Here is a 56,741-nt window from a genome sequence, read left to right on the forward strand (position 1 = left end):
CTGCCGAGCTCAACGGGCGCCCACGCAAAACGCTCAACTGGGACAACCCAGCCGAGCGCCTGCGTGATCTACTTCAAACCACGTGATCAATCAGGTGTTACGAGGACCACGAGAATCCGCCCTCGTGGGAGGGGGCTTTCGTCCCAGAAGGGCAGCCTTACGCGAGGCCGAGATCCTCCATCGAGAACGCGCTGACGTAGGTGAGGCCCTCGGCCTCGATCTTCTCCTTGGAGCCCGTGGCGCGGTCGGCGATCGTCGCGACACCGACCACCTCGGCGCCCTCCTCACGGCACGCCGCGACGGCTTCGAGCGGCGACGCGCCGGTCGTCGTCGTGTCCTCGACGACGAGCACGCGGCGGCCCTTGATCGAGGGGCCCTCGATGCGCTGCTGCAGACCGTGCGCCTTGCCCGCCTTGCGGACGACGAACGCGTCGACACGCTCACCTGCGGCGGCCGCGGCGTGGAGCATCGACGTGGCGACCGGGTCGGCGCCGAGCGTCAGGCCACCGACGGCGACGTAGTCGAAGTCGGACGTCAGGTCGCGCATGACGCGACCGACGAGAGGCGCGGCCTCACCGGAGAGTGAGATACGGCGCAGGTCGACGTAGTAGTCGGCCTCCTTGCCGGAGCTCAGCGTCACCTTTCCGTGGACGATGGCCTGGTCCTTGATGAGCTGCAGCAGCGCGGCGCGATCGGCGTCGATGTTCGTCATGGCAGCGATTCTAGGAAACGTCAGTCGCGCGGGCGGTGGCGGTTGCTCAGACGCGGACTGCGCACGAGCGGGCGCGGCACGACGCGCAGCAGGCCGGTAATGGCCTTGTACTGGCGGCCGGGTACGGAAACGACCTTGCCTGCGTCGACGTCGGCGAGGCCGTCGCGCACGAGCCGATCGACGTCGAGCCACAGCCGCTTGGCCAGCGGGCTGGTCTTGTCGACGGGGATCTCGCCGCGCTCGTGGAACTCCGTGTGTGTGAAGCCGGGGCACAGCGCGGTGACGGTGACACCCGTGCCGTGCAGCTGCGCCGCGATGGACTCGCTGAACACGGTGACGTACGACTTGGCGGCCGAGTACGTGCCGCTCGCCATGAAGCTCGCGACCGACGACACGTTGATGACGGTGCCGCGCCGGCGCTCGACCATCGCGCCCGCCGCGGCATGGGTGAGCACGACGACGGCCTTGACCATGACGTCGACCGACTCGATCTCCTTCTCGACAGGAGTGTCGAGGAACGAGGTCTTCACGCCGAAGCCGGCGTTGTTGACGAGGACGTCGACGGGTTCGTCACGTCGACCCACGCGCTCGGCGACGCGGCGCAGGTCGTCCGCGACGGCGAGGTCGGCTGCGAGCACCTCGACCTTCACGCCGTGGCGGGCCTCGATCTCGGCCTTGATCTCCTCGAGCCGCTCGGCCCGTCGGGCCACGACGACGAGGTCGTGCCCACGTGCGGCGAGTTGTTCGCAGAATTCCCGGCCGATCCCGGCGCTGGCTCCCGTGACGAGTGCTGTTGTCATGGCTTCACTCTGACATGCGAGAGGCGAGCGCAACGGGTCAATTCGGGTCATCCGGAACCCTAGACTTCGCCCATGACGCAGATCACATGAAAGGTCATTGAGCGGCATGCCCGCCGCTACCCACCTTGGATCGATGCCCTTGGGCGGCGGGGAGGAAGCCGAGGGAACCACCCGGAGGGAAGATGCCAACCAAATGACGGACCTTGACGACCTCGGGGACTACCAGCCGCACAAGTCTCCGACGGGAGCACTGCTCACCATTGGCGTCACGGACATCTCCCTGTCCACCTTCGTCGTCGAGGCGGCAAGGGTGACGGACTGCCTTGCGGCCATCCGCCGATCTCCCCATCAGGTGCGTTGCGCAGGAGTCGGTGACATGTATCTGACCCCGAACGCAGCTCGCTCGTGGCAACTCACCGTTTGGGCCGACATTCCCTTGTGCCCCTTCACCCCACAGGACGCCTGGGCAACACTGATTGCTTGGCGACACCCCGATCGAGGTGGGGAGCACGTGTACGGCCCGTGGATCCACAACCGCCCAGTGCGCATCCGGGATCCCCGAAAGGGAGCGTTCGCCGCGCATCCCCTCACCTATTTCCAGGAGAGCCTCCCCGTCACGGTCGATGGGGCGGATGGGACGGAGTACATGTAGGACACCTGCTTTTCGGGGGTGTCGGCGGCGCGTTCTAGGGTTGGGGCATGCGAATCGCCACGTGGAACGTCAACTCCATCCGCACCCGCGTCGACCGCGTCGTCGCCTTCCTCGAGCGTCACGACGTCGACGTGCTCGCCATGCAGGAGACGAAGTGCAAGGACGAGCAGTTCCCCATGGCGCGCTTCGAAGAGGCCGGCTACGAGGTGGCCCACCACGGCCTCAACCAGTGGAACGGCGTCGCCATCGCCTCCCGCGTCGGGCTCGAGGACATCTCGATCGGCTTCGAGGACATGCCGGGTTTCGGTGACCCGATCGCGGCCGAGGCCCGCGCCATCGGCGCGACCTGCGGCGGCGTGCGCGCCTGGTCGCTCTACGTGCCCAACGGCCGCGAGATCGACCACCCGCACTACTCCTACAAACTCGAGTGGCTCGAACGGCTCCGTCTCGACGGTGCGAAGTGGCTCGCCGAGGATCCGTTGGCCCAGATCGCGCTCATGGGCGACTGGAACATCGCCCCCACCGACGAGGACGTGTGGGACATGGGCTTCTTCGAAGGCAAGACCCACGTCACACCGCCCGAGCGGGACGCGTTCCAGGCCATGATCGACGCAGGTTTCAGCGACGTCGTGCGCCCCTTCACCCCCGGCCCGGGCACCTACACGTACTGGGACTACACGCAGCTCCGCTTCCCGAAGAAGCAGGGCATGCGCATCGACTTCGCCCTGTGCTCCCCCGCGCTCGCCGAACGCGTCGAGGGCGCGCAGATCGACCGTGACGAGCGCAAGGGCAAGGGCGCGAGCGACCACGCGCCTGTCATCGTCGATCTCGACTGACGCCGCACACATCGGGCGGCCACCGGGCAGTGTCGGTACCGTCCCCGGCGCGCACAGACCGTTAGGTTGGAATGCGTGAGTGCAGTGGCCGAAGTGGACGTCGTCGTCGTCGGAAGCGGGTTCTCCGGCATCGGCATGGCCGTTGCCCTGAAGGCCGCTGGACGCAGCTTCGTCATCCTCGAGAAGGGTGACGAGATCGGCGGCACGTGGCGCGAGAACCGCTACCCCGGCGTCGCTTGCGACGTGCCCAGCCATCTGTACTCGTTCAGCTTCGACCTCAACCCGTACTGGTCACACACGTACTCGAGCGGCGACGTCATCCAGGACTACCTGCTTTCGGTCGTCGAGAAGCACGGCCTGCGTGAGCACGTGCGGTTCGACTCGTGGATGCAGGCCGCGGCCTACGACGACGCCTCCGGCACGTGGCAGGTCACCTCGATGGGAAGCGACGGCTCCGTCTCCGTCGTCACGGCCCGAGCCCTCGTGCTCGGCGTCGGAGCACTGCACATGCCGCACATCCCGCTCATCGACGGTCTGCACACCTTCGGCGGCGAACTCATCCACACCGCGTCATGGCCGCAGGAGACGTCGATGTTCGGCCGCCGCGTCGGCATCATCGGCACCGGCGCGTCTGCCGTGCAGTGCATCCCGCCGCTCGCCGAGGACGCCGAGCACCTCACCGTCTTCCAGCGCAGCGCGCCGTGGATCATGCCGCAGAACAACGACGAGTACTCCGACGCGACGATCGACCGTTTCCGCCGCCACCCCGCCCTCATGCGCGTTCACCGTGAGGCGTTACGCCGAAAGAACGATCTGCGTGCCGTCGCGTTCGACAGCCAACCCAAGCTGCTCGAGATCGCCTCGCGCGAAGCGTCACGACACCTCAAGAACCAGGTGAAGGACCCGGACCTGCGCCGCAAACTCACCCCCGATTACACAATGGGGTGCAAGCGCGTGGTCCTCTCCGACACCTACTACCCCGCTCTCGTGCGCGAGGACGTCAGCGTCGTCACCGAGCCGATCGTCGCCGTCATGCCCGACGGCGTCGTCACCGAGGAGGGCACCGTCCACGAGCTCGACGCGCTCGTGCTCGCCACCGGCTTCGACCCCAAGGGTTCCTACGCGCACCTGCAGATCGCCGGACGTGACGGTCGTTCGTTCGCCGAGGAGTGGCAGAGCGGCGTCGAGTCCTACCTCGGCGTGACGATGGCGGGCTTCCCCAACCTCTTCATGCTGCTCGGACCGAACACCGGCCTCGGTCACACGAGCGTTCTGCTCATGGTCGAAGCGCAGATCGCCCACGTCATGCGGTTGCTCGACGAGCGCGACCGCCGCGGAGCGTCATCGGTCGAGGTGCGCCCCGAACTCGTGCCCGCCTTCACGCGCGAGATGCGCGATCGCAGCGAACGATCCGTGTGGCGCCAAGGCGGCTGCACGTCCTGGTACCTCGATGACGACGGAGAGAACCGCACCCTGTGGCCCGGGGGCGTCGGCGAGTACGAACAGCGCCTCACACGGCCCGACGCGATCGACTTCCTCTTCACCTGACCTGGCTTCCGTCGCTGGGCGGCTGCCACGGGTCGTTCGGTGCCGGTGGAACGGAGCCAGGGCGCGGGAGGTACCCCGGCGGCGGCTGCATCGGTGTCGGCGGCACGAAACCGCGGATCGGCGGCATGTCCGGAAACGGCTCACGCGCTGCCTCGAACTGCTCGGGCATCAGTTGCGAGCGACGAGACACCCAGGCGACGAAGTAGACGAGCGGGCCCAGCACCGGCAGTGCCCAGACGAGCGTGCGCCAGCGGCGCCACCCGTCGAACGTGTCGACGAGAAGCCTCGGCCGTTTGCGCAGGCTCGTCATCGCAGCATGTGACGTGATGAGCCAGAGCGTCAGGCCGCCGAACAGCACGACGGGGGCGAGGAAGAGCACACCGAACACAATGAAGTCGGCGCCGCCCTCCTGGATCTGGGTGTCGTCGAGGAACGTCATGGTCCGACGCTAGAGCGACGCGGCTCGTCGCTGCCGAGAGCAGCCTTCGGGCCTGTGGACAACGCTGCGCAGGCGTCGTTGTCCACAGGTGAGCGGCAATGTCAGCGCCTCAGGCGACGGTGCTTCCCGGGTCGATCTGGCTCCCTGCCACGACATCGGATCGCACCACACTGTCGTGCCCCACTACGGCGATCGCGTCGTCGTGGGCTCGCTTACCGGCGCTCGACGTTCCCACGCGAACGCCCGCGCGGACGGCGACGTTCGCGTCGAGGATGGACGTGCTCACCACGGCATCACGCTCGATGACGCACGCGTCGAAGATGACGCTGTCCTCGACCACGGCGCCTTCGCGCACGACGACGCCGGGGCCGAGCGTCGAGCCCCGCACCGTCCCGGCGATGTCGCATCCGGGCGAGATGACGCTCTCCGCGACCACGGCCCCCGCACGGACCCGCGCGGCGCCCCTGTTCGTCGCGAGCGTCCGCATCGGCCAGTCGACGTCGTCGAAGACACGCACGACGCCGCGCACGAGGTCACGGTGTGCCGCGAGGTACAGCTCCGGACGCCCCATGTCCTTCCAGTACCCCTCGAGCGGGTAGGTGCGCACCGGGCCGTCCGCGATGATCTGCGGCAGCAGGTGCTCCGCGAAGTCACCGAGGCCGGTCTCGTCGACGACGTCCTCACCCTTCCCGTCGTCAGGGCGGGTGGCCTTCTCGGCCTTGTCGAGGCCCGAGAGGAGTGCGTCCTTCTCGTACACGAAGATCTCCGCCGAGATGGTCGTGCTCTCCGGGTTCTCGGGCTTCTCCGCGACGCGCGTCACCTTGCCGGTGGCGTCCGTGATGACGACGGCCTTGTCGGAGGCCTGCGAGCGCGACACCTGCGTGGTGACGATGGTGCAGGCGGCCCCGGTCTCGAGGTGAGCCGCGATGACGTCGCGCAGGTCGAGGGCGAAGATCTGGTCGGCGCTCAGGACAACGACGACGTCGGCGTCCTCGCGCTCGATCTCCCGGCGGATGCGGTAGAGGTCGTCCGCGTTACCCGCTGCGAAGCCACCGGTGCGCACGGCGTCGACCTCGTCGGGCACGACGCGCCGGAAGCCGCCGACGTTGCGGTCGAGATCCCACGGCCGCCCGTGCTGGAGGTGCTCGTCGAGTGAACCGGCCTGGTACTGCACTGAAACCCACACCGAGCCGATGCCCGAGTTGGCGACGTTCGACAGGGTGATGTCGATGAGTTGGTGAGTACCTCCGAAAGGCAGAGCCGGCTTCGCGCGGTCGGCAGTGAGCGCTCCCATGCGGGAGCCCTTTCCGCCGGCTTGGACGATGGCGAGCACCTTGGGTGCGCGGGGCAGGGGCATCGAGTCGGCCATTCGCCAATCCTGCCAGGCGCCACCGGCGTTCACAACCACTCGCAGGGGTGGGCGACGCGAGTCGTGACAGCCTCAGTCGAGGGGCTGCGCCGCAATCGCCTCGATGCTCGTGGCCGCCCCGCCCGCTCCCTCGAAGCCGAGGTGACGCCACGCCTCGTAGGCGACGACGGCGACGGCATTTGCGAGGTTGAGGCTTCGGTTACCCGGCGCCATCGGCAGGTGCACACGCTCGCCCGTAGCGAAGGTAGCGAGCACTTCGTCAGGCAAACCGGTTGCCTCACAGCCGAAGACGAGAACGTCGTCGCTGCGGTAGTCGACCTCGTCATACCGACGAGCGCCACGGGAGGTCAGCGCCAACCACCGGCCCGGGCACGCCTCGCGGGCTGAATCGAGGTCGGCATGAACGTGCACCTCCGTCAGCTCGTGGTAGTCGAGCCCGCCGCGGCGCAGGAGACGGTGGTCCATCGAGAAGCCCAGCGGCTCGACGAGATGCAGGCTCGCCCCGACGTTCGCCGCAAGCCGGATGACGTTGCCCGTGTTGGGCGCGATCTGCGGGTGAACGAGGACGATCTGCACGCGGCGAACCTAGCGGATGCCGGCGCGCGAGCGAACCCAAAGGCTGCTCGCGCGCTGGCGACCGGCGTCACTTCATGTACTCCGAGGCCTGCTCGCGCAGCTCGATCTTGCGGATCTTGCCCGTCACCGTCATGGGGAACTCGTCCATGACACGCACGTAGCGCGGCACCTTGTAGTGGGCGAGCTTGCCGCTGCTGTACTCGCGTAGCGACTCCGCTGTGAGCTCCTCGGCGCCGTCCCGCAGGCGCACGCACGCCATGAGTTCCTCGCCGAAGCGCTCGTCGGGCACGCCGATGACCTGCGCGTCGACGATGTCCGGGTGGTTGTAGAGGAACTCCTCGATCTCACGCGGGTAGATGTTCTCGCCACCGCGGATCACCATGTCCTTGATGCGCCCGGTGATGGCGACGTAGCCGTCCTCGTCCATGACGCCGAGGTCGCCGGTGTGCATCCAGCCGTCGACGATCGCCTCGGCCGTCTTGTCGTCCTGCTCCCAGTAGCCGAGCATCACCGAGTAGCCCTTGGTGCACAGCTCGCCGGGCTCGCCGCGGCCGACGACCTCGTTGGTCACGGGGTCGACGATGCTCACCTCGAGGTGCGGACCGACGCGGCCGACCGTCTGCGTGCGCTGCGCGACGGTGTCGTTCTTACGCGTCTGCAGCGACACCGGCGAGGTCTCCGTCATGCCGTAACAGATGGAGACCTCCTCCATGTGCATCTTCTCCATCACCTGGCGCATCGTGTGCTCCGGGCACGGCGAGCCGGCCATGATGCCGGTGCGCAGGCTCGTGAGGTCGAACTCGTCGAAGTTGTCGAGGGCCAGTTCGGCGATGAACATCGTCGGGACGCCGTAGAGGCTCGTGCAGCGCTCGGCCTCGACGGTTCGCAGGGAGATGACCGGGTCGAAACCGGGCGCGGGGATGATCATGGCGGCGCCGTGCGTCGTGCACGCGAGGTTGCCCATGACCATGCCGAAGCAGTGGTAGAAGGGCACCGGGATGCAGACGCGGTCGTCGGCTGTGTAGCTGCACAGCTCGCCGACGAAGAAGCCGTTGTTGAGGATGTTGCGGTGGCTCAGCGTCGCGCCCTTGGGGAAGCCCGTCGTGCCGCTCGTGTACTGGATGTTGATGGCCTCGCCGTTGTCGAGACCGGCCTGTATCTCGCGGACGGCGGCGACGCCGCGCTCCCCCGCGTCGCGCCCGGCGGCGAAGAGGTCGTCCCAGGTCTGCTTACCGATGAAAACGATGCGCGCCAACTGCTCGGACTCGTCCTTGACCTGCTCGATCATGCGCGCGTAGTTGCTCGTCTTGAACTTCGGCATCGAGATGAGGGTGGAGATGCCCGCCTGCTCGAGCACGTACTTGAGTTCGTGGCTGCGGTAGGCCGGGTTGATGTTGACGAGGACGGCGCCGATCTTCGCGGTGGCGTACTGCGTCAAGGTCCATTCGGGACAGTTGGGCGCCCAGATACCGACGCGATCGCCCTTCTCGACGCCGGCTTCGAGCAGGCCCGCAGCGAGCGTCTCGACGTCGGCGAGGAACTCGCCGTAGGTCCAGCGACGGCCACTCTCGATGTCGACGAGCGCCTCGTGATCGGCGTAGGTCTCGACGGTGGCGTCGAGGTTGTCGCCGATCGTCTGCTCGATCAACGGGGTGTCCGTCTCACCGCGCGTGTGGCTGAGTGCGGCGTCCAGCGTTTCGGTCATCGTCAGCTCCCTTTCGGCGCGGCGTCCGGGCACGCGCACGGTGACGGGGGTCACAGGTCGGTCCGGCCAGTGAACCACATCACAAGGGTTCAGTTAATGGTTGTTAACCGAAATTCTTCGGCCGTCTCAGCGCGACGGCGTGAGCGCGGCGAGCGCCATCTGACGCAGGACGGCGCGGGTGCGCTCCCCCTGAGACTCGGCGAGGGGGGCCGTGCGGCCACTGGAATGCGGTGTCGAGTTGAGGGCGCCGAACCCGGCATGCGCCTTGATGCGTGCGCTCTCGACGGAGAGTTCGGGGTCGAGAGCGCACAGAACGCGCACCCAGATCTCGACATAGCGGCGCTGCAACTGACGCACCGTGTGGCGGGCGTCGGCGTCGAGGCTCGCGAGATCGCGCCCCTGCACCCGGATGAGTGCCGGCTTCGTCAAGGAGAAGTCGATGTGGAAGTCGACGAGCGATTCGAGCGCGGCCTGCGGCGTTGGTGCCGCCTCGACGACCGCAGAGCCGTGGGTGAGGAGGTACTCACTGATGCCGACAAGGAGCTCCTCGAGAACGGCTTCCTTGTTGGCGAAGTGTCGGTAGACCGCCGGGCCACTGATGCCGACGGCCTTGCCGAGGTCTTCGAGCCGGACGCCGGCGAGACCACGGTCGGCGATGAGTTCGGCCGCGGCGTCGAGGATCTGCTGACGACGCTCGGCCTTGCTGCGTTCGCGGGCGGTGCGCGTGTCCGCCGCCGCGTCGGTCGCCGTCATAGCCGTCTCGCTCTCGGTCGCTGGAGATTTCAGTTAAGCACAGTTAACCGAAACGACATGTGAACCGTGGACACGCCAGCGCGCGCCCAGGGGACCGAACGCCGTTGCGGGGGCGCGAAGAGGTTGTCTCACGAAGCACGCGAGCGCACGGAAGGCGGCGGACCATGGCCCTGACACATCGATCGTCCTCGGCGACGAGCAAGAGAACAGCGGAGGCCCGCACGGTCGAACTCGTGGCAACGACCCTGGCCCTGACGAGTTGCACCGCAGCGAGCAGCGACGGGCAGCCGCGAGCCCTCAAGGTTGACACTCCCACCGACGGATCGACGAGGCTGTCAGCACACGCATCGTCCGGCCCGGGCGCCGCAGGTCCGCTTTTGGACCTGAGCAAGGTGCGCAAGGGGGATGTGTTCACCGTGGACCAACTCGATCGGCTCGACGCGGCGGCCGCCCAGCGGGCCGGGACCGTCACGACGACGAAGATGTATCGCGACGACGCTCTCTCGCAGGACACCACGCTCGTGACATACGTCGACTGCTCACACACGAAGGCGTTCATCCAACGTGACGGCGAACTCCTCGTCGTAGAACGAGAGGGCAAGCCCTTGCGCGACCCCGATCACGTGGTCGCCTTCGCCACAGTCTCCGACGCCTGCTCACCCCCGCCGGGCAAGCGGTCAACGGAGGAGTTCGTCGTCACGGCCACCGACGACGGCAGCGTCACCCTGACGAGGCGGCAAGCGACCGACCACCCTGAGCGCATACGACTGGTTCGCCGTTACGCGCGCACAGAGGCTCGCCTCACCGAGATGCACGAGGAGAAGACTGTCGGCGACGAGAGACGGACACTGGGTCGATGGACGTTCGCGTACGGCGAGAAATTGCCAGTCCCCAGGCGCCCTCCGGGTGGGTGACCGCGTCGCAATCACGATGATCGAGGAATATTGACCGAAGCTGGTCTGCCCGTCACGGGCACCCTCGGCCCAACCCGCCCTCCGCGGTCCTCACCCGAGACGAGCGAAAGGCTCCGCGTAGGTGTACGTGCCGCTCGGAACGTCGGGTTCGACGCCGAGCGCGCACGCCTGGAAGTACGCACCCCACGCCGGGTCGGCGACGATGCCGAAACGCGACGCGGGAGCGAAACCGAAGCGGCTGTAATACGCGGGATCACCGAGCAGGACGACGACCCGCTCGCAGCGCTCGGCCGCCCGCCTCAAGAGCTCACGCATGAGCGACGAGCCTACGCCGCGCCCCTGGAAGGTCGGCGCGACGGCGATCGGGCCAACGCCGAGGACGGGCGCGCCGTCGAGGTCTCCCCACGTCGCGACGGCTTAGCCCACCGTCGCGCCTTCGTCGCTCGCAACGAGTGCGAACTCGGACTCGTACGCGTCGGTGTCTCGCAGCCAACCGACGAGCGTGGCCTCCCCCGGCACGCCGTCCGCCCCAACAGGCGGGGCGCTGTGCTCGGCGGCCGCGAACGCCTCGGCGGCGAGTTGCCGCACGGCGGGAGCGTCTGCCGCAGTCTCTTCGCGAATGTCGATGTCCACGCGGGCATCACACCATGTTCTACCGATGCTGCTGGACGGGGTCGGAGCGACAGCTCCACGAGCGGCGACCTTCCTCGCACCGCGTCGCCGCGCGGCTCCGAGCCGCGACAACGCGCACGTGGCGACACAAAACCGTGACCACTCGTACCGTTCCGCCCCGATCGCGACGGCGTTACGCTCCCCTCAAGAGCCGGTCGTGGTACCGGACACGAGGAAAGGCACACACCATGGTGTTCTGGTCGATCGTCATCGCCGCCATCGTGATCACACTCGCGCTCGCATGGAACAAGGACCGCAAGCGCCGCACGATTCGCTCCAGCCCAGACGGCTTCGGCAACGACGCCGAACAGCGCTTCCTCGAAGAGGATCACCCCGTCACCGTCCACTTCGGACCAGGTGGCGGCACGGGGCCGGCGAGCACCCGCCAAGGCGAGGGAAGCAGCATCAGTTACTACGGCACGCATAGTTCTGGCGGCAGCAGCGGCGGCTTCGGCATCACACCCTGAAGCCCACCCCCGGACGGCCCCTAACCCTCACGGTTCGGGGCCGTTTCGCATGCCCGTCGAGTCGACACTCGCGCGGAGTCCCACATTTCAGTTAATTGTGATTAACTGAGTTCGCGAGTGACCCACGTCACGACGTGCTCAACGGCGCGCACGGATGCGACGTGACGTCACTCGCCCCGACCGCCTTCCGACCCACCGACACCGGGGAGCGAACGCATGGCCCTCGATCAAGCCGCGAACCGAGCAGAGCACCAGCGCCTGCTCGAGGAGCTCGACGGCAAACTCCGCACCGCAGCACGCGGTGGCAGCGACCAGGCCCGCGAGCGTCACGTCAGCCGCGGCAAGCTGCTGCCGCGCGACCGCGTCGAAACGCTCCTCGACCCGGGCAGCCCCTTCCTCGAGATCGGCGCGCTCGCCGCCGACGGCATGTACGACGACGAGTGCCCCGGCGCTGGCGTCATCGGTGGCATCGGGCGCGTCGAGGGACGCGAGTGCGTCATCGTCGCCAACGACGCCACCGTCAAGGGCGGCACCTACTACCCGATGACGGTGAAGAAGCACCTGCGCGCACAGGAGATCGCCCGCGACAACCACCTGCCGTGCATCTACCTCGTCGACTCCGGCGGCGCGTTCCTGCCCAAGCAGGACGAGGTGTTCCCCGACCGCGAGCACTTCGGCCGCATCTTCTACAACCAGGCGACCCTGTCGGCAAAGGGCATTCCGCAGATCGCCTCGGTCATGGGCTCGTGCACCGCAGGCGGTGCCTACGTTCCGGCGATGAGCGACGAGACCGTCATCGTGCGCAATCAGGGCACGATCTTCCTCGGCGGTCCACCGCTGGTGAAGGCTGCCACGGGTGAAGTGGTCACGGCCGAGGATCTCGGCGGTGGCGACCTGCACTCCAAGACCTCCGGCGTCACCGACCACCTCGCCGACGACGACCACGACGCGCTGCGTCGCGTGCGCAGCATCGTGCGCACCCTGGGCCCGAAGGCCGAGGTTCCGTGGCGCATGGTGGAGCCGCGCCCCGCGAAGCACGACCAGGAGCGCCTCTACGACGTCGTGCCGGTCGACCTGCGCACGCCCTACGACGTGCACGACGTCATCGACACCATCGTCGACGACGGCGAGTTCCACGAGTTCAAGGCCGAGTACGGCAAGACGCTCGTCACGGGCTTCGCTCACATCCACGGCCACCCCGTCGCGATCATCGCGAACAACGGTGTTCTCTTCGGCGAGAGCGCCCAGAAGGGCGCGCACTTCATCGAACTCGCCGACAAGCGGAAGACGCCGCTGCTGTTCCTGCAGAACATCACCGGCTTCATGGTCGGGCGCGAGTACGAGGCCGGCGGCATCGCGAAACACGGCGCGAAGATGGTCACCGCCGTCGCGTGCGCCCGCGTGCCCAAGCTCACCGTCGTCATCGGCGGCTCGTACGGCGCGGGCAACTACTCGATGTGCGGTCGCGCGTACTCGCCGCGTTTCCTCTTCATGTGGCCGAACGCCCGCATCTCCGTCATGGGCGGCGAGCAGGCGGCGTCGGTGCTCGCGACGGTTCGCGGCGACCAGCTCGAAGCGGCCGGCACGCCGTGGAGCGACGAGGACGCCGACGCCTTCAAGGAGCCCATCCGTCAGCAGTACGAAGACCAGGGCAACCCCTACTACTCCACCGCGCGCCTGTGGGACGACGGCGTCATCGACCCGGCCGACACGCGCGACATCGTCGGCCTGGCCCTCGGCGCGTGCGCCCAGGCCCCGCTCGACGATGTTTCCTACGGCGTTTTCCGGATGTGATCTGAGATGAACGAGAGCACGACGACCACGGCCCAGGCGCCCGAGCAGCGCGCCATCACGAGCGTCCTCATCGCCAACCGCGGCGAGATCGCGGTGCGCGTCATCCGCACGCTGCGACACATGGGCATCCGCTCGATCGCGGTTTACTCCGACGCCGACGCAGGTGCACTGCACGTGCGTGAGGCCGACGACGCCGTCCGCCTCGCCTCCCCCGAACTGCTCGAGGGAGCCTCCGACGAGCGCTACCCCGACGGCCGGCCCAAGAACCCGTACCTCGACATCGACCGCGTCATCGCCGCGTGCCGCCTCACGGGCGCCGACGGCGTCCACCCCGGTTACGGCTTCCTCTCCGAGAACACGGCCTTTGCGGCCGCGTGCGAGGAGAACGGCATCGCCTTCCTCGGCCCGAGCGCGCACGCGATCGAGACGATGGGCGACAAGATCACCGCGAAGAACGCCGTCATGGCGTTCGACGTGCCGGTCGTGCCGGGCATCGCGCGCCCCGGTCTCACCGACGACGAACTCGTCGCCGCAGCGTCCGACGTCGGCTTCCCTGTGCTCATCAAGCCGAGCGCCGGCGGTGGCGGTAAGGGCATGCACGTCGTCGAGCGCGCCGAGAACATGGCCGACGCCGTGGCCCGCGCCCGACGCGAGGCCGCCACGAGCTTCGGCGACGACACGCTCTTCCTCGAACGCTTCGTCCTGCGCCCGCGACACATCGAGGTGCAGGTCATCGCGGACAAGCACGGCAACGTCATCCACCTCGGTGAGCGCGAGTGCTCGCTCCAGCGCCGGCACCAGAAGGTCATCGAGGAGGCGCCCTCGGCCCTGCTCGACGCCGAAACGCGTGCTCGGATCGGCGAAGCAGCCTGCAACACAGCGCGATCCGTCGCCTACGTCGGTGCGGGAACGGTGGAGTTCATCGTCTCGGCCGACGCACCGGACGAGTTCTTCTTCATGGAGATGAACACCCGCCTTCAGGTCGAACACCCCGTCACGGAGCTCGTCACGGGCCTCGACCTCGTCGAGCTCATGGTGCGTGTGGCCGCCGGCGAGGAACTGCCGTTCACCCAGGACGAGGTCACGCTCACCGGCCACGCGGTCGAGGCTCGCGTGTACGCCGAGGACCCGGCTCGCGGCTTCCTGCCCACCGGTGGCACGGTCGTCGGGCTCGAGGAACCGCAGGCCGCGAACCTGCGCATCGACTCCGGCATCGCCCGTGGCACCGTCGTCGGCTCCGACTACGACCCCATGCTGAGCAAGGTCATCGGCTTCGGCGAGGACCGCGCCGCTGCCCTGGCCGCGCTCGACGAGGGCCTGGCGAAGACCCACGTGCTCGGCGTGACGACGAACATCGACTTCGTCCGCTTCCTCCTCGCCGACGACGACGTTCAAGCCGGACGCCTCGACACCGGCCTGCTCGACGCCCGCGTCGGCGACTACGTGGCAGCCCCGGCCCCCGACGACGTGCTCGTCGCCGCTGCGGCGACGCTGCTCGCGCCTTCTTCCGACGCCGAAACCACCCCGACGGGCGCTCAGGCCGTGTGGCAGGGCATCGACGGCTGGCGCGTCCGCGGACGCCGCAGCGCACGGACGGTGCGCTTCGAGGTGGCCGACGCCGAGACCGAATCGGGCACGAGCGTCACCGAAGTCGCCCTCGCCTCGACGAAGGACGGCGGCGAGGACGTCACGCTGCGCCGTGGCCTTCCGCCCCAGCAGGCGAGCCAGCCGCAGGCCGACGCCGCGAGCAGTGACGCCACGCGCGCCACGATCACGCGCCGTGACGGCTCGGGCCGTCTCGTCGTGACGACGGTGGGGCTGCACCGCACGTTCACCACCGAGGTCGTCACCGACAAGCAGGGTGTGCGCACCGTGTGGGTCGGCTCGCCCGCGGGCACGTTCGCGGTCAAGGAGGCCAAGCACGTCAGCCTCCACGGTGACGCGGCGGCCGCGGCCGGCGGCGACATCAAGAGCCCGATGCCGGGCGCCGTCATCGCGGTGCAGGTGGAGAACGGCGACGAGGTGAGCGCGGGCCAGACGATCGTCATCGTCGAGGCCATGAAGATGGAGCACTCGCTCACCGCGCCCATCGACGGCACCGTCGAGATCCTCGCCCCCGCCGGCACCCAGGTGGCCGTCGACGAGGTGCTCGCCCGCATCACCCCACCCGTCGCCACCTGACCGATCACCCGCGGCGCGTCACGCGCGCCGATACCAGCACACCGACTTCCTCCCGAACGAAGGAGAAACCCATGAACACGTCGTTCCTCGCGGCCGACAATCTGACCGACGAGTACGCCGACCTGCAGAAGATGGTGCGCGACTTCAGCCAGAAGGTCGTCGCACCCGTCTCCGCCGAGCACGACAAGAACCACACGTTCCCGTACGAGGTCGTCAAGGGCATGGCCGAGATGGGCCTGTTCGGGCTGCCGTTCCCCGAGGAGTACGGCGGCATGGACGGCGACTACTTCGCCCTGTGCCTCGCCCTCGAGGAGCTCGCGAAGGTCGACCAGAGCGTCGCCATCACGCTCGAGGCCGGCGTCGGCCTGGGCGCCATGCCGATCTTCCGTTTCGGCAACGAGGAGCAGAAGACCGAGTGGCTGCCGCAGCTCGCCTCGGGTGAGGCCCTCGGTGGCTTCGGTCTGACGGAGGCCGGTGCCGGTTCCGATGCGTCGGGCACGAAGACGACGGCCCGCGAGGACGGCGACGAGTGGGTCATCAACGGCTCGAAGCAGTTCATCACCAACTCCGGCACGGACATCACGAAGCTCGTCACGGTCACCGCCGTCACGGGTGAGTCGCAGACGAGCGACGGCCGCACGAAGAAGGAGATCTCGACGATCATCGTCCCGACCTCCACGCCGGGCTTCACCGCAGAACCGGCCTACGACAAGGTGGGCTGGAACGCCTCCGACACGCACCCTCTCAGCTTCGACGACGTGCGCGTGCCCAAGGCCAACCTTCTCGGTGAGCGCGGCCGTGGCTACGCCAACTTCCTGCGCATCCTCGACGAGGGCCGCATCGCCATCGCGGCGCTTGCCGTCGGTGCTGCGCAGGGCTGCGTCGACGAGTCGGTGAAGTACGCGAAGGAGCGTCAGGCGTTCGGGCAGAACATCGGCGCCCATCAGGCCATCCAGTTCAAGATCGCCCGCATGGAGGCCCGCGCCCACGCCGCGCGTTCGGCCTACTACAACGCGGCAGCGCTCATGCTGGCCGGCAAGCCGTTCAAGAAGGCCGCGTCCGTCGCGAAGATGGTGGCCTCCGAGGCCGCCATGGACAACGCCCGCGACGCCACGCAGGTGCACGGCGGCTACGGCTTCATGAACGAGTACACGGTCTCGCGCCACTACCGCGACTCGAAGATCCTCGAGATCGGCGAGGGCACCACCGAGGTGCAGCTCATGCTCATCGCCCGGGAACTGGGACTCTGAATCACTCGTGAGGATCGGAGCGCAGCGCAGCGAGCACCGGACCGGAACGAGTGACCGAAGAGTCCCAAGAAAAACGATGACTCTGAATCACTCGTGAGGATCGGAGCGCAGCGCAGCGAGCACCGGACCGGAACGAGTGACCAAAGAGTCCCCATGAAAATGTTCCTGAACACGCCACACGCACGAGTGAGGACACTCCCATGACCCCCATCCCCGAGACGCTGGACGACGTCACGCGGGGCAAGACCGTCGAGCAGCGCGGCCTGTGGTTCGAGGAGTACGAGGTGGGTACGACGTACCTGCACCGCCCCGGACGCACGGCGACCGAAGCCGACAACACTCTGTTCACGACGCTGACGATGAACACGCAGGCACTGCACCTCGACGCCGCCTACGGCGCCGAGACGGAGTTCGGCGAGCGCCTCGTCAACTCGATGTGGACACTCTCGACCCTCGTCGGCCTCAGCGTCGCGCAGCTGACGATGGGCACCATCGTCGCGAATCTCGGCTTCAGCGAGATCTCGTTCCCGGCGCCGATGAAGGCCGGTGACACGCTCTACGCGGAGACGACCGTCGAGGACAAGCGCGAGTCGAAATCGCGCCCAGGCCAGGGCATCGTCACGCTGCGTCACACCGGGCGCAACCAGCACGGCGACGTCGTCGCAGTGGCGGTGCGTCAGACGCTCGTGAAGTGCGCACCGGCTTCCTGAACCAGCCGACCTCATGATCTGCACCTGGTGACGGATGGGGTACGTGGTGACGTCTGACCGTCACCACGTACCCCAACCGTCACCGTCTTCGACCCGGAGGAACCGATGGACACTGCAACCTCGTGGACGATGCCCGGCCCCGGCTGGCTCTTCTGCCCCGCCGACCGCCCTGAGCGTTACGCGAAGGCCGCGGCAGCCGCGGACGTCGTCATCCTCGACCTCGAGGACGCGGTGAGCCCGGACGCCAAGGCGGGCGCGCGTCAGTCGATCGTCGACGACCCGCAGGACGTCGAGCGCACGGTCGTGCGCGTCAACGCGGCCACCACGGACGAGTTCGCCGACGACCTCGCCGCGCTCGAGAAGACGCCTTACCGGCGCGTCATGCTCGCGAAGACGGAGACGCGCGCCGACGTCGACAAGCTCGACGGGCACGAGGTCATCGCCCTCGTCGAGTCGCCGCTCGGCGCGGTGAACGCCTCCCAGATCGCAGCGGCCGAGAACGTCGTCGGCTTCATGTGGGGTTCGGAAGACCTCACCGCAGGGCTCGGCGGGCGCCGTAGCCGCCTCGCCGAGGGCAGCTATCACCCGATCGTGACGCAGGTGCGCGGCAGCGTCCTGCTCGCCGCCAAGGCCCACGGCTGCTTCGCCCTCGACTCGGTCTTCATGGACATCGGCGATCTCGACGCCCTCGCCGCGGAGACCGACGACGCGGTGAACATCGGCTTCGACGCGAAGGTCGCGATCCATCCCAAGCAGGTCGCCGTCATCCGCGACGCCTACGCGCCCACCGACGAGCAGGTCGCCTGGGCCGAGGGCCTCCTCGCAGCCGCCGAGGGCGAGCGCGGCGTCTTCACGTACGAGGGTCAGATGGTCGACGGGCCGGTGTTCAAGCAGGCCCAGCAGATCCTGCGGCGCGCGGAGAACTGACGCCGCCCAATCACTCACATCGGAAGCCCCGACGTCGCCCCACCGGTGACGCCGGGGCTTCGTCGCATCCTGCGTCCACATCGACGAACAAGATGTTGGGAATAGAGAACCCATGGTTATGGTTGCGCCGGAACCCCGATCTCGACCAGGAGGCAATCCATGACCACGGTCAACGCCAAGCTCGGCGCTCCCGTTCTACATCGTCTCGCGGCTCATGCAGCGCGAGCGCTGAGTTCCGAGCGAACGTGAAGGAGGCAGGCACCTGGCTGGGGTGCCTGCCTCCTTCACGTTGTCGGACCTGAGCCGACATCGATCAGCTCTCCAGCGGATCCGCCACGTCGCGAGCGGCGATGACCGAGCGGCCGAGGAAGAACAGTGCGATCGCGGCAGCCACGAGTGCCGCGACGCCGGCGCCGATGAAGACGGTGTGCACCTGGACGACGCCGGCGTCGCGCACCGTCTGGGCGTTGGGCCGGTCGACCTTCTGCATCTCCGTCGAGAAGCGGTGGAGACCGACGGCCGTGAGCAGCGCGAGTCCGACGACCATGCCCATCATGCGGCCGACGACGACGAGCGCGGACGTCACGCCGTGTGCGCTCTCCGGGGCGTCGGCGAGCGCCGCGTCGTTGACGGGGGCGACGGCGAGACCGATGCCGAAGCCCGCGACGAGGAGCACGAGCGTCGAGATGACGAGATCGGAGAGGGCTCCGCTGCGCCACCCCGACATGACGAGGATGGCCCCGCCCGCGAGCACGAGCCCGGGAGCCGCGACGAACGCCGGGCCGATGCGGCGCAGCAGGAGACCGCCGACGAGCGCACCGATCGGCACGGCGACGAGGAAGCGCAGCAGGACGAAGGCTGCCGTCGTCTGCGAGTTCGTCATCGTGAGGCGCGCGAGTACCGGGATCTCGACGACGACCGCCACGAGGGCCGTCCCGACGAGGAACGACACGAGCAGCGCCGCAGGCACACGTCCGGCGAGCACGCCGCGCTCGATGAGCGGCTGCTTCGCCGTCAGGTGCCGCACGACGTAGCCGACGAGCAACACCCCGGCGACCGGCAGCAGCCAGACACCCGAGTCGCTCATGACCTGCTTCGAGGAGTCGGCGGTGGCGAACGTCCACACGACACACGCCAGCGCGCCGGTGAGCAGGGCCGCACCGAACACGTCGACCGCCCGAAGGCGCGGCCACCACACCGGAGCCGTGAGCACGACGAAGCCGGCGAGCAGGCCGAGACCCCAGAACCCGATCGGCGTGATGAGGCGGGACGTGTAGCCCTCGTACGGCACGAACGGCGGGCCGTACGTGACGTTGGACGTCAGCCTCTCCGGTGCCCACAGCGCCAACACGACGACGGCCGTGCCGAGAGCCCCGGCGACCCAACCGACGCGTGCGACCCACCTCGAGCGAGCGCCGAGATGCAGCGGTTCACCGGTCGGCGCGCCGCGGCCGAGCACGGCGATGACGACGGCCAGGACGACCGCCGCGCCGGCGTTGAGCCAGAAGATGGCCCGCCAGGACCAGAACGCGAGGACGGCTGCTCCGAGCAGCGGGCCGATGACGGCACCGATCTCCTGCACGGCCGAGACCATACCGAGGGCGACGCCGCGGCGTCCGCGCGGCAGGAGATCGGCCACCAGGGCGAGCGTGGCGGGCACGAGGCCGCCACCGCCAATGCCCTGAATGACACGGCCTCCGACGATGACTGGGAGGTCCACGGCGAGCGCCGTCACGACGCTGCCGAGGCCGAAGAGCACGAGGCACCACAGGAGCACGCGCTGGCGTGACACGAGGTCGGACAGCCGCCCGATGAGGGGAAGCACCGCGATGTAGCCGAGCAGGAAGCCCGAGACGATCGGCGCGGCACGCTGCAGCTGGTCGATACCGAGCCCGACGCCCGACATCATCTCCTCGAGCGCGAGGACGACGACGTAGGTGTCGGCAGCCGTCAACAGGACGGCGAGCGCTGCCGTGGCGAGCAGCGCCTTCGATCGAGGCGTCGGCTCGCTCACGGCGGGCGTCACGGTGGCATCCGTGCTCATGCGGGCTTGGAGATCGTCGCCTTCTGCCCGAACTTCGACATCTCGAGGTTGTACGTGGCGTCGGACGAGTCGAAGAACGAACCGTTGATCGACATCGAACGCATCTCGTTCTTGTCGTTGAGACCGACCTCGACCGTGTAGTCCTTACGCGTGCGCCCGAAACCCATGGCCTTCGTGGCGGTGGGTCCGTCGACCGTGCCCTTGAACAGGGTCACCTTCTCGCCGCCGACGAGCTTCTCGCCCGTCTTCTTCATGTCCTTGCTCAGCACCGGCAGTGCCGGGAGGCCCTTCGAGGCGTTGAACAGCGACGACGGCAGCGGCACACCCATGTCGTCGAGGTTGACGGCGATGTACGTCGACGAGAAGCCGGGCTTGACCCAGCTCTCCTTCTCGATGCTGATGACCTCGGCCTTGACGTCGCTGCCGCCGGTGTTCGCGGTGACCGTGCCCTTGAACGACTGCGGCGAGTTGACGACGTCACCCTCACCGGACTTCAGGGACGACTCCTGGTCCGGCGTCCCCCAGGAGGTGAGCTTGACGTGGTAACCCGCCGTCTTCGCCATGACGTCCTGCGCGGCCTTGAGGCGCGTGCTGGCGTCGCTGTCGTCCGACGTGTCGGACTTCTTCGTCGACGAGCACCCGGCGAGGGCCAGCGTGGCGAAAGCTCCGGCGAGCGCGATGCGGCGGGAGGGCAACTGTGCGGTCATGCGGTCAACCTATCCATCGGGGGCGCGCGAGCGCCCCATTTGTGCGCATTGGCGTTTCCCGATTGAGACGCTCGCCGGAGCCTTCCCGGTTCCGACCACCTGACGGCGGAAGCGTGTGTTTGGGTGTGTTCATGGCCCGCATCGACTGGAACACCCGCGAAGTGACTGCGCCCGACGGCGCCCGACTTGCCGTCTTCGTCCACGAACCGGCCGGTCTCGCCCCGGACGCGACGACGATCGTCATGTCGCACGGGTGGACGCTGGATCACCGCTCCTGGGAGCCCGTCGCCGAGCGGCTCGCCGCCGAGGGCAGACGTCGCATCGTGGCGTGGGATCAGCGTGGACACGGCGGCTCCAGCGTGGCCGGTGGCGCACGACGCGGCGGCGAGGCGAGTGTGCACGTGCTCGGGGACGACCTCGCCCTCGTCATCGAGAAGGCCGTTCCGGAGGGCTCACCGATCATCCTGGCGGGCCACTCGATGGGCGGCATGACGATCATGGCGTTCGCGGGCATGCACCCCGACGTCGTGCGTGAGCGGGTCACGTCCGTCGTCCTCGTGGCGACCTCGGCCGGGCAGCTGCGCGGTCTGCGCATCCCCGGCGAAGCCCTCGCCATGCGGGCCCTGAGCCACATCCCGTGGCGCCCGGGTGTTTTCGCGACGACGCGTTCGCAGCGCATCGCGTTCGGCCAGGACGCCCGCAAGGAGGACGTCATCGCCGCGCGCGCCCAGATGCGCGGCACCCGCCTGTCGACGACGGGCAGTTACTACAAGGCCCTCATGGCCCACGACGAACTCGCGGCCCTTGAGTCACTCAAGGACACCCCGGTGACGATTCTCGTCGGCACGCGCGACATGCTCACCCCGCCGCGTCACGCCAAGGCGCTCGCCGAGGCACTGCCGGACGCCGACGCTCAGTTCCTCGAGGGCAAGGGGCACATGCTCACCTACGAGGCGCCCGACGAGGTGGCCGCCGCCATCCTCCGATCCTGAGCGGCCGCCGGGGCACTGGTCCCGCGTTTCCCAGGCAACTTCCCGGGGCGCTTGCCGTCAGGCGAGCCCCGCCTGACGCTCCAACCCCGCGAGGATGAGGTCGAGGCCGGCAACGAACTGCTCGAAGTCGTCGTGGTCGCGGAAGATCGGCGCCATCGAGCGCGCGAAGGGGAACACCTCGGGGTCGCGCTGCATCCACGTGTCGGCCCACTCGCCGAGATAGCGCTCGCGCATCTCGTCGGGGTTCTCGCCCGGTTCGGGTTCGGGCGCCTGCTCGATCGCCATCTGCGCGCCCATGCCGACGACGTAGTTGACGACGGCCGAGACGGCCTGGAAGCGCTGGCGATCCGTGAGGTCGAGGCGTAGCAGGTGTTGGCCGATGCCCTCCCAGAACACGAGTGAGTTCTCCTGCAGCTCCATGTCGTGCATGAAATGCGCCGCCGTCCACGGGTGCGCCTGGCGGAACGCTCGGCGACATGTTCGGTCGCCGCCGCAGCCTCCTGCTCGGACTCAGCGCCTTCGGCGCCGTCAGCCTCGGCGTCCTCTTCATCGACGCGGCGTGGCAGCTCGTCGCCATCCGCGCCCTGCTCGGCATGGCGGCGGCCTTCATGGCCCCCGCCACGATGTCACTCACCTTCCGCCTCTTCGACGACGTCAAGCTGCGCGGCAAGGCGATCGGACTCATCGTCACCGTCGCGATGATCGGCTTCGCCATCGGCCCGGTGCTCTCGGGCCTCGCCGTCGAGCACATGAGCTGGCACGTCCTGCTCCTGCTCAACGCGCCCGTCGCCCTCATCGCCGTGCTCGGTGTTGCCTGGGGCATCCCGGCCGACGAGAAGAGCGAACTTCGCGCCGGCAGCCTCGACACCGTCGGCGCCTTCTTCTCCATCACGACGCTCGCCGTCGGCCTCTACTCCTTCACCAGCGGCGTCCAGAACGGCTGGGCCTCGACGACGACGCTCACCTGCTTCGCCGTCGCCATAGCGGCCGGCATCGGCTTCTACCGTCGTGAGCGCAGCGCCGCCAACCCGATGGTCGACCTCAACCTGCTCGCTCGCCCCACCGTCCGCGGCAGCGCCCTCATCCAGACCGTCGTCATGCTCGCCATGGTCGGCACGATGTACGGCACCTCGCAGCAGTTCCAGTTCGCCTGGGGCTGGAGCCCGGTCGAGGCCGGTTTCGCCAACCTGCCGTTCGTCTTCGCGATGCTCGCCGCGTCGCCCCTGGCCGACAAGCTCATCGCGACGATCGGTCAGCGCAAGACGTCGGTCTTCGGCGGCTCGATGGCGGTGCTCGGCCTCGTCCTCATGACGTTCGCCGTCGCGCAGAACTTCATCGCCATCGCGGCAGCCACGATGATCCTCGTCGTCGGCGTCCGCTGCACCATGAGCAGCGCCGCCCTCGCCCTCATGGGCGACCTGCCCGAGGACCAGACGTCCTTCGGTGCCGCGCTCAACGACACCGTGCAGGAGCTCGGTAACTCGGTCGGCGTCGCCATCATCGGCACCGTCATGGCCATCATCGTCGTCATCAACCTTCCCGGTGGCCAGTGGCCGCAGGCGCTCGTCGACAACTTCATCCACGCCGAGCAGGTCAGCTTCGCCATCATGGCCGTCGTCGTCGCCGGCTTCGTGGCCCTGGGCGCCCGCTCCCTCACGGACTCGAAGGCCACCGACGAGCACTGAGCCACGACCCCCTCACGATGTTGAGCGATGAGCGCGACACCGATGCCGCGCTCACCGCTCAACATCGTCATGGGGTGGGGCGGTTTCGGCACGGGGCGCCGGGCCTCGGTCGTAGCGTGAGCCCATGTCGAACCACGACCCTGCCCAGGCGATGACGGACGACGACGCGGTCGCCGCTTTCCGTGCCGCGTTGCGCCACCCGACCGTCGCCGGGAGCGCCTACGACGCCGCGGTGTTCAGCGCGTTTCACGAGACGCTGCGCTCGTCGTTCTCCTTGCTGTTCGCTGCAGCGGAGTCGGTCGAGGTGCCGGGCGACGCTCTGCTCCTGCGCGTCGGCGGAACCACCGACGCCGATCCGCTCGTCCTCATGGCTCACCAGGACGTCGTCCCGATCGAACCGAGCGACACGTGGACCCACCCGCCCTTCGACGCCCATGACGACGGGGAGTTCCTCTGGGGCCGAGGAACACTCGACGACAAGGGTTCCCTCGTCGCCATCTGCGTGGCGATCGAGCGGTTGCTCGGCCGCGGGGTCACGCCCCGTCGCGACGTATGGCTCTCCTTCGGCGCCGACGAGGAAGTCATGGGTCATCACGCCGCGGCCGCCGTCGAGGCGTTGCAGGCGCGCGGCGTCACGCCGTTCGTCGTGCTCGACGAGGGCGGCGCCGTGGCTTCCGAGGTCTTCCCCGGCGTGACGAAGCCCGTCGCGATGATCGGCGTCGCCGAGAAGGGCACGGCCGATCTCCGGCTCGTCGCACACGGCGACGGCGGGCACGCCTCGACCCCGAAGAGGGGCGGCGCCACGGCGAAACTGGCCCGCGCCATCTCGGCACTCGACGCCAACCCCGCCCCCGCGCGGCTGACGCCGACCGCCGTCGCGATGTTCGATGCGGTCGCCGAGGTGGCGGCCCGCCCGCTCTCCCTCGTCCTGGGCCGGATCGGGTCGGCGAGCGGCCTCTTCGCCCGGGTTCTCACGCGCCTCGGCCCCGAAACCGCCGCCATCGTCCGCACGACGCGTGCCGTCACGATGCTCGAAGGCTCCAAGGCCCAGAACGTCATCGCGACCACCGCGACAGCCGGCGTCAACATGCGCATCGGCGTCGGCGAGAGCCTCGACGAAGCGGTGCGCGCCGTCGAGCGGGCCGTCGCGCCCCACGCGCAGGTGGAGCTCATCGGCGGCAGCGGCCCGACGCAGGTGGCACCCGTCGATCACCCGGCGTTCGAGACGCTGCGCCGCGTGACACGCGAGGTGCTGGCCGACGCACACGTCGCTCCCTACGTCATGAACCAGGCCACGGACGCCCGTCACTTCCACGCCGTGTGGCCGCACGTCTATCGCTTCACCCCGTTCCATATGTCGAAAGCGCAGCGCGAGAGTCTGCACAACGTCGACGAGCGCATCACGCGGGCCTCGTGGCTCGAGGGCGTGCGCTGGTACGAGCGTCTCGTCGAGGAGGCCTGATTTCCGTGGAGCAGAGCACGCGATCGGGCGGCGACGTCGTTCCGAAGATCGCCGCCGTCGTCGGCTTCCTCGTCGTGGTGGAACTGACGTCCGGCGTCATCCAGGGCTACTTCACGCCGCTCTACACCGATATCGCGCGGCATCTGGGCATCCACGACGCCGACGTCAACTGGTTCGAGGCGGCGCAGTTGCTCGTCTCCGCGGTCACGGTGCCGGTGTTGGCGCGCCTCGGCGACATGGTCGGGCACAAACGCGTGCTTATGCTCTCCAGTGCGATCACGGCGTGCGCCGCATGGGGCGTCGCCTTCGCGCCGAACTTCTGGCTCTTCCTCATCGCCTGGGCGCTCATGGGGCCGTACGTCGTGTGGCTGCCGCTCGAGATCGCGCTCGTTCACCGGCGCACGAAGGGCGATAGCTCGCGCACCCGGACGGCTGCTGCCGTGCTCGTCCTCGCGCTCGAGGTCGGCGTCATCGCGGGAGCGCTGACGTCAGGCGCCCTCCAACCGGTGTTCGGCATGACGGGTCTGCTCGCCATCCCGGCATTCGCGATCACGGCGTGCTTCGTCGTCATCTGGTTCGGGGTGCCCGAGACGCCCCCGACGGGCTCGCACCGCCTCGACCTGCCGGGTGCCGCGCTGCTGTGCGGGTTGTTGCTCGCCGTCATGGCCGGGCTGATGCTCGTGCGCTTCGTCGGGCCGGGAAGCCCGTGGCCGTGGTTGGCCCTCGTCGTCGGAGCCGGCCTTGTCGTGCCGTTCGGGCGCCACGAGATGCGCCACCCCGACCCCGTCATCGACGTACGCCTCCTGCGTGAGCGCCGTCAGTTGTCGGTGCAGCTGGCCACCGGCCTGTTCGGATTCAGCGTGCTCGGCGCCCAGATCCCGCTGTCGACGTTCGCCCGCACCGACCCGGACGTCACGGGCTCCGGCCTCGGCGCCAGCGCGGGTGGGGTCTCGATGCTCATCGGCGGCTACGTGCTGTCCATGGGGCTCGGTGCCGTGACGGCGCCCGCGCTCGCGAAGCGGCTCGGCGAGTTCGGCGCGTTGGCGGTGGCCGCGTGCTTCGTGGCGCTCGGGTACGGGCTCAACGTCGTCAGTCACGGTTCGGTCTTCGGCCTGCTCGTCAACATGATGATCGCCGGAATCGGAAGCGGCGCCCTCGTGGCGGCGCTCCCGGTGGCCGCCGCCGGTGCGGCACCGGCGTCGCACACGGGCCAGATGACGGGGCTGACGAACATGGCGAAGACGGTGGGCGGCGCGATCGCGTCCAGCATCTTCGCCCTGTGCCTGGCCTCGGCCGGGCAGACGGAGGACGTGGGCGACCACGCGCCACTGGGCGGCTACCTCGCCGTCTGGGCGATCTGCTCGGCCACGGCCGTCGGCGCGGCCCTCCTGCTGTGGCGCGCCCGCCGAATGAGCGGTGGCCTCAAACCTGACTGATGCAGAAAGTGGAGGTTGTGCACGAAGTATCGTGCACAACCTCCATTTTTCGCGGTCAACCAGGCGTCAGCCTCAGCGGGCGTCGCTGCGGGGAACGATGATCATCGGCACCGGCAGAGCGGCGAGCATGCGCGTGGCCGACGTGCCGAGGAACGTCGTGCGCCCGCGCGCCAGGCGCGAGGAGCCGACCATGAGGGCGGTGCGCTCGTCCCAGTCCATCTTCTTGACGGCGTGCTTGAGCGAGACGAGCGAGATGAGAACGAGCGGCAGGCCGACGCGGGCAACACCCTCGGCTGCCTCGAGCACGATCTCCTGCGCGCCCGGGCGCGGGCCGATGGCCGCCGACAGCGACGAGAGGGTGTCGAACTTCTTCTTGCGGTAGTTGCGCGGCGCCATCGCGACCGGGACGGGGCTCGCGTGGAGCAGACCGCCGACGATCGGGTTGGCGGCGACGGGCTGGCCGGGGCCCGAACCTGCACCGATGACGATCATGGCCGAGCCAAGTTGTTCGGCCGTGCGCAGGATGCCCTGCGTGACCGAGGTGTCGTGCGCGACGTGCGTCTCGACGTTCAGATCCTTGTCCACCGACTTCGCGGCCTTCTTCAGCCAGCCGCGAGCCTCCTTCTCCACCCCCTTCTCGAAGCTCGTATCGCCGATGGCCAGCGTCGCCGTGTGCGTGGGGTGGTGCACGACGTAGACGATGTCGAGCGTGGCGTCGAAGGTGCGCGCCAGCACGGAGCCCAGCTTGAGGGCGTCCTGGGAGCGCTTGTCGCCACCCCAGGCGACAAGGTAGCGGGAGCCGCCCGCGGGCACTGCAGAGTCGTTGGTTGCCATGAGTCGAACTTACCGCCCATCGGGTGAGATTGGTCCCCTCCCAAGGGTGCTCCCCTGAACGAGAAACCGTGGCCGACACGAAGAGAGGCGGCGGCTCCCAGGGGAACCGCCGCCTCTCGCGAGGGAACGTGTCAGCTCACGGCACCGGGCACGACCTTGAGGCCCGTGACCGGAGCCTCCATACCCTCCGGCGCCTCGACACCCTCGGGCATCTTCAGCGCCTCGCCGCGCTCGACGTCGATGACGACGTTCTGCCCGTCGAGCACCTCGCCGGCGAGGAGTGCACGAGCCAGACGGTCGCCGATCTCCTTCTGCACGAGGCGACGCAGCGGGCGCGCACCGTACGCCGGGTCGTACCCCGTCTCGGCGAGCCACTCGCGCGCGGCCGGCGTCACCTCGAGGGTGATGCGGCGATCGGCGAGCCGCTTGCTCAGCGACGCGACCTGCAGCTCGACGATGTGCGACAGCTCGTCCCGCGTCAGCGGGTCGAAGATGACGATCTCGTCGAGACGGTTGAGGAACTCGGGCTTGAACTGCGCGCGCACCGCACCCATGACGGCGCCATGCTTGGCCTCCGGCGCCATCGTCGGGTCGACGAGGAACTGGCTGCCCAGGTTCGACGTCATGACGAGGATGACGTTGCGGAAGTCGACCGTGCGGCCCTGACCGTCCGTGAGGCGTCCGTCGTCGAGCACCTGCAGGAGGATGTCGAACGTCTCCGGGTGCGCCTTCTCGACCTCGTCGAGCAGCACGACCGAGTACGGGCGACGGCGCACGGCCTCGGTCAGCTGACCGCCCTCTTCGTACCCGACGTAGCCGGGGGGCGAACCGATGAGGCGCGCGACGGCGTGACGCTCGGAGTACTCCGACATGTCGATGCGCACCATGGCGCGCTCATCGTCGAAGAGGAAGTCGGCGAGCGACTTCGCGAGCTCCGTCTTGCCCACACCCGTCGGGCCGAGGAACAGGAACGAACCGGTCGGACGATCAGGGTCGGCGATGCCGGAGCGCGAACGGCGCACGGCGTCGCTGACAGCCTGGACCGCGGCCTTCTGACCGATGAGGCGCTCGCCGAGGAAGTCCTCCATGCGCAGCAGCTTCTCGGTCTCGCCCTCGAGCAGACGCCCGGCGGGGATGCCGGTCCAGCTGGCGATGACCTCGGCGATGTCGTCGGCGGTCACCTCGTCGGAGACCATCGGCGCCTCGCCGCCGGCCTTCGAGGACGTCGCCTCGGCTGCCTGCGCCTCGTCGAGCTGCTTCTCAAGAGCCGGGATGTCGCCGTAGAGCAACTTCGAGGCGTTGCCGTAGTCACCTTCGCGCTGCAGCTTCTCGGCCTGCGTGCGCAGGTCGTCGATCTGGGCCTTGAGATCACCGACCTTGTTGAGGCTGGCCTTCTCGGCCTCCCAACGCGCCGTCAGCGCGGCGAGCTGCTCCTCGGTGTCGGCGCGGTCGGCCCGCAGCTTCGCGAGTCGGTCGCGCGAGGCCGGGTCGGTCTCGCTCTCGAGGTGCAGTTCTTCCATGTTCATGCGGTCGACGCTGCGGCGCAGCTGGTCGATCTCGACAGGGCTCGAGTCGATCTCCATGCGCAGACGCGACGCGGCCTCGTCGATGAGATCGATCGCCTTGTCGGGCAGCTGTCGGCTCGTGATGTAGCGGTCACTCAACGTCGCAGCGGCGACGAGCGCCTGGTCGGCGATGGCGACCTTGTGGTGCGCCTCGTAGCGCTCCTTGAGGCCGCGCAGGATCGCGATCGTGTCCTCGACGCTCGGCTCACCGACGAACACCTGCTGGAAACGACGCTCCAGCGCCGGGTCCTTCTCGATGTTCTCGCGGTACTCGTCGAGCGTCGTCGCACCGACGAGACGCAGCTCGCCGCGCGCGAGCATCGGCTTGAGCATGTTGCCGGCGTCCATCGACGAGTCGCCACCGGCGCCCGCGCCGACGACGGTGTGGATCTCGTCGATGAACGTGACGATCTCGCCGTCGGAGTTCTTGATCTCCTCGAGGACGGCCTTGAGGCGCTCCTCGAACTCGCCGCGGTACTTGGCACCGGCGACCATCGCGCCGAGGTCGAGGGAGATGAGGCGCTTGTCGCGCAGGCTCTCCGGCACGTCCCCGGCGACGATGCGCTGCGCGAGACCCTCGACGACGGCCGTCTTGCCGACGCCGGGCTCACCGATGAGCACCGGGTTGTTCTTCGTTCGGCGGCTGAGCACCTGCACGACGCGACGGATCTCGCTGTCTCGGCCGATGACCGGGTCGAGCTTGCCCTCGCGGGCGACGGCGGTGAGGTCAGTACCGAACTTCTCGAGCGCCTCGAAGGTGCCCTCCGGGTCGGCGTTCGTCACCTTGCGCCCGCCACGTGTGCCCGGGATCGCGGCCTCGATGCCCTCGGCGTCGAGCGATGAGAAACGGCCGGTGCGCGCGAGCGCGAGAAGGATGTGGTCGGTGGAGGTGAACGAGTCACCCATCGACGACATGATCGTGCGCGCCTGCTCGAGGATGTTCAGCAGTTCGCGGCTCATGCCCGGCTGGCCGACGCTGGCGCCGCTCGAGCTGGGGTACGTGGCGAGCACGCGGCCGGCCTCCGCCGTGACGGCGGCCGGGCTGGACGCCGAGGCTTCGAGCAGAGGACGCGTCGTCGTGTCGGTCTGCTCGACGAGCGCCTTGAGCATGTGGGCAGGCTCGATCGACGGATTGCCCGCCGTCTGCGCTGCGGTGACGGCGTCGGAGAGGGCCTCCTGAGCCTTCGTGGTCAGTTGAAGATCCACTGGCTGACTCCTTGCTCTTGAAACGTGTGCGATGCGTGCTGCTTTCATCGTGTCACTGGGAACAGCCCTACTGGGTGCAACACTGCTTGTCATCGTCAACGACAGGAAAGTTGAGTCTATTCCGCTCAAGTCGGGCACCTCCGACGAACCGGTCGGCAACCGTTCGCGCAGGGCCCAGATTCCGCGCGTGACACAGGAAAAGCGCGAGGCGCCGACGCAACCCGCGACTCGGACGGGCGTCTTACCTAGCGATGGTCGCCAAGAGTGGTTGAAAATGGGACGACCAAGTTATGCTACTGGCCAGAAACATCGTGGATGCGATATCTGCTGCCCACGACCGACTTCAAGGAGACCCACGTGACGTCGACCCCTTCCGGTCGTCGAGCACCGCTCTAGGCCGTCGTCGGAACGGCGATCAGCCATCAGGTCGCGTTCTGCGGCCCCCTCGGCGTCGGCAAGACGACCGCAGTCCTCGCGGCCTCGACGGGCGAGGTGGCGAGCACCGAGGCTCAGTGGAGCGTCACGAGCACGATGGTCGGACGGGGCATGCCGAAGCGCACCACGACGGTCGGCATCGACTACGGCGAGTGGAAGGCCGACGACGGCTCCACCTACGCGATCTACGGCACGCCTGGCCAGGAGCGGTTCGCCGAGGCCCGCAGCGGCGCCATCAGCCCCGGCGCCAAGATCGTTCTGTGGCTGTTCGGCAACAGCCCCAGCGCCCTCGACGAGGCCGCCGAGTGGCTCGACCTCCTCGACGCCGCCGACAACCACGGTCGCATGACGGTCGCCGTGACGCGCACCGAGGAAGAGGGTTCGCGACCCGTCGCCGAGTTCGAATCGTTCATCCACGAGCGTCACCCCGACATCGCGGTGGTCGTCGCCGACCCCCGCTCCAGCGAAGACGTGCGTCGCGTCGTGCGCGTGGCCACGGGAGGTTCACGATGACCCAGCAGCAGTCAGGCGTCGTCGGTTCGGCAATGACCGACGTCCACGCCGAGCCCGGACTCAACGACGAGATCGCCGCGGACTGGGCCACCTGGTCGCGCAGCCTCGGCATGATCGCGCTGCCACACCTGCGCCGCCTGGCCGAGGAGGTGCCCGAGCTCACGGCCGGGATGGTCTGCTCCGGCGACGGCCTCAACCTCGCCGCCATCGGCGTCGACGGCGCCTTGACCGGCCGCCTCGCAGCGCTGTCGTCGTCCCTGTTCGGCGTGGCGGGCGCGCACCGTCAGGTCACGAGTGGTAACGAGGACGACGGTTCGACGATGGTCAACATCGCAGGCGACCACCAGCAGGCCGTTCTGCTCCGCATGGAGGTGAAGAACGTGGGCCAGCTCGTCGTCGTGGCCGCGGCGGAGGACGTGACGCTCGGCGTCCTCGTCGTCGCCGTGCGCAACACGGCTGACGCCCTGCGACAGTTCCTGGAGGGCAGTTGACGCCTCCTGACGGTGGCGAACGGCTCTCGCTGACCGACCGCGCTCTGGCGTGGATGGGTCTGCTCCCCCAGCAGCCGACCGGACCTCATCGGTCCACTCCGGCCGCACGTCCGCCGCTGAGGCCGGACACTTCGAAACTTCCGCCCCCAGCGGCGGACGACCTGTCGTCACCGGCCCCGGTGACGTCGACCCCTACCGCACCGCCGAACCAGGCGGTGGCAACACAAGGAGAACCCGTGGCTGACTACAACGCACTCGTGGGCGACATCGCCTCCGAGGTGAACGGCTTCATCGGCGCGTCCGTCGTCGACCTCAACTCGGGCATGACGCTCGCAACCCGCTCCGCTCGCCCCGACTTCGACCTCGAGGTCGCGAGCGCCTACAACTCCGAGATGGTGAAGGGCAAGTTCCGCACCGTCGAGGCCCTCGGCCTCTCCAGCGAGCTCGAGGACATGCTGCTCACGCTGAGCGACCAGCTCCACCTCATCAAGCTCATCAACAAGGAGACGTTCATCTACGTCGCTGCCGAGAAGAGCAAGACGAACCTCGCGCTCCTGCGCACCGCCGTCGTCCTGCAGTTCAAGAAGCACGGCGTCTGAGACCTTTCAGGTGAGCCGCGCTCACTCGTGACGGCCCCGGCCCCGCCCCACCTGGGCGGTCCGGGGCCGTTCGCGTGCACCGCGCCCGCTCGTCCAGCGGGACTGGTGCATATTCCCGTCCTGGGGGTGGTGAACGTCCCACCTCCAGGATTTCCGCGTTGTCGGACCCCGGTGAGACTCTGACGTGTGCGAAGTCTCGGCAAGATCTTGTCCTCCACGCGAGCGTTGTGGCCTTACTACGGTGCGATCCTCGTCAGTTCGATCCTCGTCACCATCACCTCGCTCCTCATGCCGTTCATCATCTCGGGCGCGACCGATCAGGTCGTCGAGGTGGTCAAGAACGGTGGGCACAGCGACAGTCACGTCCGCACGATCATGTGGTTCGCCGTCGCGCTGCTGGCGGCCGACGTCGCGAACACGATCATCAGCAACATCGGCGGGTACTTCGGTGACGTCGCCGCCGTGCGGATGCGACGCATCCTGTCGACGCGGTACTACGAGAAGCTGCTGACGCTGCCGCAGAGCTACTTCGACCGTGAACTGACCGGCACGATCATCAACCGGTTGTCGCGCAACATCTCCGAGACGACGCAGTTCCTCAACATGTTCGCGAACAACTTCCTGCCGATGTTGCTCACGACGTTCGCGGTGCTCATCATCTCGGCGGTCTACTCGTGGCCACTCGCGCTCTTGCTGCTCATCGTCTTCCCGGTCTACATGCACCTGACGACGCTCACGAGCAAGAAGTGGCAGGTCCTCGAGCAACAGAAGAACGAGCAGTTCGACATCGCCGGCGGCCGCTTCGCGGAGGTCGTCGGGCAGATCCGTGTCGTCAAGAGCTTCGGGCAGGAGAAGCGCGAGCTCACGTCCTTCGACGACCGGTACGCCAGCACCGTCGCGACCACGCGCGTGCAGTCGCGCTACTGGCACCTCATGGACGCCGCCCGCCGCGGCTCGCTCAACGTCATCTTCTTCGGCGTGTACGCCATCGTGTTCGTGCAGACGGTGCGCGGCGTCTTCACCATCGGCGACATGGTGCTGCTCATCCAGCTCGTCAACATGGCCCGCCAGCCCGTCATGATGATGAGTTACCTCGTCGACTCGGGCCAGCGCGCCGTCGCGGGCAGCCGCGACTACTTCAAGGTGCTCGACGAGATGCCCGAGCGTGACATCGCCGCCCTCGCTGCCGACGATGCGCCGGCGTCGCGAGCGAGCAGCGCGACGGCTCGTGGGAGCGACGACGGCCGCGACGACACCGTGATCGAGTTCGACGACGCGACCTTCGGCTACGACGACGATCGCGCGGTGCTCGAGCACATCGACCTCTCCATCCGACACGGTGAGCGCATCGCGTTCGTCGGTGAGTCGGGCGGCGGCAAGACGACGCTCATCAGCCTGCTGCTCGGCTTCTACCGCCTGCGCGAGGGCCGCCTCAGCGTCTTCGGTCGCGACGTCGACGAGACGCCGCTCGCGCAGCTGCGCTCGGACTTCGGCGTGGTCTTCCAGGACAGCTCGCTGTTCAGCGGGACGATCCGGGAGAACATCGCCTACGGGCGGCCCGACGCGAGCGAGGAAGAGATCGTCGACGCCGCGAAGCGCGCCAACGCCGACATCTTCATCCGCCGTTTCGACGACGGCTACGACACGACGATCGGCGAACGCGGCCTCAAGCTCTCGGGTGGGCAGAAGCAGCGCATCGCCGTGGCGCGAGCGATGCTCAAGGACGCCCCGATCCTCATTCTCGACGAGGCGACGAGCGCGCTCGACACGAAGTCGGAGCGCCTCGTGCAGGCCGGCCTCGACGAGCTGATGGAGGGGCGCACGTCGCTCATCATCGCCCACCGCCTCTCGACGATCAGCACGGTCGACCGCATCGTCACGCTACGTGACGGGCGCATCGACGAGGTCGGGCCCCCTGAGGAACTCGCCGTCTCCGGCGGCATCTATGCGGAGCTTTTGGCCCTCCAGGCCTCGGGGCGCAAGACCGACAAGAAGCGCCTCAAGGAATACGACATCGCGGGCTGACAAGAACGGAGCCGGCGTGGGCACCGCAGCGAAGCGCAGCGAGGATGTCCGCGCCTGCTGAGGGCGCAGGAGGCGCGGACTCGCCTCTTCAGCGGGTGATGTCGGGGTAGGTGTCACCGTCGAGGTCGAAGTCGACGACCTCGCGGCGCACGCTGTCGGTGTAGGTCATCGTCTGCGTCTCGCGCTCGACATCGAGACGGAGTCGTTCGACGGCGTACACCTCGGTGCTGATGACGGGGCGCTCCTCGTGGAGCACGATGTCGTATCCGTTCGTCGCAGCCGCGTCGTCGGCCCCGGCGCGTTCCTGCTCATCACGCAGACCGTCGTACACCTCGTCACGACGCCCCGAGCGAGCTTCCTCGCTCTCGCGCCGCTCGTCGTGCCCGTCACGCTCGACGGCGTCGTACGGGCCCTCGTTGGGGGTGTTCTTCTCCCCGTACGGCATGCCGCCGGTACGGTCCTCGATGCGCGGCTCCCAGTACGACGGAGGCAGATCGAGCACCTCCTCGCTGCCGTCGTCGTAGACCCGCACGAGGTCAGCCACCTCACGGCGCACGGGCAGCGTCACCGTCAGTTCCTCGACGATGATGCGCTTGCGCACCTCGACCCGCCCCACCTCGTAGCGTTCGACGCCGGGCGTCAGGCGCTCCTCGTGCACCACCATGCCGTCCGCCTCGTCGCGGCGCCCGTCTAAGGGGCGCTCGACGCCTCGCTGGTCGCTCATCTGTGACTCCTTCGTCCGTGGCGCGGTGCGCGCCACCCGGTTTCACGTTCACGCTACCGGAGCGGTCGAAGGCACGCTCCCCTGCGGCCACCCCTTGCGGAGCGCTGCCGAGTGAGAAAGGGTGAAGGCATGACTGACAACCAGAAGATCACCGTCACCCGCACGATCGAGGCTCCGGCCCAGAGCGTGTTCAATGTGCTCACCAACCCGGCCGAGCACGTCAAGCTCGACGGCTCGGGCTTCATCCGCAGCGTCGACCACGGCGACCGCATCCAGAAGGTCGGCCAGGTGTTCACCATGAACATGGAGGGCGAGCACATGGGCGGCGAGTACCAGACCGACAACCACGTCACGGGTTACGTCGACGACAAGCTCGTCGCGTGGCAGACGGCTCCGGCGGGCACCGAGCCCAAGGGCTGGGAGTGGGTGTACGAGCTCGACGCCAAGGGTCCGAACGAGACCGAGGTGACGCTCACGTACGACTGGAGCAAGGTCACCGACAAGGAACTGCTCAAGAAGGTGCACTTCCCGCTCGTCCAGGAGCATGCGCTCGAGGAGAGCCTGCAGAAGCTCTCCGAGCTGGCCGCAAGCTGACGTCTGAAGCGCACAACGCGAAGCGCCGCACGCCCGAAAGGGGGTGCGGCGCTTCGTCGCGTCGGTCAGCGGGTGGCCTGCTGCGCGGGGTTGTCGTCGAGCCAGCCGCCGTTCTCCTCGGCCAGTTTCTCGAAGCGCTCGGCGAGCGCCTGCGCGACGGCGGAGGCGGGGTCGTCGATCGTCGCCTGACGCACGTAGACGCCCCAGTCGTGGTCTTCGTCGTCCTCTTCACCGGCGAGCGCCTCGCGAACGACGCGCACCTCGGTGAAGTCGTCCTCCTCGAGCAGGTCTTCAGCGATCTCGTCGGCGATCTCGCGTTCGGGGAAGATCATGAGGTACTCGGTCATGCCACCACTGTGCCAAGCGTGCTCGCCGATTGCCACAGGACGCGCCGCCGGTAGATTGGGCGGCGTTCCCCCACTCAAGGAGTCCCCCGAATGACTTGGGCGTTCGTCATCGCGCTGATCCTTCTCGTGCTCGTCGCGCTGAGCAACTTCGCGCTGCAGAAGCGCGTGCGCCAGCTGGAGCAGGAGGTGACCGATCTGCGCAGCGGCCAGGACATCTCCCAGCGCGTCAGCTACCTCGTGAACAACGGCCGCGAGGTCGAGGCGATCGCTGTGTACCGCAAGGCCACCGGGCTCGGTCTCGTCGAGAGCAAGAGCGCCGTCGAGGTCATCGCGAGGAACAACCCGCAGATCTGACGACGGCTCGGTTCACCCGGTTTTCACGACGTCGTCGCACGCCGGTCGTCGGGGCGCCACGACGACGTCGGCCGTCGGCCCTAGGTTCGCGGCGATGAACGGACGTTATGTGGCGGTGGGTGACTCGTTCACCGAGGGCGTCGGCGACGCCAATCTCATGTACCCGAACGGCGTGCGCGGGTGGGCCGATCGTATGGCCCGCCAGATGGGGCGCGCGGACGCGACGTGGGAGTACGCGAACTTCGCCATCCGCAGCAAGCGTCTCGACGAGATCGTCGACGAGCAGTTCGACGCCGCCCTCGCGCTCGAACCGACGCTCATCTCGTTCTACGCCGGCGGCAACGACATCCTCGCCGTCCGCTCCGACATGCCCGCCATCATGGAGCGTTACGAGGCCGCGCTGCAGCGCCTCGTCGGATCGGGCGCGCAGGTGCTGCTGTTCACGACGTTCGACGTGAAGATCTCGACGGCGCTCGAGCCGCTGCGGCGGCGCATCGTCTTCTACAACGACGCCGTGCGCGAACTGGCCCGCCAGTACGGCTGCCTGCTCGTCGATCACACCCAGTTTCGCGAGTTCGACGACCCGCGCATGTGGGCGTTCGACCGCATCCACATGAGCCGGCTCGGGCACAAGCACCTCGCCGCCTACGTGCTCGCCGAACTCGGCATCCCCCACACCCTCAAACTGCCGGAGCTGCCTCCGTTCGAGGCGCCGCACTGGCGCGAGAGCATCCGCACCGAGAGCCGATGGCTCGCCACCGAGGTGATCCCTCTCCTCCGGCGCCGCGTCAACGGCGTCCGTGAGGGCGACACGCTCCCCCCGAAGTGGCCCGAACCGATCCGGCCCGCGGACGGCATGAAGCGACTGGCCCGTGCGCGCGCGGGCGACGCCGTCGAGGTCAGGGCACGCGCAGGTGAACGCCACGCCGGCTGAGCGCCCGCGTCACGGGCGATCAGACGCCCGCGCCGCGCACCGCGACGTCGACGAGATCCCCGAGGCGGCGCGCCACGGATTCGACCTCGGCGCGCCCGGTACGCGTGCGGTTCAGCTCGAGCACCCCACCGGAGACGATGAGGCCCGCGGCGACGACGCTGCGCTCCGCGTCACCCCCCGCTGCGACGAGCAGCGCCGCGATGGCGTCCTCGAGACCAGCGACCAGCGCGACGACCTTCTCGCGATACGGTCCGGGCGCACCGAACAGCACCTCCCGTCCGACGACCATCGCGTTCTCGGGGTAGTCACGGGCCTGCTGCGCGAACGGTTCGAGCAGACGCAGGACGTGCTCGCGCACCCCACCGTCACCGGCGTCGTCGGGCAGGTGATCGACGACGAGATCACGCCACTCGTGTTCGACGACCATCATGAGCAGTTCCGCCTTCGTCGGGGCGTACTGGAACACGGTGCCGGCGGCGACGTTGGCGCGCTTGGCCACCTCGGCCGTCGTCATGCGCTCGTACCCCACCTCACCGAGCAGGCTCTCGGCAGCCGCGAGGATGCGGGCCTGTTTGTCGGCCTTGTTGCGTGCGCGACGACCCTGCTGGTCCGCGCCGCTCACGACGGGACGTCGGCAGGTCACGACCGTGGCGTCAGGCGTACCCGGCGTGGGGGCCGGCCTCGTCGGGGCCGTCGAGGCCGTCGAATCGGTCGACGGTGTCGCGGAGGCGGCCGTGGCGCTGAGGGGAAGCGTCATGGATCGAAACCTTACCCGGGCCGAAAGGCCCTGGTGGCGCCGCAAAAAATGAGTACAGTCAAAAATAGCCGGAAACGAAGGAGACACCATGGACACCATGAAGGCCGCACGCCTCGACGTCACGCACCACACCCTGAACGTCGAGGAGGTACCCGTCCCGACGCCAGGGCCGGGCCAAGCCGTCATCGAGGTGAAGGCGGCGGGCGTCTGCCTGTCGGACGTGCACCTGCTCGAAGGGCTCATCGCGCCGCAGTTCCTCGACAGCGAGAAGGTGACGCTCGGTCACGAGGTCGCGGGCGTCGTCACCGCCCTCGGTGACGGCGTGCCGACACTGCCCGGCATCGAGGTGGGCAGCCGCGTCCTGCTGCAGGCCGGCCACCGCCTCCCGAACGGCCGCATCCTGACGCGCGGCGTCGACTACGACGGCGGGTACGCCGAATACGCCCTCGCGCAGGCCGAGACGCTCGTCCCGATCCCCGACGACCTCCCGTTCGAGCAGGCCGCCATCATCCCCGACGCCGTCTCGACGCCGTGGGCAGCCATCCAGACGAGCGGGCGCGTGCGCGCCGGCGAGGCCGTCGGCGTCTGGGGCCTCGGCGGGCTGGGCATTCACGCCGTGCAGTTGCTGCGTCTCATCGGCGCCTCCCCCATCGTCGCGATCGACCCGCTCGAGGCCGCCCGCGAACGGGCGCTCGCCGTCGGCGCCGACGTGGCGTGCGCCCCTGAAGACGCGGAGGACGCCATCCGTCAGCTCTCGCCCCGCGGTCTCGACGTCGCGTTCGACTTCGCGGGCGTGGCCCCCGTGCGAGCCCAGGCGATGGCCTCCCTCGCGCCCCAGGGACGTCTCGTCATCGTCGGCCTCGCCGGGCGGCCCATCGAGATTCCGTCCGACACCGCATTCGCCTACAAGCAGCTGACGCTGCGCGGCCACTACGGCAGCGAGGGAACGGACGTCCACCAGCTCGTCGCGTTGACCCGCACGAAGCGGCTCGACCTGTCGACGTCGATCAGCGGGGTCTTCCCGCTCGAGGAAGCGCCCGAGGTGCTCGAGCGGCTCGCGCGCAAGGACGGCAACCCGATCCGCTTCATCCTGCAGCCCTGACGGCGCACGCAACCGTCCGCTCACCCATCGTCCCGCGCGATGATCTCGCGCACCCGACCTCGAGGAGGTCCCATGTACTACAGCAGTGGAAACTACGAAGCCTTCGCCCGTCCTCGCCCGCCGAAGGACGCCGCGAGCAAGCACGCCTGGATCGTCGGCAGCGGCCTCGCGGGCCTCGCGGCGGCCGTCTTCATGATCCGTGACGCCGCCGTCCCCGGCGAGAACATCACGATCCTCGAGAAGGGCTCCCTCGCCGGTGGCGCCCTCGACGGGATCGAGGAGCCCGAGAAGGGGTTCGTCATCCGCGGTGGACGCGAGATGGAGAACCACTTCGAGTGCCTGTGGGATTGCTTCCGCACGATCCCCAGCCTCGAGGTCGAGGGCGCGTCCGTGCTCGACGAGTTCTACTGGCTCAACAAGGACGACCCGAACTACTCGCTGCAGCGCGCCACCGTCGAACGCGGCCAGGACGCGCACACCGACGGGTTGTTCACGCTGAACAAGAAGGCGCAGAAGGATCTCGTCAAGGTGTTCCTCGCGACGCGCGAGGAGATGGAGAACAAGCGCATCGACGAGGTGTTCGGCCGCGACTTCCTCGACAGCAACTTCTGGCTCTACTGGCGCACGATGTTCGCGTTCGAGGAATGGCACAGCGCACTCGAGATGAAGCTGTACCTGCACCGCTTCATCCACCACATCGGCGGACTTCCGGACTTCTCGGCGCTCAAGTTCACCAAGTACAACCAGTACGAGTCGCTCGTGCTGCCGATGACGAAGTGGCTGAGCGAGCAGGGCGTGCGTTTCCAGTACGACACGGAGGTGACGGACGTCGAGTTCGACCTGACGGCGTCGGCCGAGCGCGCGACCCGCATCGAGTGGACCCGCTCCGGCGAGCACGCCGGTGACACGGGCGTCGACCTCGGGGACGACGATTACGTCCTGATGACGATCGGCTCGCTCGTCGACAACTCCGACGAGGGCGATCACCGCACCGCCGCGACGCTGAACCGCGGCCCTGCGTCGGCGTGGGACTTGTGGAAGAAGATCGCGCGCAAGGATCCGTCGTTCGGGCGCCCCGAGGTGTTCTGCAGCTCCATCGACGAGACGAAGTGGGAGTCGGCGACCGTCACGACGCTCGATGAGCGCATCCCCGAGTACATCCGGCGCATCGCCAAGCGCGACCCCTTCAGCGGACGGGTCGTGACGGGCGGCATCGTCACCGTCAAGGATTCGAGCTGGCTCATGAGCTGGACGGTGAACCGCCAGCCGCACTTCAAGAAGCAGCCGAAGGACCAGATCGTCGTGTGGGTCTACAGCCTGTTCGTCGACACGCCCGGCGACTACGTCAAGAAGCCGATGAGCGAGTGCACCGGCGAGGAGATCACCGCCGAGTGGCTCTACCACCTCGGCGTGCCCGAGGCTGACATCCCCGAACTCGCGGCGACGGGCGCGAAGTGCGTACCGGTCATGATGCCGTACGTGACGTCGTTCTTCATGCCCCGCAAGGCCGGTGACCGCCCTGACGTCGTGCCGGAGGGCGCGGAGAACTTCGCCTTCATCGGCCAGTTCGCCGAGACGAGCCGCGACTGCATCTTCACGACCGAGTACTCGGTGCGCACCGGCATGGAAGCCACCTACCAGTTGTTCGGCGTCGAGCGCGGTGTGCCCGAGGTGTTCAACTCGACCTACGACGTGCGGACGCTGCTCGACGCCTCGGCGCGCCTCAAGGACGGCGAGAAGACCGAGCTGCCCGGCCCCGCCGTACTGCGCCGCAAGATCGCGAAGGGGCTCGACTCCACCGAGATCGGCGTGCTGCTGCGCGAGCACGGCATCATGTGACGGCGACCTGACGCCCGCATCGCGCGCCGAGGCCCTCATCCCCGAGTCGGGGATGAGGGCCTCGTCCATGCAGGTGTTGTGCGACAACGGTGTGGCGCTGCGTCGCGCCGCCGCTGGAGGGTGCGACGTGCGTCGTGACGAGCTCGGGCTCAGCGGGTGCCGTACGGCACGAGCGAACGCCCGGTCGAGCGCGGCTGCGGTCGTTCGCCGGGCCGCAGCGCGATGATGCCGTCGCGCCCGGCCGCGAAGACGCGCTTGTGAGAGCGCGATCCGAGCGCGTCGCGGTACTGCGCGTTCTGCTCGCTCAGCTCCTCGATCCGCGCCCGTAGCGCCGTGACCTGGTGCTCGAGCTCCATGATGCGTTGGATGCCGGCGAGCGAGACTCCCTCCGACGACAGCTCCTGCACCCGACGCAGCTGCGCGATGTTGCGCATCGAGTAGCGGCGACCGCCGCCACCCGTGCGTTCGGGGGTGACGAGCCCCAGACGGTCGTACTGGCGCAGCGTCTGGGCGTGCATCCCGGCCAGTTCGGCGGCGACGGAGATGACGTACACCGGCTTCGCCGGATCGTCGAGGCCGCGCAGCCGCTCGTCAGCGACGCGTCCGTTGTGGTCGTCGACGATCTCGCCGAGCCGCCGTTCGACCCGTGACGGCGTCACGACGCGGCCTGACGCGCCTTCGCGAGCAGCTCTTCGCGCGGGTCGGCTTCGCCCGCGGCGAGGGTCTCGACGGCCTGACGCTGCTCGTCGGTGAGCTCCTTCGGCACGACGACGTGAACCTTCGCGATGAGGTCGCCGGTCGCCTTCTTCGTCTTCACGCCACGGCCCTTGACGCGCAGGCTGCGGCCCGAGGGCGTGCCGGGCGCGACGCGGACCTTGACGCTCTTGCCGTCGAAGGTGGGCACCTGCACCGTGGCGCCGAGGGTGGCCTCGGCGAACGTCACGGGCAGCTCGACGGTGAGGTTGTCACCGTCGCGGCCGAAGACCGGGTCGGTGCCGACGCTGACGTGCAGGATCATGTCGCCGTTCGGGCCACCGCCGAAGCCGGGACGGCCCTTGCCGCGCAACCGGATCTTCTGCCCGTCCTTCACCCCGGCCGGAATGCGCGCGGTGAAGCTCTGACCATCGGCGTCGCTGATGCGCACCTCGCTGCCCTCGACGGCCTGGCGGAACGTGATCGACGCGCGCGCCTCGACGTCCTCGCCTCTCTGGGCGGCACGCTGACGGGGGCCGCCGAAGCCGGAGCTGAACCCGCCGCCCCCGAAGCCTCCGCCGGCGCCACCGAACTGGGCGAGCAGATCTTCGAGGTTGATGCCCTGCTGGCCACCCGCCCCGCTCGAATAGGTGCGGTAACCGCTACCGCCGCCCCCGCCGAACATCGACGAGAAAACGTCCTCGGCGCCGCCGGCACCGCCGCTGAAGCGGGCGCCGCCTCGCGCCATCTGACGCACGGCGTCGTACTCCTGACGCTGCTGCGGATCGGAGAGCACCTGGTTGGCCTCGCCGATCTCCTTGAACTTCTGCTCGGCGGAGGTGTCACCGGGGTTCTTGTCCGGGTGATACTTGCGGGCCAGCTTGCGGTAGGCCTTCTTGATGTCCTCCTCGCTCGCGTCCTGCGCGACACCGAGGGTGGCGTAAAAGTCTTTTTCGAACCAGTCCTGACTGGCCATGCGCACCTCCTTCGTGGTTTCACGCCCGCCGGTTGCGGACCGGGCGTGCATCGCGTGCGCGTGCGAATGGGGTTTTCAGTTGTGTGTCGGCGGCGCCCGGTGGGGGCGCCGCCGCGACGTCAGCGAAGCAGGTTGCCCCGCGGCACGAAGCGACTCGGCTCGGCCGCGGCGCGCTCGATCAGCCTGCGACCGAGACGCGGGCGGGACGCACGACGCGCTCGCCCACCTTGTAACCCGGCTGCAGCACCTGCACGACGAAGGTTCCGTCGACGCCCTCGGGCGCCTCGGCCTCGACGTGCATGAGCGCCTCGTGGACGCTGGGGTCGAACGCCTCGTCGACCGCGCCGAAGCGTGCCACACCGAACCGGTTGAGCGTCGATTCGATCTTGTCGGCGATCTTGCTCATCGGGCCCTCGGTGAGGTCGCCGTGCTGGCGCGCGAGCTCGATGTCGTCGAGCACCGGGATGAGGGATTCGACGACCGAGCCGATCGTCGCATCCTTCTCACGAGCCCGGTCGCGCTCGACGCGGTTGCGATAGTTGACGTACTCGGCCTGGATGCGCTGCAGGTCGGACAGGCGCTCCGCAGCGAGCTTCGTGTCCGGGTGCTCGGCGACCGCGGTGTCAGCGCTCGTCGCGTCGGAGCCGGCCTGCGTGGCGGCCTCGTCGGAACGCGTCTGCAGGTTCTCGGGCTGCTCATCGCCGGGCAGGTCGGAACCCACACCGCCGGCGAACGAGTTGTCGGTCTCGCCCTGCGTGACGCCGTCAGCGTTGTCGGGCGTCGCGCCGCTCGTGTTCTGGTCCGACATGACGGACTCCTTCCTGCCACCTCCTGGTGGCGAAGCGGCCGGTGGGCTCCCCGTGGGCAGCCCACCGGCCGTACTCGTGTCAGGGGCCGACCGGGGTGCGCGTGGCACCCCGGTCAAACACTCACTTGGAGGTGTCGTCGTCGTCCTCGACGACCTCGGCGTCGACGACGTCGTCGCCACCCTGCTTCTGCTCGCCTGCAGCGCCCTCGGCACCGGCCGCACCCGCGGCGTCGCCGTTCTCGGCCTGCGCGGCGTACATCGCGGCGCCCATCTTCTGGCTGGCCTCGGACAGCGCCGTGGCCTTCGCGTTGATGTCCTCCGGCGACGCGGACGACTCCGGCTTCAGGGCCTCCTTGAGCTCGGCGAGGGCGCTCTCGGTGGCCGACTTTTCGTCAGCGGGCACCTTGTCGCCGTTCTCCTCGAGGAACTTCTCAGTCGAGTAGACGAGAGCCTCGCCCGTGTTGCGGGCCTCGGCCTCCTCGCGACGCTTCGCGTCCTCGGCGGCGTGCTCCTCGGCTTCGCGGACCATGCGCTCGATGTCCTCCTTCGGCAGCGCGGAGCCACCGGAGATCGTCATCGACTGCTCCTTGTTCGTGCCACGGTCCTTCGCGGAGACGTGCACGATGCCGTTGGCGTCGATGTCGAACGTGACTTCGATCTGCGGCACGCCACGCGGCGCGGGAGCGATGCCCGTGAGCTCGAAGTTGCCGAGAGCCTTGTTGGCCTTGGCGATCTCGCGCTCACCCTGGAACACCTGGATGTCGACGGACGGCTGGTTGTCCTCAGCCGTCGAGAACACCTCGGTGCGCTTCGTCGGGATGGCCGTGTTGCGCTCGATGAGCTTGGTGAACAGCCCACCCTTCGTCTCGATGCCGAGGCTCAGCGGCGTGACGTCGATGAGCAGCACGTCCTTGCGCTCACCCTTGAGCACACCGGCCTGCAGCGCGGCGCCGACGGCGACGACCTCGTCCGGGTTGACGCCCTTGTTCGGCTCCTTGCCACCGCACATCTGCTTGACGAGCTCGACGACGGCCGGCATGCGGGTCGAGCCACCGACGAGGACGACGTGGTCGATGTCGGAGATCTTGACGCCCGCGTCCTTGATGACGTTCTCGAACGGGTTCTTCAAGCGCTCGAGCAGGTCCTTCGTCATCTGCTCGAACTGAGCACGCGTGATCGTCTCGTCGACGTGGATCGGGCCGTTCTCGCCCATCGACAGGTACTGGAGGGAGACGTTCGTCGAGGTCGAGCTCGACAGCTCCTTCTTCGCCTGCTCCGCGGCGTCACGCAGACGCTGCATGGCGATCTTGTCCTTGCCCAGGTCGACGCCCGACTCGCTCTTCACCTTGTTGATGAGGTGGTCGACGATGCGGTTGTCCCAGTCGTCACCACCGAGCTTGTTGTCACCGGAGGTGGCGCGCACCTGGATGGTGGAGAAGCCATCCTCCGCGTCCTTGCCCACCTCGAGCAGGGAGACGTCGAACGTACCGCCGCCGAGGTCGAAGACGAGGATGAGCTCGTCCTCCTTGCCCTTGTCGAGGCCGTAGGCGAGGGCCGCGGCGGTGGGCTCGTTGACGATGCGCAGGACGTTGAGGCCCGCGATCTCGCCGGCCTCCTTCGTGGCCTGACGCTCGGCGTCGTCGAAGTAGGCGGGAACCGTGATGACGGCGTCCGTGACCTCTTCGCCGAGGTAGGCCTCGGAGTCACGCTTGAGCTTCATGAGAATACGGGCCGAGATCTCCTGCGGCGTGTACTTCTTGCCGTCGATCTCCGTCGTCCAGTCCGTGCCCATGTGGCGCTTGACGGAACGGATGGTGCGATCGACGTTCGTGACCGCCTGACGCTTCGCGATCTCGCCGACGAGGATCTCGCCGTTCTTCGTGAACGCGACGACGGATGGGGTGGTGCGACCGCCCTCGGCGTTCGCGATGATCTTGGGCTCGTTGCCTTCGAGAACGGCAACGGCCGAGTTGGTGGTACCGAGGTCAATACCTACTGCGCGACCCATGAGGGATGCTCCTTCGTGTTGCTCACGACGACGCCGGGCCGCATGACCCGAGCCGTCAGGTTGACTGATGCTGACTCAACTCCGGTTGGTCTGCAGTGTCAATCCCAGACTCACCAAAGTTGCTCTTATCTGACTCAACTTTCGCGAGCGGTGGATCATTCCCGGGTGCCGAAGGATCTTTTTCAAGAAAATTTTGTGGGTTCCGGCGTAACTTGTCATTCTCCTATCTTCTTGTCACGGCGTGTCACGTTCCTGCCAAGTTGTCACCAGAGGATGCTGTGGGCGTGGTCACAGCACGTGACGTTGACGTGATCGTCGAGTTCGCGCCCGCCGACGGGGCGCCGATCGGAACTGCCTTGGCAGATGCCTCGGCAACGGCCATCGTCCAAGGCATGCCAGTGCGGCGGTTCGGCTCCTACGCCGGGATGCGCCACTACCCCGGCTGGTGATGGTCCTCAACCAACAAGGACCTGGTGGGCTACGAGAGCCTGCTGGAGCGAGACCGATTACTCGTCGCAGACTTCGATCCAGCCGTGAAGGGCATCGCGAGCCAGCCTTTCGGCATCACCGGACTGGTGTCCGGCAGCGAGCGTCGACACGTGCCTGACTACCTCTTGGTAGGGACGGACGATCCAACGGTCGTCGACGTCAAGCCAGCTCGACTGCTCGACCGACCGGAAGTCAGCGAGATCATGGAATGGACGGCAACAGTCATAGCGCAACGGGGATGGCGCTACGAGATATGGAGCGGGGAAGATCCACGGCTCCTCGAAAATCTGCGCTTTCTCGCGCAGGGGCGCCGTTCCCAGGTCGACGAGGAAGCGCTCTGCGCGCTCCGCGAGTCAGGGCTGGTGGGCCTGTCCTTGAAGGCGACCTTGGCCCGGGCAATGCGTCAAGGTGCCGCCTCGCCCGGCCTTTTGCGCGCTGCGTTGCTGCGTCTGCTGTGGCTCCAGGAGTGGGTGATCGACCTTTCCGTGCCACTCACGCACGAGGCCATCATCAGCCAGATCGAGGAGCCAGCATGAGTGGCGACGTACTGGACGTTCGGGTGGGTTCACGCCTGTGGTTCGACGGCGCTGTCTGGACGGTGTGCCGCCTGAGCGGGGCGACCGTGCAGCTCACAGACGACGGCCAGTATCGGACGGTCGCTATCGATGATCTGATGCATCACGCACACGGCATCGACGACCCCAGCGCCACGCCGCCTGCCCGAGACGAGACGTTGTCCTCGACGACACTTGCCTCGCTGACGACCAAGCAGCGACAGGCCATCGAGGAGCAGTTCGAGGTACTCGGCCCACTTCTAGCCGCGCATGAGGACAGCGGACGCATCGAAGGACTGGACGAAGCCGCCGCCCGACTTCGTATTTCCACGCGCACGGTCCGGAGGCGCCTGGAACGGCTGCGTCAGTTGGGCCCGGCCGGCCTGCTGGATGAACGTCTGATCAATCAGAGACGCACCTCTGTTGACCCTCGCTGGGACGAGGCCTGCATCGCCGTGCTCGATGACTTCACGAACCGCGCCAACCCTTCACGCCAGACCGTCATCCGGCGCGCCAATTCGGCGTTCCTTGAACAAGTGCCTGACGGGCGCACGCCCAGCCAGTCGGTCGCCTACGTGCGGGTCGCAGAACTCGACAAGGGGCGGTACACCTTCGGTGAGGCGAAGCAGCGACGGTCGGTGTCGAAGCGCCCGCAGGGGGTGCTGGGGCAGCTGCGGCCCAAGCGTCCGGGTGAGTACATCCTGATGGACGGCTACAGGCTGGATGTGTTCGCGATGGAGCCGGTGACGATGCGGTGGGTCAACACCGAGCTGACGGTGGCGATGGACCTGTACGACCGGTCGATCAAGGGCATCCGGCTGCGTCCCGTGGCTGCGAAGTCGGCGGACGTGGCCAGCGTGCTCTTCCAGTGCCTGACCCCGCAGGTCTGGGGTCGAGGCGCAGAGGCGGCCAAGGGTCCGTTCAGCGGTGTCCCGGAGCACGTCGTCTTGGGCTCGGAAGGGGTCTTCCCGGACACGATCGTGATCGATCACGGCAAGGTGTACATGTCGCAGCACACGTTCGGGGTGTGCCGCCGTCTGGGGATCTCGATCCAGCCGGCCATCCCGAACAAGCCGACCGACAAACCCGCACTGGAACGATTTTTCCGCACCCTTCGCCTGTCCCTGCTGGACCAGCTGGAGGGCTACAAGGGCCCCAACGTGTACGAGCGGGGCAAGGACGTGGAGAAGGGCGCGTTCTACTACGTCAGCGAGCTGGAACAGCTCATCCGCGAGTGGATCGGGGAGGTCTACCACCGCACCGCGCACCGGGGGCTACGAGACCCCCTGCTGCCGAAGGTTGACCTGTCACCGGAGGAGATGTTCAACCGCGGGATCGAGGTCTCCGGGTTATTGCGGCTACCGGCGGCGGAGGATCTGCGCTACGAGCTGCTGGAGGTGGCGTGGCGCCAGATCCACCACTACGGCATCGACATCGACGGACGCCGTTACGACGGCGAGGCATTGAACCTTTACCGCGGACGCCGTTCCGACCACGGCGGCGCGCATGCCGGCAAGTGGCCCTTCCACGTCGATGTCGACGACATCCGCAAGGTCTACTTCCAAGACCCCGAGGACAAGGCCTGGCACCCGTTGCAGTGGCGTCTGGCCCCGGGCATTACAGCCCCGTTCAGCAAGGACGCTGCGGACTACACCCGCCGGGTCAGTGTCCGCGCCAACCGGCACGTCGACCCGCAGCAGGCCGTCCAGGACCTGCTGGTGCGGTGGCAACGCGACGAGGTGCTCGGGCGGCGCGAGAAGGTCCTGGCCCAGCGCCTAGCGGCCCAAGAGGACGTCGAATCCAGGCTCCCGACACAGACAGACAGCCAGTCACCGGACGTCATCGACTTCATGACCCGACGAGCCGAGCGCGACCGGGATCGACATGACCACCCTTCCGATCTGGACGTCTTCGAGCGGTACTACGAGGAGCGCCCGAACGACGGCGGCCTGGAGGTGTTCGACGAATGAGCAAGGACCAGCCCTCCCCCATCCCCGTGGGCTCGCTGGAACGGCGGACCCACGAGGACGGAGGAGATGATGCCTCTTCGGCGAACCCGTGGGCTGAATGGCTGACGCTGCACGGCACCTCCAGGTACAGCCTCGGCACGAAGCGCGGCTGGATTGACTTCGTGAACGGCGCCCCCCCGCGAGGACTTCGCCACTCTTTCGCGCTCTGAGATGGATGAGCTCGACGGCGAGTCCTTGGTGGACTACAACGAGGTCCGAGGCGTGTGGCACGCCAACGCACCCGTGATCAAGACGCCACAACTTCAGCGTGTGAACGGCATCTTCGAGCAGGTCTTGGCGTCATCGCATCGTGACGGGGACAGCCTGCGCGGGTCGGTGTTGTTAGACTCGCTCCCGGGCCTCGGAAAGACGACCGCTGCCACGCGCTTCGGTCGCACCTTTGATCGTCGACAGCGCCGTCGCTACGGGCATCTCACAGCCTACGGGAGCCCGCGTCTGCCTGTCGCGTTCATCGCCCTCACGGCGAACATGTCCCTGAAGAACCTCAACCAGAAACTGCTGCGCTTCTACGACCACCCAGCAGCAGGACGCGCTACCCGCGCCGAATTGGGAGACCTCGCGGTGGACTGCGTTGCCACGGCCGAGACCCGCTTGATCATCCTGGATGACCTGCACTTCATCAACTTCAACCATCGCAACGGGATGGACCTGAGCAACCACCTCAAGTGGCTCGCCAACGAGATGCCAGCCACCTTCGTCTACGTCGGCGTCGGGCTCTCCCAGAAGCAGTTCTTCGACGAAGGACTGCACCACAGCGAGGCGGCCTACGCCCAGACGAGTCGCCGGGCTACGCGGTGCACGATGGCCCCCCTTCAACATCAAGACCGACGGTGGGATGCGGGCCTGGGTAGCGATGCTTCAGGTCTTTGAGGGTCGCATCAAGCTCGCAGACGCCCAGCCCGGTTGTCTCACCGAGCAGGCGCAAGAGATCCTCCGCCGCACCCAGGGCTACATGGTCTCTGTCACCAACTTGATCGACCGTGCTTGCAGTCTCGCGATCAGCACAGGAGCCGAAACCATTGACTCGCGAATCCTCGCTTCCGTCGTCGTCGACAACGCCGCCGAGGACGCCAGTACGGGCTGACCCGGCCACAGAGCCAGCCACAGAATACCTCCGAGATCTTGTCCCGGCCACTCACCGCTCGCAGTGGCCGATATGCGTCCCGCCCCAGCCGAACGAACAGCCACGCAGTTGGCTGGTCAGTGCGAGCCACCGGTACGGGCTCACCCCGCGCCAGTTCCTCACTGCAATGCACATCCCCGGCAATCCCCCAGGGAGCGGCCTAGAGCGAGTACTGCTCGACAAGCGTTCGGGATTTTATGCCGTGCTCGGCACCGAGCCACCCGAGCCCGTGAAGATCCCGCTGATCGACGACGGGCGTCTCTCAGAGTCGGTGCCCAAGAACACCTCCAGCAGATACTGCCCCGAATGCCTCGCGTCAGGGTTCGGTTGGTCGACACTCTGGCAGCAGCCCTGGACATTCGCATGCCCCCACCACCACATCGCCCTCATCGCAACCTGTCCATCCTGCGGTCAGCGGCCGTGGTCGTCATCGTCTTGGGGCGGACGCTTGGCTGGCCAAGCGTGCTGCACCGAACGTGAGCCCAGGCCCAAGGGCGGCACATCGCAACGGAGCATCCGTCCCTGGTGCAACGGCAACCTCGGCGACGCAGCCCAGATCCCGGTTCACGATGCGGCCCTGCACGCCCAGCAACGACTCCTCGTTCTCGTGGACGCGGCGCACCGGGACCCGGGCGGCCCAAGGAGCCTTGGGCCGTGGTCAGCCACCGCCAGTCAGCACCTACACACGTTTTGCGCACTCCTGCGACTGTCCGTCGCTCAGGCCCGCTCAGCCTCCTCCTGGGCCGACCACCTCGCCCGAGCCAGCGCGGCATTTGACGATCTCAACCAGACCGACGGCAGCGGACCGACCATCAACCTCATGCTCTCGGACCACCAGACCACCGGGCTACTCGGACCCCGATCACAGGCGCTCCGCAGTGACCTCGGCCCCATCCTGGTCGCCGCCGGGATTCGCAACATCGCATCCGCCATCCCACCGAGCTCCCGACTCACCTTCCGAACAGCCCGCGCATGGGCCGCCCACCCACCGGAGTGGACCTCACCTCGGGACCACGGGCAGCACATCCTCCAAGAACACCAGACAGAGAGAGCCCCTCCTGCCGCCCGCAAGCTGGGTCCCGCAGTCTCTCTGGACTATCGCCCTACGCGCCCACGACGTCCAAGAAGACGACGGGCCCGTGCTATCCATGATCTTGCTGCGACTAGGGCGGACTACGCCATGGAGCCACATCGCACTCGAACTCGGACTGCCCGCCACATTCCAACGCTCCGCCGGAACCCGACTCCGGTCCCTCCACCATCATCGTTGGCCAAATGTCCTGCAGGACATGGAGGATCTCTTCACCCAGTTGCGACAGGCACCGCCGCCGATCAACTACAGCGCACGGCGGCGCGCTGCTCACAGCGTGGCCGAACTTGCGAAGGTGGTCGGCGCGCACCGCGATGATGATCTCGCTGGCCTTCGCCGATTCTGGGAGGTGTTCACGGGAGGCGACATCCGCTTGGCCCCCCATCCGCTGGGGACGCCAGGAGGAACCTCAGCGCATCTGGAACATGTCGCACAAAGGCAGCACCTCGACGACGCACACGACGTCCTATTTCGGCAGTACCACGAACGCCTAATCGGTCATCACGGGAACACCGTCGATGGCCCCCTCACCTGGACGCCGCCTTGAAGAGGTCGCCCGGGACTACCCAGCAGACGCAGCGCAGGCCGCGACCATGACGCGTACTGCCAGAACGTCCGACAACTGATCAGCCGTCTGGTTCCCATCATTTCCGCGAATGGACGCGAGCAGGACCTTGGGGTCATGGACCCAGCGACGAACCTGCGAGAAGACGGATGGGCCCACCAGCGATTGACTTGGAGTAGTCAACGCAACGACTTGCGCGAAGCGCTCATCCACACCTGCGGGCCGCTCTCGAAACTGGAGGACCTCAACGGCGCAGTTCCCCGACAAAACCTCCGGACGACCTGGAACCTCACCCCCGACGATCTGTTCCCATACGAGCCTCTCCCCCGCCGCCTTCCAGGCGAATTCCCGCGGACAGTCGGTTGAGGCGTCAGCCAGCATCCGACTCCCTGGCCTGTCCAGAGTCTCCGGCGCAGGCTGCACTCTCGTCGTCGATGAACTTCGCGGTACTGGTGGCCGGTGACAGGTCGAGGCGGCGTAGGAGCTGGGCATTGAGCGCGACAACGACGGTAGAGGCGGACATGAGGATCGCTCCGACGCTCATTGGGAGAACGAATCCGATGGGGGCGAGGACGCCTGCTGCCAGGGGCACGGAGATCAGGTTGTAGCCGGCGGCCCACCACAGGTTCTGCTTCATCTTGCGGTAGGAAGAGCGGGAGAGGTCGATGACCGAGAGCACGGAGCGTGGATCCGAGCTGGCGAGGATCACCCCTGCGGAGCCGATGGCCACGTCGGTGCCAGCGCCGATGGCGATGCCGACATCGGCTTGAGCCAAGGCCGGGGCGTCGTTGACGCCGTCGCCGACCATCGCGACCTTCCTCCCTTCGTCCTGGAGCGCGGCGACCTTGGCGGCCTTGTCCTCTGGACGGACGCCTGCGAACACGCGGTCGATGCCCAGCTCGGCGGCGACGGTCTGGGCCACGGCCTCAGCGTCCCCGGTGATCATCACGACCTGGGCGCCGGCAGCGTGGAGGGCGTCGACGGCAACGCGGGACTCGGGCCGGATCTCATCGGCCAGGCGCAGTGCGCCGATGACTGCGCCGTCCGCCACGACGTGCAGGATGATCGCGCCCTCCTCGCGCCAGGCGTCCGCGACGGGGAGCTCGTCGAGGCCGTGCTGCTCCAGGAGGTGGGGGCCACCAACTTCAACTGTCTTCCCGTCCACGATGGCCCGCACCCCCACCGCGGGTGAGGAGGAAAAGTCACCTGCTCGCGGGACCTCGAGCTCATGGGCGCGAGCGGCGCTGACGATGGCGCGGGCCAGCGGGTGCTCGCTGTCACTCTCGGCGGCCGCGGCCAAGGCGAGCACCTCGTCGTCGTCGCGACCCTCAAACGCCTGGATGGCGGTGACGGTGGGCTCGCCCTTGGTCAGCGTGCCGGTCTTGTCGAACAGAACGGCATCGACGGTGCGCATGGACTCCAGCGCCAACCGATCCTTGATGAGAACACCGCCACGGGCGGCACGTTCGGTCGCGATGGAGACCACGAGCGGGATCGCCAAGCCGAGCGCGTGGGGGCAGGCGATGACCAGGACGGTGATAGTGCGCACCACCGCGTCATCGGGCATGCCGAGCAGCGACCAGACAACGGCGGTGATCGCTGCGGCGCCGAGGGCAAACCAGAACAGCCACCCGGCCGCGGTGTCGGCGATGCGCTGAGCGCGGGAGGAAGACGCCTGGGCGTCGGCCACAAGCTTTTGGATCCCGGCCAGGGCGGTGTCTTCGCCGGTCGCTGTCACCTCCACGCGCAGACCGGAGTCGGTGGCCACCGTGCCCGCCACGACGCTCTCGCCCTTGCCGCGGCGCACGGTCTTGGACTCGCCCGTGACCATCGACTCGTCCATGCTCGCGGAACCATCGACGATCCGTCCGTCAGCAGGCACAGCTGCACCGGGACGAACGATCACGACGTCACCGACCACCAGCTCGGCAGGGTCGACCGTGACCACGTCGTCGCCCTCAAGACGCTCGGCCTCGTCGGGCAGGAGCGCTGCCAGAGAATCCAGAGCCGAGGTCGTCTGGGCTAGGGACCGCATCTCGATCCAGTGACCCAGGAGCATGATCACCACCAGCAGGGCCAGCTCCCACCAGAAGTTCAGCTCGTGGTGGAGGACGTTCAGGCTGGCGCCCCAGGAGGAGATGAAGGCCACGGTGATGGCCAGTCCGATGAGCAGCATCATCCCCGGCTTGCGGCTGCGGATTTCGCTGACGGCGCCGGTCAGGAAGGGCCAACCACCCCAGAGGTACATAACGGTGCCGAGCACGGGCGAGACCCAACGAACCCATTCCCCACTGGGGAGGTCATAACCGACGAGGTCGGCAAACATGTCGTTAAAGCCGACGACCGGGACTGCCAGGACGAGCATGATCCAAAACAGGCGACGGAACTGCCCGACATGGTCACCGTGACCTGCATGCCCGCCGTGATCAGCTTGGCTATGGCCTGTGTCGTGATTCTGATGGCCCGCGTGTGTGTGCCCGGGACTGTCCGCTTGGTGCGAGTTGCGCTTCTCGCGCTCGTCTAATCCCGGTGCTGACATGTGGTCATGGCTCGAGCTCATACGTGGAAGTTATACCCCCTAGGGGTATTAGTCAACGCGCGGTATCCCGCTCCCCGACGGCGGTCGCCACCGGGGAGCGGGTCGGGTGAACATGGCTTGGTGCAGCTACTGACGTGCGCGGGGAATCACCACGCCAGCGACAACTGCGCCAACCAGAGCCGCGACCGCAGCGACGAGGAAGGCCGTCTGAAATCCAGACGCGTCGGTGCCGGCAAGGCTGGCAGCGGCCACGCTGGAGACGGTGGCCACTCCGATGGAGGCGCCGAACTCGTGGAAGGTGCTCAGCAGGCCGGAGGCGACGCCGGCCTCGCTGGGATCAACCTGGCTCAGGGCGGTGGCCGCGGCGACGACGAAGATGGCGCCGATGCCCAGGGCGCCGACGGAGACCCCGAGGACGGTGGCCAGCGTGGTGGACCACACAGCAGGGACGAGGAGCCCTGCGGCAGCGACGCCCAGTCCGGCCACGCCGAGCCGCCGAGCGCCCACGGTCGCGATGAGACGGCCAGCGAGGTTTGCGCCGAGCATCGTGGTCAGCGCGATCGGCAGGAACAGCAGCCCGGTGATCAGAGGCCCGTGACCTTCTCGACCCTGGAAGTAGAACGTCCCCAGGAAGAACACCGCGACCATCAGGGCCGTGCCGATGAGGATGACGAAGACCCCTGCGGCCACTGAGCGGCGACCGATCAGGGCGAGATCCATGAGCGGACTGCTCGTCGTGCGCTGCCACACGGCGAAGGCGAGGTAGAGCACGACGGAACCAGCCACGAAGCCACCGGCAGCACCAGCGCCCCCGGGCTCACCCGCACGCACCAAGCCATAGATGAGCGAGGCCGTTGCCGCGGTGACCAGCACAGCGCCCAGCACATCCAGACGAGCCCGCTCCTGCGTAGCGCGCGGCATGGCGGGCAACAGCAGGACGAGCGCGACGAGGATGACCAGGCCGACCGGGATATTGACGAAGAAGACCCACTGCCACCCCGGTCCGGCGGCGATCAGCCCCCCAAGGAGCACACCGATCGCCGCCCCGCCGCCACCAAGGGCCGACCAGATCCCCAGGGCGCGGTTGCGCTCCTGGCCCTCGAAGAGGCGAACGACCACCGACAGTTGCCGCGGGCGAGAGCAGCGCGGCACCCACCCCCTGTCCGACCCGGCCGGACAGCAGGACCTGCCCGCTGCCTGCCAGCCCGCACACGAGCCTCCGACATCACCCTGGTACGCGGCGATCTGCGCGCCGCGGCCGATGCGATCCGCCTCTCCCGGCGCACCCTAGGCACGATCAAGGGCAACCTGTTCTGGGCGTTCGCCTACAACGTGGCCGCCCTGCCTCTGGCCGCGGCCGGGCTGCTCAACCCGATGCTCGCCGGCGCCGCGATGGCCTTCTCCTCGGTCTTCGTCGTCACCAACAGCCTGCGCCTGCGCGGTTTCACACCGACTCATGACCCGGCAGAGCTGCCCGGGGATGCCTCAGAGCCAGCAACCAGCGCCAGCGGCGACCCGCGCACCCCAATCCGCGCCTGACCATCCATCTCGCAAGCGCACCCGAACCCTCCGGGACGAAGTGTCCCGGAAACCACAGAGAAATGAGGCCATCCCATGGCCACCAACAGCACCTACACCGTCTCCGGCATGACCTGCGGAAGCTGCGCGAGCAAGGTCACCGACCACGTCGAGCAGATCGACGGCGTTACTGATGTCGCCGTCGACACCTCCACAGGGAGTCTGATGGTGACCACCGACGCGCCGGTGACCGATGACGCCGTCCACACGGCGATCAAATGAGCCGGTTACACCGTGGACACCGACCACGCCTGACCCTATGGCGATACCTACCTTGCGTGCCCGACGGCGCAGTTCCTAGACTGGTGGGCATGGTCCCCGACAGCAGTGTCGCGTTCACCCGCAGGGTGGCCGCACACTGTCGGTCCGGTGGGCCCTGGTTCTGGTGGCATTGGCGACCGCGGTTATTGCTGGCCTGCTCGCTATGCACGGGTTCTCCATCGGCCACCATTCCCCGGTCGTCGGATCCGAGCAGCACGCAAGTGCATCGATCGACCACGCGGCAGAGTCGCCGCCCGCCAATACGGGAGGCGAGCACTGCCCGCCCCTCGCCTGCGATGGCCCCGGCGCCATGGCTGCGATGTGCATATTCATGCTGCTGTTCTTGACGTTCGTGATGCGCGGACGACGTGGCTCCCCGTGGCGCTGGCGTCCCTCGTGGCTACGCGCAGGGACCGATCATCCGTGGCTCCGGCCGGGAACCATGGCAGGCGTGTCATTGATCCGTTTGTGCACAAGCCGAACGTGAGGCATTGATCTCCGCTTGATGACGCACCTCGCGACATCAAGCGGAGCACTCCTGCCCACTCAATCGGAACTCAAGACAAGGAACGATGACACATGCGCAAGAACACCACGATCAAGGCACTGACGACCGCCGCTGCGGCCGCGCTCGTCGTCACCGGCTGCTCCAACGGCGCAGGCGGCTCGCACGACGGACACGACGCCACCAGTACCAGCAGTAAGCCCTCGGCACAGTTCAACGACGCCGACGTCCAATACGCCAAGGGCATGACGATGCACCACGAGCAGGCCGTCGAGATGTCCGACATCATCCTCGAGAAGTCGGGAATAGACCCCGACGTCGTGAAGCTGGCCAAGCAGATCAAGAAGGCCCAGGGCCCCGAGATCAAAGAAATGCAGTCCTGGCTCAAGGACTGGGGCCAAGACGGCTCCACCATGGACCACGGCGGCTCCGACGGCATGGGCATGGACCATGACGGGATGCTGAGTCCCAAGGACCTGACGAAGCTGAAGAATGCCAACGGCGAACAGGCTTCCAAGCTCTTCCTCGACCAGATGATCGAGCACCACCGAGGGGCCGTGAAGATGGCCAAG

Annotated in this window: 52 protein-coding genes and 4 pseudogenes (1 of these 56 running past the window's edge); 33 read left to right on the forward strand and 23 right to left on the reverse strand. The window is 67.9% G+C overall.

Annotation, left to right across the window (positions count from 1 at the left end):
- Positions 1–157 precede the first annotated feature (157 nt).
- Both pyrE and D1832_RS12790 read right to left on the reverse strand, forming a co-directional pair.
- Positions 158–712 carry an orotate phosphoribosyltransferase gene (gene pyrE, locus D1832_RS12785; RefSeq protein WP_118914548.1) on the reverse strand — a complete coding sequence of 185 codons (555 nt, stop codon included), beginning with the start codon at positions 710–712 and terminating at the stop codon, positions 158–160.
- Positions 713–732: 20 nt separating this feature from the next.
- Entirely contained in the window at positions 733–1,512 is a 780-nt protein-coding gene (locus D1832_RS12790) for an SDR family NAD(P)-dependent oxidoreductase (RefSeq protein ID WP_047310468.1), read from the reverse strand.
- A gap of 193 nt (positions 1,513–1,705) precedes the next feature.
- Between D1832_RS12790 and D1832_RS12795 the strand changes: the two genes are divergently transcribed.
- The 3 genes from D1832_RS12795 to D1832_RS12805 all read left to right on the forward strand — a co-directional run bounded on the left by D1832_RS12795 (position 1,706) and on the right by D1832_RS12805 (position 4,548).
- Positions 1,706–2,164 (forward strand): hypothetical protein, encoded by a 459-nt coding sequence (locus D1832_RS12795; protein WP_147362706.1) that lies wholly within the window; start codon positions 1,706–1,708, stop codon positions 2,162–2,164.
- A gap of 47 nt (positions 2,165–2,211) precedes the next feature.
- Positions 2,212–3,000 (forward strand): exodeoxyribonuclease III, encoded by a 789-nt coding sequence (locus tag D1832_RS12800; protein WP_118914552.1) that lies wholly within the window; start codon positions 2,212–2,214, stop codon positions 2,998–3,000.
- 75 nt (positions 3,001–3,075) lie between these two features.
- On the forward strand, positions 3,076–4,548 hold the full coding sequence (locus D1832_RS12805; RefSeq protein ID WP_118914554.1) for a flavin-containing monooxygenase: 1,473 nt from the start codon (positions 3,076–3,078) through the stop codon (positions 4,546–4,548).
- On the opposite strand, the gene D1832_RS12810 is transcribed toward D1832_RS12805, so the two are convergent.
- The 5 genes from D1832_RS12810 to D1832_RS12830 all read right to left on the reverse strand — a co-directional run bounded on the left by D1832_RS12810 (position 4,541) and on the right by D1832_RS12830 (position 9,390).
- Positions 4,541–4,987, reverse strand: coding sequence for a hypothetical protein (locus tag D1832_RS12810; protein WP_118914556.1), 447 nt, complete (start codon positions 4,985–4,987; stop codon positions 4,541–4,543). The genes D1832_RS12805 and D1832_RS12810 overlap by 8 nt on opposite strands.
- A 109-nt stretch (positions 4,988–5,096) precedes the next feature.
- Positions 5,097–6,356, reverse strand: a complete 1,260-nt coding sequence (locus D1832_RS12815) for a glucose-1-phosphate adenylyltransferase family protein (protein WP_118914558.1) — start codon at positions 6,354–6,356, stop codon at positions 5,097–5,099.
- A gap of 72 nt (positions 6,357–6,428) precedes the next feature.
- Entirely contained in the window at positions 6,429–6,932 is a 504-nt protein-coding gene (locus tag D1832_RS12820; protein WP_118914559.1) for a tRNA (cytidine(34)-2'-O)-methyltransferase, read from the reverse strand.
- Between the two features lie 67 nt (positions 6,933–6,999).
- Positions 7,000–8,637 carry an AMP-binding protein gene (locus D1832_RS12825; RefSeq protein ID WP_118914561.1) on the reverse strand — a complete coding sequence of 546 codons (1,638 nt, stop codon included), beginning with the start codon at positions 8,635–8,637 and terminating at the stop codon, positions 7,000–7,002.
- 126 nt (positions 8,638–8,763) lie between these two features.
- A complete protein-coding gene (locus tag D1832_RS12830) occupies positions 8,764–9,390 on the reverse strand; it encodes an SACE_7040 family transcriptional regulator (RefSeq protein ID WP_118914563.1) in 627 nt (208 codons plus the stop codon).
- Positions 9,391–9,554: 164 nt separating this feature from the next.
- Between D1832_RS12830 and D1832_RS12835 the strand changes: the two genes are divergently transcribed.
- Positions 9,555–10,304, forward strand: a complete 750-nt coding sequence (locus D1832_RS12835) for a hypothetical protein (RefSeq protein ID WP_118914565.1) — start codon at positions 9,555–9,557, stop codon at positions 10,302–10,304.
- Between the two features lie 90 nt (positions 10,305–10,394).
- Here D1832_RS12835 and D1832_RS12840 read toward each other — a convergent pair.
- Together D1832_RS12840 and D1832_RS12845 are read right to left on the reverse strand one after the other, a co-directional pair.
- Positions 10,395–10,679: pseudogene (locus D1832_RS12840) on the reverse strand (GNAT family N-acetyltransferase); the annotation flags it as partial.
- 42 nt (positions 10,680–10,721) lie between these two features.
- Positions 10,722–10,937: a hypothetical protein gene (locus D1832_RS12845; protein ID WP_118914569.1), complete on the reverse strand. Its 216-nt coding sequence runs from the start codon at positions 10,935–10,937 to the stop codon at positions 10,722–10,724.
- Between the two features lie 227 nt (positions 10,938–11,164).
- Here D1832_RS12845 and D1832_RS12850 point away from each other — a divergent pair, with 227 nt between their 5' ends.
- The 6 genes from D1832_RS12850 to D1832_RS12875 all read left to right on the forward strand — a co-directional run bounded on the left by D1832_RS12850 (position 11,165) and on the right by D1832_RS12875 (position 18,305).
- Positions 11,165–11,443, forward strand: a complete 279-nt coding sequence (locus D1832_RS12850) for a hypothetical protein (protein WP_118914571.1) — start codon at positions 11,165–11,167, stop codon at positions 11,441–11,443.
- 216 nt (positions 11,444–11,659) lie between these two features.
- A complete protein-coding gene (locus tag D1832_RS12855) occupies positions 11,660–13,237 on the forward strand; it encodes a carboxyl transferase domain-containing protein (protein WP_118914573.1) in 1,578 nt (525 codons plus the stop codon).
- Between the two features lie 6 nt (positions 13,238–13,243).
- Positions 13,244–15,418, forward strand: a complete 2,175-nt coding sequence (locus D1832_RS12860) for an ATP-binding protein (RefSeq protein ID WP_118914574.1) — start codon at positions 13,244–13,246, stop codon at positions 15,416–15,418.
- Positions 15,419–15,489: 71 nt separating this feature from the next.
- Positions 15,490–16,668, forward strand: a complete 1,179-nt coding sequence (locus D1832_RS12865; RefSeq protein WP_118914576.1) for an acyl-CoA dehydrogenase family protein — start codon at positions 15,490–15,492, stop codon at positions 16,666–16,668.
- Between the two features lie 200 nt (positions 16,669–16,868).
- Complete coding sequence (locus D1832_RS12870; RefSeq protein WP_118914578.1) at positions 16,869–17,378, forward strand: MaoC family dehydratase; 510 nt, start codon at positions 16,869–16,871, stop codon at positions 17,376–17,378.
- A gap of 105 nt (positions 17,379–17,483) precedes the next feature.
- Positions 17,484–18,305 carry an HpcH/HpaI aldolase/citrate lyase family protein gene (locus D1832_RS12875; protein WP_118914580.1) on the forward strand — a complete coding sequence of 274 codons (822 nt, stop codon included), beginning with the start codon at positions 17,484–17,486 and terminating at the stop codon, positions 18,303–18,305.
- Between the two features lie 313 nt (positions 18,306–18,618).
- Here the strand turns inward: D1832_RS12875 and D1832_RS12880 are convergent, their stop codons facing one another.
- Together D1832_RS12880 and D1832_RS12885 are read right to left on the reverse strand one after the other, a co-directional pair.
- A complete protein-coding gene (locus tag D1832_RS12880; protein ID WP_118914581.1) occupies positions 18,619–20,349 on the reverse strand; it encodes an MFS transporter in 1,731 nt (576 codons plus the stop codon).
- Positions 20,346–21,056, reverse strand: a complete 711-nt coding sequence (locus D1832_RS12885) for an LppX_LprAFG lipoprotein (RefSeq protein WP_118914583.1) — start codon at positions 21,054–21,056, stop codon at positions 20,346–20,348. The genes D1832_RS12880 and D1832_RS12885 overlap by 4 nt, the downstream gene beginning before the upstream one ends.
- 131 nt (positions 21,057–21,187) lie before the next feature.
- Between D1832_RS12885 and D1832_RS12890 the strand changes: the two genes are divergently transcribed.
- Positions 21,188–22,048, forward strand: coding sequence for an alpha/beta fold hydrolase (locus D1832_RS12890; protein ID WP_147362707.1), 861 nt, complete (start codon positions 21,188–21,190; stop codon positions 22,046–22,048).
- Positions 22,049–22,105: 57 nt separating this feature from the next.
- Here D1832_RS12890 and D1832_RS12895 read toward each other — a convergent pair whose 3' ends face one another.
- Complete coding sequence (locus D1832_RS12895) at positions 22,106–22,477, reverse strand: TetR/AcrR family transcriptional regulator C-terminal domain-containing protein (protein WP_118914587.1); 372 nt, start codon at positions 22,475–22,477, stop codon at positions 22,106–22,108.
- Between the two features lie 35 nt (positions 22,478–22,512).
- Here D1832_RS12895 and D1832_RS12900 point away from each other — a divergent pair.
- The 3 genes and pseudogenes from D1832_RS12900 to D1832_RS12910 all read left to right on the forward strand — a co-directional run.
- Positions 22,513–23,733 (forward strand): annotated as a pseudogene (locus tag D1832_RS12900) (MFS transporter); the annotation flags it as partial.
- A gap of 124 nt (positions 23,734–23,857) precedes the next feature.
- On the forward strand, positions 23,858–25,195 hold the full coding sequence (locus tag D1832_RS12905; protein ID WP_241511009.1) for a M20/M25/M40 family metallo-hydrolase: 1,338 nt from the start codon (positions 23,858–23,860) through the stop codon (positions 25,193–25,195).
- 5 nt (positions 25,196–25,200) lie between these two features.
- Entirely contained in the window at positions 25,201–26,631 is a 1,431-nt protein-coding gene (locus tag D1832_RS12910; RefSeq protein WP_118914591.1) for an MFS transporter, read from the forward strand.
- Positions 26,632–26,703: 72 nt separating this feature from the next.
- Here D1832_RS12910 and D1832_RS12915 read toward each other — a convergent pair whose 3' ends face one another.
- Both D1832_RS12915 and clpB read right to left on the reverse strand, forming a co-directional pair.
- Positions 26,704–27,465: a universal stress protein gene (locus D1832_RS12915; protein WP_118914593.1), complete on the reverse strand. Its 762-nt coding sequence runs from the start codon at positions 27,463–27,465 to the stop codon at positions 26,704–26,706.
- Positions 27,466–27,596: 131 nt separating this feature from the next.
- A complete protein-coding gene (clpB, locus tag D1832_RS12920; RefSeq protein ID WP_118914595.1) occupies positions 27,597–30,236 on the reverse strand; it encodes an ATP-dependent chaperone ClpB in 2,640 nt (879 codons plus the stop codon).
- A 492-nt stretch (positions 30,237–30,728) separates the two neighbouring features.
- Here clpB and D1832_RS12925 point away from each other — a divergent pair, with 492 nt between their 5' ends.
- The 4 genes from D1832_RS12925 (at position 30,729) to D1832_RS12940 (ending at position 34,299) form a co-directional block, all read left to right on the forward strand.
- On the forward strand, positions 30,729–31,184 hold the full coding sequence (locus tag D1832_RS12925; protein WP_118914597.1) for a hypothetical protein: 456 nt from the start codon (positions 30,729–30,731) through the stop codon (positions 31,182–31,184).
- Positions 31,181–31,675, forward strand: coding sequence for a roadblock/LC7 domain-containing protein (locus D1832_RS12930; RefSeq protein ID WP_147362708.1), 495 nt, complete (start codon positions 31,181–31,183; stop codon positions 31,673–31,675). Before D1832_RS12925 ends, D1832_RS12930 begins: the two co-directional genes overlap by 4 nt.
- A gap of 236 nt (positions 31,676–31,911) precedes the next feature.
- Positions 31,912–32,274: a hypothetical protein gene (locus tag D1832_RS12935; protein ID WP_118914600.1), complete on the forward strand. Its 363-nt coding sequence runs from the start codon at positions 31,912–31,914 to the stop codon at positions 32,272–32,274.
- A gap of 186 nt (positions 32,275–32,460) precedes the next feature.
- Complete coding sequence (locus D1832_RS12940) at positions 32,461–34,299, forward strand: ABC transporter ATP-binding protein (protein ID WP_118914601.1); 1,839 nt, start codon at positions 32,461–32,463, stop codon at positions 34,297–34,299.
- A gap of 88 nt (positions 34,300–34,387) precedes the next feature.
- Here D1832_RS12940 and D1832_RS12945 read toward each other — a convergent pair whose 3' ends face one another.
- A complete protein-coding gene (locus D1832_RS12945; protein ID WP_118914602.1) occupies positions 34,388–35,023 on the reverse strand; it encodes a DUF2382 domain-containing protein in 636 nt (211 codons plus the stop codon).
- A 129-nt stretch (positions 35,024–35,152) separates the two neighbouring features.
- Between D1832_RS12945 and D1832_RS12950 the strand changes: the two genes are divergently transcribed.
- A complete protein-coding gene (locus D1832_RS12950; RefSeq protein ID WP_118914604.1) occupies positions 35,153–35,617 on the forward strand; it encodes an SRPBCC family protein in 465 nt (154 codons plus the stop codon).
- Between the two features lie 65 nt (positions 35,618–35,682).
- Here D1832_RS12950 and D1832_RS12955 read toward each other — a convergent pair whose 3' ends face one another.
- Positions 35,683–35,964: a hypothetical protein gene (locus D1832_RS12955; protein WP_118914605.1), complete on the reverse strand. Its 282-nt coding sequence runs from the start codon at positions 35,962–35,964 to the stop codon at positions 35,683–35,685.
- Between the two features lie 90 nt (positions 35,965–36,054).
- Here D1832_RS12955 and D1832_RS12960 point away from each other — a divergent pair, with 90 nt between their 5' ends.
- Positions 36,055–36,318, forward strand: coding sequence for a hypothetical protein (locus D1832_RS12960; RefSeq protein WP_118914607.1), 264 nt, complete (start codon positions 36,055–36,057; stop codon positions 36,316–36,318).
- Between the two features lie 94 nt (positions 36,319–36,412).
- Complete coding sequence (locus D1832_RS12965; RefSeq protein WP_118914609.1) at positions 36,413–37,252, forward strand: SGNH/GDSL hydrolase family protein; 840 nt, start codon at positions 36,413–36,415, stop codon at positions 37,250–37,252.
- A 19-nt stretch (positions 37,253–37,271) separates the two neighbouring features.
- Here D1832_RS12965 and D1832_RS12970 read toward each other — a convergent pair whose 3' ends face one another.
- Positions 37,272–38,009: a TetR/AcrR family transcriptional regulator gene (locus tag D1832_RS12970; RefSeq protein ID WP_182434785.1), complete on the reverse strand. Its 738-nt coding sequence runs from the start codon at positions 38,007–38,009 to the stop codon at positions 37,272–37,274.
- 88 nt (positions 38,010–38,097) lie between these two features.
- On the opposite strand from D1832_RS12970, the gene D1832_RS12975 reads away from it, so the two are divergent.
- Both D1832_RS12975 and D1832_RS12980 read left to right on the forward strand, forming a co-directional pair.
- Complete coding sequence (locus D1832_RS12975) at positions 38,098–39,111, forward strand: zinc-binding dehydrogenase (protein ID WP_118914611.1); 1,014 nt, start codon at positions 38,098–38,100, stop codon at positions 39,109–39,111.
- Between the two features lie 72 nt (positions 39,112–39,183).
- Positions 39,184–40,950, forward strand: a complete 1,767-nt coding sequence (locus tag D1832_RS12980; RefSeq protein WP_118914613.1) for an oleate hydratase — start codon at positions 39,184–39,186, stop codon at positions 40,948–40,950.
- Between the two features lie 149 nt (positions 40,951–41,099).
- Here D1832_RS12980 and D1832_RS12985 read toward each other — a convergent pair whose 3' ends face one another.
- The 4 genes from D1832_RS12985 to dnaK form a co-directional block, all read right to left on the reverse strand.
- Positions 41,100–41,534, reverse strand: a complete 435-nt coding sequence (locus D1832_RS12985) for a heat shock protein transcriptional repressor HspR (protein WP_182434791.1) — start codon at positions 41,532–41,534, stop codon at positions 41,100–41,102.
- A 71-nt stretch (positions 41,535–41,605) separates the two neighbouring features.
- A complete protein-coding gene (locus D1832_RS12990; protein ID WP_118914617.1) occupies positions 41,606–42,619 on the reverse strand; it encodes a DnaJ C-terminal domain-containing protein in 1,014 nt (337 codons plus the stop codon).
- Between the two features lie 178 nt (positions 42,620–42,797).
- A complete protein-coding gene (locus D1832_RS12995) occupies positions 42,798–43,427 on the reverse strand; it encodes a nucleotide exchange factor GrpE (protein ID WP_118914619.1) in 630 nt (209 codons plus the stop codon).
- A 121-nt stretch (positions 43,428–43,548) separates the two neighbouring features.
- Complete coding sequence (dnaK, locus tag D1832_RS13000) at positions 43,549–45,435, reverse strand: molecular chaperone DnaK (protein ID WP_118914621.1); 1,887 nt, start codon at positions 45,433–45,435, stop codon at positions 43,549–43,551.
- 284 nt (positions 45,436–45,719) lie between these two features.
- Here dnaK and D1832_RS15400 point away from each other — a divergent pair, with 284 nt between their 5' ends.
- From D1832_RS15400 to D1832_RS15405, 7 genes and pseudogenes are all read left to right on the forward strand, one after another.
- Entirely contained in the window at positions 45,720–45,884 is a 165-nt protein-coding gene (locus D1832_RS15400; RefSeq protein WP_182434786.1) for a hypothetical protein, read from the forward strand.
- A 12-nt stretch (positions 45,885–45,896) separates the two neighbouring features.
- A pseudogene (locus D1832_RS13005) lies at positions 45,897–46,460 on the forward strand (TnsA-like heteromeric transposase endonuclease subunit); the annotation flags it as partial.
- A complete protein-coding gene (locus D1832_RS13010; protein WP_182434788.1) occupies positions 46,457–48,448 on the forward strand; it encodes a helix-turn-helix domain-containing protein in 1,992 nt (663 codons plus the stop codon). The pseudogene D1832_RS13005 and the gene D1832_RS13010, both read left to right, overlap by 4 nt.
- Positions 48,449–48,658: 210 nt before the next feature.
- Positions 48,659–49,378 carry an ATP-binding protein gene (locus D1832_RS15925; protein ID WP_241511010.1) on the forward strand — a complete coding sequence of 240 codons (720 nt, stop codon included), beginning with the start codon at positions 48,659–48,661 and terminating at the stop codon, positions 49,376–49,378.
- Positions 49,362–49,592, forward strand: a complete 231-nt coding sequence (locus D1832_RS15930) for a hypothetical protein (protein WP_227484447.1) — start codon at positions 49,362–49,364, stop codon at positions 49,590–49,592. The genes D1832_RS15925 and D1832_RS15930 overlap by 17 nt, the downstream gene beginning before the upstream one ends.
- 166 nt (positions 49,593–49,758) lie before the next feature.
- A complete protein-coding gene (locus D1832_RS16260) occupies positions 49,759–51,039 on the forward strand; it encodes a TniQ family protein (RefSeq protein WP_415557322.1) in 1,281 nt (426 codons plus the stop codon).
- Complete coding sequence (locus tag D1832_RS15405) at positions 50,921–51,268, forward strand: hypothetical protein (RefSeq protein WP_182434792.1); 348 nt, start codon at positions 50,921–50,923, stop codon at positions 51,266–51,268. The genes D1832_RS16260 and D1832_RS15405 overlap by 119 nt, the downstream gene beginning before the upstream one ends.
- Positions 51,269–51,656: 388 nt before the next feature.
- On the opposite strand, the gene D1832_RS13030 is transcribed toward D1832_RS15405, so the two are convergent.
- Positions 51,657–53,651, reverse strand: a complete 1,995-nt coding sequence (locus D1832_RS13030) for a heavy metal translocating P-type ATPase (protein WP_225911053.1) — start codon at positions 53,649–53,651, stop codon at positions 51,657–51,659.
- Positions 53,652–53,951: 300 nt separating this feature from the next.
- Positions 53,952–54,944, reverse strand: a complete 993-nt coding sequence (locus D1832_RS13035; protein ID WP_241511011.1) for an MFS transporter — start codon at positions 54,942–54,944, stop codon at positions 53,952–53,954.
- 96 nt (positions 54,945–55,040) lie between these two features.
- Here D1832_RS13035 and D1832_RS13040 point away from each other — a divergent pair.
- The 3 genes and pseudogenes from D1832_RS13040 to D1832_RS13050 form a co-directional block, all read left to right on the forward strand.
- Positions 55,041–55,364 (forward strand): annotated as a pseudogene (locus tag D1832_RS13040) (heavy metal translocating P-type ATPase); the annotation flags it as partial.
- Positions 55,365–55,439: 75 nt separating this feature from the next.
- A complete protein-coding gene (locus tag D1832_RS13045) occupies positions 55,440–55,625 on the forward strand; it encodes a heavy-metal-associated domain-containing protein (protein ID WP_118914628.1) in 186 nt (61 codons plus the stop codon).
- A gap of 618 nt (positions 55,626–56,243) precedes the next feature.
- A protein-coding gene (locus D1832_RS13050) for a DUF305 domain-containing protein (RefSeq protein WP_118914630.1) crosses the window boundary here: on the forward strand, positions 56,244–56,741 show its 5' portion. Its footprint extends 111 nt past the window's final position; the window shows 498 of its 609 coding nt (coding positions 1–498); its start codon is at positions 56,244–56,246; the stop codon falls past the right edge of the window.

This window comes from Dermacoccus abyssi (genome assembly GCF_003515945.1).
In the GTDB taxonomy this organism is placed as follows: Bacteria; Actinomycetota; Actinomycetes; order Actinomycetales; family Dermatophilaceae; genus Dermacoccus; species Dermacoccus abyssi.

Bases quoted from the DNA above. Each gene is read 5' to 3' on its own strand.
- D1832_RS12860 (WP_118914574.1), top strand. From the start codon at position 13,244: ATGAACGAGAGCACGACGACCACGGCCCAGGCGCCCGAGCAGCGCGCC.
- D1832_RS15405 (WP_182434792.1), top strand. From the start codon at position 50,921: ATGGAGGATCTCTTCACCCAGTTGCGACAGGCACCGCCGCCGATCAAC.
- D1832_RS12855 (WP_118914573.1), top strand. From the start codon at position 11,660: ATGGCCCTCGATCAAGCCGCGAACCGAGCAGAGCACCAGCGCCTGCTC.
- D1832_RS12930 (WP_147362708.1), top strand. From the start codon at position 31,181: ATGACCCAGCAGCAGTCAGGCGTCGTCGGTTCGGCAATGACCGACGTC.
- D1832_RS12870 (WP_118914578.1), top strand. From the start codon at position 16,869: ATGACCCCCATCCCCGAGACGCTGGACGACGTCACGCGGGGCAAGACC.
- D1832_RS12905 (WP_241511009.1), top strand. From the start codon at position 23,858: ATGTCGAACCACGACCCTGCCCAGGCGATGACGGACGACGACGCGGTC.
- dnaK (WP_118914621.1), bottom strand. From the start codon at position 45,435: ATGGGTCGCGCAGTAGGTATTGACCTCGGTACCACCAACTCGGCCGTT.
- D1832_RS12835 (WP_118914565.1), top strand. From the start codon at position 9,555: ATGGCCCTGACACATCGATCGTCCTCGGCGACGAGCAAGAGAACAGCG.
- D1832_RS12800 (WP_118914552.1), top strand. From the start codon at position 2,212: ATGCGAATCGCCACGTGGAACGTCAACTCCATCCGCACCCGCGTCGAC.
- D1832_RS12890 (WP_147362707.1), top strand. From the start codon at position 21,188: ATGGCCCGCATCGACTGGAACACCCGCGAAGTGACTGCGCCCGACGGC.
- D1832_RS12945 (WP_118914602.1), bottom strand. From the start codon at position 35,023: ATGAGCGACCAGCGAGGCGTCGAGCGCCCCTTAGACGGGCGCCGCGAC.
- D1832_RS12790 (WP_047310468.1), bottom strand. From the start codon at position 1,512: ATGACAACAGCACTCGTCACGGGAGCCAGCGCCGGGATCGGCCGGGAA.
- D1832_RS15925 (WP_241511010.1), top strand. From the start codon at position 48,659: ATGGATGAGCTCGACGGCGAGTCCTTGGTGGACTACAACGAGGTCCGA.
- D1832_RS12880 (WP_118914581.1), bottom strand. From the start codon at position 20,349: ATGAGCACGGATGCCACCGTGACGCCCGCCGTGAGCGAGCCGACGCCT.
- D1832_RS13030 (WP_225911053.1), bottom strand. From the start codon at position 53,651: ATGCTCGTCCTGGCAGTCCCGGTCGTCGGCTTTAACGACATGTTTGCC.
- D1832_RS12825 (WP_118914561.1), bottom strand. From the start codon at position 8,637: ATGACCGAAACGCTGGACGCCGCACTCAGCCACACGCGCGGTGAGACG.
- D1832_RS16260 (WP_415557322.1), top strand. From the start codon at position 49,759: ATGCACATCCCCGGCAATCCCCCAGGGAGCGGCCTAGAGCGAGTACTG.
- D1832_RS12990 (WP_118914617.1), bottom strand. From the start codon at position 42,619: ATGGCCAGTCAGGACTGGTTCGAAAAAGACTTTTACGCCACCCTCGGT.
- D1832_RS12960 (WP_118914607.1), top strand. From the start codon at position 36,055: ATGACTTGGGCGTTCGTCATCGCGCTGATCCTTCTCGTGCTCGTCGCG.
- D1832_RS12980 (WP_118914613.1), top strand. From the start codon at position 39,184: ATGTACTACAGCAGTGGAAACTACGAAGCCTTCGCCCGTCCTCGCCCG.
- D1832_RS12895 (WP_118914587.1), bottom strand. From the start codon at position 22,477: ATGCACGACATGGAGCTGCAGGAGAACTCACTCGTGTTCTGGGAGGGC.
- D1832_RS12865 (WP_118914576.1), top strand. From the start codon at position 15,490: ATGAACACGTCGTTCCTCGCGGCCGACAATCTGACCGACGAGTACGCC.
- D1832_RS12830 (WP_118914563.1), bottom strand. From the start codon at position 9,390: ATGACGGCGACCGACGCGGCGGCGGACACGCGCACCGCCCGCGAACGC.
- D1832_RS12815 (WP_118914558.1), bottom strand. From the start codon at position 6,356: ATGGCCGACTCGATGCCCCTGCCCCGCGCACCCAAGGTGCTCGCCATC.
- D1832_RS12975 (WP_118914611.1), top strand. From the start codon at position 38,098: ATGGACACCATGAAGGCCGCACGCCTCGACGTCACGCACCACACCCTG.
- D1832_RS12875 (WP_118914580.1), top strand. From the start codon at position 17,484: ATGGACACTGCAACCTCGTGGACGATGCCCGGCCCCGGCTGGCTCTTC.
- D1832_RS12965 (WP_118914609.1), top strand. From the start codon at position 36,413: ATGAACGGACGTTATGTGGCGGTGGGTGACTCGTTCACCGAGGGCGTC.
- D1832_RS12950 (WP_118914604.1), top strand. From the start codon at position 35,153: ATGACTGACAACCAGAAGATCACCGTCACCCGCACGATCGAGGCTCCG.
- D1832_RS12955 (WP_118914605.1), bottom strand. From the start codon at position 35,964: ATGACCGAGTACCTCATGATCTTCCCCGAACGCGAGATCGCCGACGAG.
- D1832_RS12795 (WP_147362706.1), top strand. From the start codon at position 1,706: ATGACGGACCTTGACGACCTCGGGGACTACCAGCCGCACAAGTCTCCG.
- D1832_RS13045 (WP_118914628.1), top strand. From the start codon at position 55,440: ATGGCCACCAACAGCACCTACACCGTCTCCGGCATGACCTGCGGAAGC.
- D1832_RS13010 (WP_182434788.1), top strand. From the start codon at position 46,457: ATGAGTGGCGACGTACTGGACGTTCGGGTGGGTTCACGCCTGTGGTTC.
- D1832_RS12970 (WP_182434785.1), bottom strand. From the start codon at position 38,009: ATGACGCTTCCCCTCAGCGCCACGGCCGCCTCCGCGACACCGTCGACC.
- D1832_RS12915 (WP_118914593.1), bottom strand. From the start codon at position 27,465: ATGGCAACCAACGACTCTGCAGTGCCCGCGGGCGGCTCCCGCTACCTT.
- D1832_RS15930 (WP_227484447.1), top strand. From the start codon at position 49,362: ATGCTTCAGGTCTTTGAGGGTCGCATCAAGCTCGCAGACGCCCAGCCC.
- D1832_RS12995 (WP_118914619.1), bottom strand. From the start codon at position 43,427: ATGTCGGACCAGAACACGAGCGGCGCGACGCCCGACAACGCTGACGGC.
- D1832_RS12810 (WP_118914556.1), bottom strand. From the start codon at position 4,987: ATGACGTTCCTCGACGACACCCAGATCCAGGAGGGCGGCGCCGACTTC.
- D1832_RS12850 (WP_118914571.1), top strand. From the start codon at position 11,165: ATGGTGTTCTGGTCGATCGTCATCGCCGCCATCGTGATCACACTCGCG.
- pyrE (WP_118914548.1), bottom strand. From the start codon at position 712: ATGACGAACATCGACGCCGATCGCGCCGCGCTGCTGCAGCTCATCAAG.
- D1832_RS12885 (WP_118914583.1), bottom strand. From the start codon at position 21,056: ATGACCGCACAGTTGCCCTCCCGCCGCATCGCGCTCGCCGGAGCTTTC.